The sequence below is a fragment of the Calothrix sp. CCY 0018 genome (assembly GCF_963920925.1).
GTDB lineage: Bacteria > Cyanobacteriota > Cyanobacteriia > Cyanobacteriales > Nostocaceae > Rivularia.
In genome coordinates, this window is record NZ_CAWUDI010000031.1 from 1 (window position 1) to 57671 (window position 57671).

At 37.7% G+C, this 57671-nt stretch carries 53 protein-coding genes, 2 tRNA genes and 1 pseudogene (1 of these 56 running past the window's edge); 40 read left to right on the forward strand and 16 right to left on the reverse strand.

Going from position 1 to position 57671, the window contains the following annotated elements:
* The coding region (locus tag ACM03V_RS21470) for a hypothetical protein (RefSeq protein ID WP_414622834.1) at positions 1–229 on the forward strand (229 nt) is incomplete at its 5' end.
* A 14-nt stretch (positions 230–243) separates the two neighbouring features.
* Here the strand turns inward: ACM03V_RS21470 and ACM03V_RS21475 are convergent.
* Positions 244–2586, reverse strand: coding sequence for a CHASE2 domain-containing protein (locus ACM03V_RS21475; RefSeq protein WP_414622835.1), 2343 nt, complete (start codon positions 2584–2586; stop codon positions 244–246).
* A gap of 1059 nt (positions 2587–3645) precedes the next feature.
* On the opposite strand from ACM03V_RS21475, the gene ACM03V_RS21480 reads away from it, so the two are divergent.
* Together ACM03V_RS21480 and ACM03V_RS21485 are read left to right on the forward strand one after the other, a co-directional pair.
* A complete protein-coding gene (locus ACM03V_RS21480) occupies positions 3646–4167 on the forward strand; it encodes an NYN domain-containing protein (RefSeq protein WP_414622836.1) in 522 nt (173 codons plus the stop codon).
* Positions 4168–4262: 95 nt separating this feature from the next.
* Positions 4263–5855 (forward strand): 2-isopropylmalate synthase, encoded by a 1593-nt coding sequence (locus tag ACM03V_RS21485; protein WP_414622837.1) that lies wholly within the window; start codon positions 4263–4265, stop codon positions 5853–5855.
* A gap of 199 nt (positions 5856–6054) precedes the next feature.
* Here ACM03V_RS21485 and ACM03V_RS21490 read toward each other — a convergent pair whose 3' ends face one another.
* Complete coding sequence (locus ACM03V_RS21490; RefSeq protein ID WP_414622838.1) at positions 6055–7524, reverse strand: PLP-dependent aminotransferase family protein; 1470 nt, start codon at positions 7522–7524, stop codon at positions 6055–6057.
* Between the two features lie 640 nt (positions 7525–8164).
* On the opposite strand from ACM03V_RS21490, the gene ACM03V_RS21495 reads away from it, so the two are divergent.
* Together ACM03V_RS21495 and ACM03V_RS21500 are read left to right on the forward strand one after the other, a co-directional pair.
* The gene (locus ACM03V_RS21495) at positions 8165–9133 is read left to right on the forward strand and encodes a DnaJ C-terminal domain-containing protein (protein ID WP_414622839.1); all 969 of its coding nucleotides are present in this window, start codon (positions 8165–8167) and stop codon (positions 9131–9133) included.
* A 108-nt stretch (positions 9134–9241) separates the two neighbouring features.
* Positions 9242–9538: a chaperone modulator CbpM gene (locus ACM03V_RS21500; RefSeq protein WP_414622840.1), complete on the forward strand. Its 297-nt coding sequence runs from the start codon at positions 9242–9244 to the stop codon at positions 9536–9538.
* Between the two features lie 138 nt (positions 9539–9676).
* On the opposite strand, the gene ACM03V_RS21505 is transcribed toward ACM03V_RS21500, so the two are convergent.
* Entirely contained in the window at positions 9677–11260 is a 1584-nt protein-coding gene (locus ACM03V_RS21505; protein ID WP_414622841.1) for a B12-binding domain-containing radical SAM protein, read from the reverse strand.
* A gap of 453 nt (positions 11261–11713) precedes the next feature.
* Here ACM03V_RS21505 and ACM03V_RS21510 point away from each other — a divergent pair, with 453 nt between their 5' ends.
* Entirely contained in the window at positions 11714–11866 is a 153-nt protein-coding gene (locus tag ACM03V_RS21510; protein WP_414622842.1) for a hypothetical protein, read from the forward strand.
* A 54-nt stretch (positions 11867–11920) separates the two neighbouring features.
* Here the strand turns inward: ACM03V_RS21510 and ACM03V_RS21515 are convergent.
* Positions 11921–12052, reverse strand: a pseudogene (locus ACM03V_RS21515) (ATP-binding protein); the annotation flags it as partial.
* 232 nt (positions 12053–12284) lie between these two features.
* Between ACM03V_RS21515 and ACM03V_RS21520 the strand changes: the two are divergent.
* The 3 genes from ACM03V_RS21520 to ACM03V_RS21530 all read left to right on the forward strand — a co-directional run bounded on the left by ACM03V_RS21520 (position 12285) and on the right by ACM03V_RS21530 (position 14433).
* Positions 12285–13064, forward strand: coding sequence for an MOSC domain-containing protein (locus tag ACM03V_RS21520; protein WP_414622843.1), 780 nt, complete (start codon positions 12285–12287; stop codon positions 13062–13064).
* A gap of 97 nt (positions 13065–13161) precedes the next feature.
* A complete protein-coding gene (locus ACM03V_RS21525) occupies positions 13162–13641 on the forward strand; it encodes a GNAT family N-acetyltransferase (protein ID WP_414622844.1) in 480 nt (159 codons plus the stop codon).
* Positions 13642–13734: 93 nt separating this feature from the next.
* Entirely contained in the window at positions 13735–14433 is a 699-nt protein-coding gene (locus ACM03V_RS21530) for a pyridoxamine 5'-phosphate oxidase family protein (RefSeq protein ID WP_414622845.1), read from the forward strand.
* Here the strand turns inward: ACM03V_RS21530 and ACM03V_RS21535 are convergent.
* Positions 14409–14978 carry a Uma2 family endonuclease gene (locus ACM03V_RS21535; RefSeq protein WP_414622846.1) on the reverse strand — a complete coding sequence of 190 codons (570 nt, stop codon included), beginning with the start codon at positions 14976–14978 and terminating at the stop codon, positions 14409–14411. The two genes, ACM03V_RS21530 and ACM03V_RS21535, sit on opposite strands and share 25 nt — an antisense overlap.
* A 54-nt stretch (positions 14979–15032) precedes the next feature.
* Here ACM03V_RS21535 and ACM03V_RS21540 point away from each other — a divergent pair, with 54 nt between their 5' ends.
* The 3 genes from ACM03V_RS21540 to ACM03V_RS21550 all read left to right on the forward strand — a co-directional run bounded on the left by ACM03V_RS21540 (position 15033) and on the right by ACM03V_RS21550 (position 18101).
* On the forward strand, positions 15033–15260 hold the full coding sequence (locus tag ACM03V_RS21540; RefSeq protein ID WP_414622847.1) for a hypothetical protein: 228 nt from the start codon (positions 15033–15035) through the stop codon (positions 15258–15260).
* A gap of 108 nt (positions 15261–15368) precedes the next feature.
* Entirely contained in the window at positions 15369–16202 is an 834-nt protein-coding gene (locus ACM03V_RS21545) for a methyltransferase domain-containing protein (protein ID WP_414622848.1), read from the forward strand.
* Between the two features lie 453 nt (positions 16203–16655).
* Positions 16656–18101, forward strand: coding sequence for a RecQ family ATP-dependent DNA helicase (locus ACM03V_RS21550; protein WP_414622849.1), 1446 nt, complete (start codon positions 16656–16658; stop codon positions 18099–18101).
* Positions 18102–18153: 52 nt separating this feature from the next.
* On the opposite strand, the gene pheS is transcribed toward ACM03V_RS21550, so the two are convergent.
* Entirely contained in the window at positions 18154–19149 is a 996-nt protein-coding gene (gene pheS / locus ACM03V_RS21555; RefSeq protein WP_414622850.1) for a phenylalanine--tRNA ligase subunit alpha, read from the reverse strand.
* 301 nt (positions 19150–19450) lie between these two features.
* Here pheS and surE point away from each other — a divergent pair, with 301 nt between their 5' ends.
* From surE to ACM03V_RS21585, 6 genes are all read left to right on the forward strand, one after another.
* Positions 19451–20248 (forward strand): 5'/3'-nucleotidase SurE, encoded by a 798-nt coding sequence (gene surE / locus ACM03V_RS21560; protein ID WP_414622851.1) that lies wholly within the window; start codon positions 19451–19453, stop codon positions 20246–20248.
* Positions 20249–20538: 290 nt separating this feature from the next.
* Positions 20539–21426: an MBL fold metallo-hydrolase gene (locus ACM03V_RS21565; protein WP_414622852.1), complete on the forward strand. Its 888-nt coding sequence runs from the start codon at positions 20539–20541 to the stop codon at positions 21424–21426.
* A gap of 294 nt (positions 21427–21720) precedes the next feature.
* A complete protein-coding gene (locus tag ACM03V_RS21570; RefSeq protein WP_414622853.1) occupies positions 21721–22728 on the forward strand; it encodes a bifunctional riboflavin kinase/FAD synthetase in 1008 nt (335 codons plus the stop codon).
* A gap of 178 nt (positions 22729–22906) precedes the next feature.
* A complete protein-coding gene (locus ACM03V_RS21575) occupies positions 22907–23815 on the forward strand; it encodes an AAA family ATPase (protein WP_414622854.1) in 909 nt (302 codons plus the stop codon).
* Positions 23816–24048: 233 nt separating this feature from the next.
* Positions 24049–24195, forward strand: coding sequence for a hypothetical protein (locus ACM03V_RS21580; protein ID WP_414622855.1), 147 nt, complete (start codon positions 24049–24051; stop codon positions 24193–24195).
* 237 nt (positions 24196–24432) lie between these two features.
* Positions 24433–25479 (forward strand): hypothetical protein, encoded by a 1047-nt coding sequence (locus ACM03V_RS21585; RefSeq protein WP_414622856.1) that lies wholly within the window; start codon positions 24433–24435, stop codon positions 25477–25479.
* Between the two features lie 113 nt (positions 25480–25592).
* Here the strand turns inward: ACM03V_RS21585 and ACM03V_RS21590 are convergent, their stop codons facing one another.
* From ACM03V_RS21590 to ACM03V_RS21610, 5 genes are all read right to left on the reverse strand, one after another.
* Positions 25593–28046 (reverse strand): PAS domain S-box protein, encoded by a 2454-nt coding sequence (locus ACM03V_RS21590; RefSeq protein WP_414622857.1) that lies wholly within the window; start codon positions 28044–28046, stop codon positions 25593–25595.
* A gap of 185 nt (positions 28047–28231) precedes the next feature.
* Complete coding sequence (locus ACM03V_RS21595) at positions 28232–28660, reverse strand: sensor histidine kinase (protein WP_414622922.1); 429 nt, start codon at positions 28658–28660, stop codon at positions 28232–28234.
* Positions 28661–28681: 21 nt separating this feature from the next.
* Positions 28682–29485: a sensor histidine kinase gene (locus ACM03V_RS21600; protein WP_414622858.1), complete on the reverse strand. Its 804-nt coding sequence runs from the start codon at positions 29483–29485 to the stop codon at positions 28682–28684.
* A gap of 68 nt (positions 29486–29553) precedes the next feature.
* The gene (locus ACM03V_RS21605; RefSeq protein WP_414622859.1) at positions 29554–30453 is read right to left on the reverse strand and encodes an alpha/beta fold hydrolase; all 900 of its coding nucleotides are present in this window, start codon (positions 30451–30453) and stop codon (positions 29554–29556) included.
* Between the two features lie 126 nt (positions 30454–30579).
* Positions 30580–31071, reverse strand: a complete 492-nt coding sequence (locus ACM03V_RS21610) for a HugZ family protein (protein ID WP_414622860.1) — start codon at positions 31069–31071, stop codon at positions 30580–30582.
* 193 nt (positions 31072–31264) lie between these two features.
* Between ACM03V_RS21610 and ACM03V_RS21615 the strand changes: the two genes are divergently transcribed.
* The 4 genes from ACM03V_RS21615 to ACM03V_RS21630 all read left to right on the forward strand — a co-directional run bounded on the left by ACM03V_RS21615 (position 31265) and on the right by ACM03V_RS21630 (position 35406).
* Positions 31265–31912 carry a hypothetical protein gene (locus ACM03V_RS21615; RefSeq protein WP_414622861.1) on the forward strand — a complete coding sequence of 216 codons (648 nt, stop codon included), beginning with the start codon at positions 31265–31267 and terminating at the stop codon, positions 31910–31912.
* A 767-nt stretch (positions 31913–32679) separates the two neighbouring features.
* Positions 32680–34137: a CIA30 family protein gene (locus tag ACM03V_RS21620; RefSeq protein WP_414622862.1), complete on the forward strand. Its 1458-nt coding sequence runs from the start codon at positions 32680–32682 to the stop codon at positions 34135–34137.
* A gap of 104 nt (positions 34138–34241) precedes the next feature.
* Positions 34242–34589 (forward strand): hypothetical protein, encoded by a 348-nt coding sequence (locus tag ACM03V_RS21625; protein ID WP_414622863.1) that lies wholly within the window; start codon positions 34242–34244, stop codon positions 34587–34589.
* A 43-nt stretch (positions 34590–34632) separates the two neighbouring features.
* On the forward strand, positions 34633–35406 hold the full coding sequence (locus ACM03V_RS21630) for a ferritin-like domain-containing protein (protein WP_414622864.1): 774 nt from the start codon (positions 34633–34635) through the stop codon (positions 35404–35406).
* Between the two features lie 78 nt (positions 35407–35484).
* Here the strand turns inward: ACM03V_RS21630 and ACM03V_RS21635 are convergent, their stop codons facing one another.
* Both ACM03V_RS21635 and ACM03V_RS21640 read right to left on the reverse strand, forming a co-directional pair.
* Positions 35485–35622, reverse strand: coding sequence for a hypothetical protein (locus ACM03V_RS21635; RefSeq protein ID WP_414622865.1), 138 nt, complete (start codon positions 35620–35622; stop codon positions 35485–35487).
* Positions 35623–37046: 1424 nt separating this feature from the next.
* On the reverse strand, positions 37047–37565 hold the full coding sequence (locus ACM03V_RS21640; RefSeq protein WP_414622866.1) for a peptidoglycan-binding protein: 519 nt from the start codon (positions 37563–37565) through the stop codon (positions 37047–37049).
* 453 nt (positions 37566–38018) lie between these two features.
* Between ACM03V_RS21640 and ACM03V_RS21645 the strand changes: the two genes are divergently transcribed.
* The gene (locus tag ACM03V_RS21645) at positions 38019–38180 is read left to right on the forward strand and encodes a hypothetical protein (protein WP_414622867.1); all 162 of its coding nucleotides are present in this window, start codon (positions 38019–38021) and stop codon (positions 38178–38180) included.
* 166 nt (positions 38181–38346) lie between these two features.
* Complete coding sequence (locus tag ACM03V_RS21650; RefSeq protein WP_414622868.1) at positions 38347–38592, forward strand: hypothetical protein; 246 nt, start codon at positions 38347–38349, stop codon at positions 38590–38592.
* A gap of 51 nt (positions 38593–38643) precedes the next feature.
* On the opposite strand, the gene tnpA is transcribed toward ACM03V_RS21650, so the two are convergent.
* Complete coding sequence (tnpA, locus tag ACM03V_RS21655) at positions 38644–39045, reverse strand: IS200/IS605 family transposase (RefSeq protein ID WP_414622869.1); 402 nt, start codon at positions 39043–39045, stop codon at positions 38644–38646.
* Positions 39046–39096: 51 nt separating this feature from the next.
* Here tnpA and ACM03V_RS21660 point away from each other — a divergent pair, with 51 nt between their 5' ends.
* The 3 genes from ACM03V_RS21660 (at position 39097) to ACM03V_RS21670 (ending at position 41233) form a co-directional block, all read left to right on the forward strand.
* Positions 39097–40302: an RNA-guided endonuclease InsQ/TnpB family protein gene (locus ACM03V_RS21660; protein ID WP_414622870.1), complete on the forward strand. Its 1206-nt coding sequence runs from the start codon at positions 39097–39099 to the stop codon at positions 40300–40302.
* Positions 40303–40756: 454 nt separating this feature from the next.
* Positions 40757–40909: a hypothetical protein gene (locus tag ACM03V_RS21665; protein ID WP_414622871.1), complete on the forward strand. Its 153-nt coding sequence runs from the start codon at positions 40757–40759 to the stop codon at positions 40907–40909.
* 189 nt (positions 40910–41098) lie between these two features.
* The gene (locus tag ACM03V_RS21670) at positions 41099–41233 is read left to right on the forward strand and encodes a reverse transcriptase N-terminal domain-containing protein (RefSeq protein ID WP_414622872.1); all 135 of its coding nucleotides are present in this window, start codon (positions 41099–41101) and stop codon (positions 41231–41233) included.
* Positions 41234–41476: 243 nt separating this feature from the next.
* Here the strand turns inward: ACM03V_RS21670 and ACM03V_RS21675 are convergent, their stop codons facing one another.
* On the reverse strand, positions 41477–42256 hold the full coding sequence (locus ACM03V_RS21675) for a TrmH family RNA methyltransferase (RefSeq protein ID WP_414622923.1): 780 nt from the start codon (positions 42254–42256) through the stop codon (positions 41477–41479).
* Positions 42257–42368: 112 nt separating this feature from the next.
* A tRNA-Leu gene (locus ACM03V_RS21680) sits at positions 42369–42452 on the reverse strand.
* 260 nt (positions 42453–42712) lie between these two features.
* On the opposite strand from ACM03V_RS21680, the gene murA reads away from it, so the two are divergent.
* The 13 genes from murA to ACM03V_RS21745 all read left to right on the forward strand — a co-directional run.
* A complete protein-coding gene (gene murA, locus ACM03V_RS21685; RefSeq protein ID WP_414622873.1) occupies positions 42713–44116 on the forward strand; it encodes a UDP-N-acetylglucosamine 1-carboxyvinyltransferase in 1404 nt (467 codons plus the stop codon).
* 306 nt (positions 44117–44422) lie between these two features.
* Positions 44423–45301, forward strand: a complete 879-nt coding sequence (locus tag ACM03V_RS21690) for a M48 family metallopeptidase (protein ID WP_414622874.1) — start codon at positions 44423–44425, stop codon at positions 45299–45301.
* Positions 45280–45361 (forward strand) — tRNA-Leu (locus ACM03V_RS21695). The genes ACM03V_RS21690 and ACM03V_RS21695 overlap by 22 nt, the downstream gene beginning before the upstream one ends.
* Positions 45362–47012: 1651 nt before the next feature.
* The gene (locus tag ACM03V_RS21700) at positions 47013–47255 is read left to right on the forward strand and encodes a hypothetical protein (RefSeq protein ID WP_414622875.1); all 243 of its coding nucleotides are present in this window, start codon (positions 47013–47015) and stop codon (positions 47253–47255) included.
* A 474-nt stretch (positions 47256–47729) separates the two neighbouring features.
* The gene (locus ACM03V_RS21705; RefSeq protein ID WP_414622876.1) at positions 47730–48521 is read left to right on the forward strand and encodes a WecB/TagA/CpsF family glycosyltransferase; all 792 of its coding nucleotides are present in this window, start codon (positions 47730–47732) and stop codon (positions 48519–48521) included.
* A 351-nt stretch (positions 48522–48872) separates the two neighbouring features.
* Positions 48873–49763: an ABC transporter permease gene (locus tag ACM03V_RS21710; protein ID WP_414622877.1), complete on the forward strand. Its 891-nt coding sequence runs from the start codon at positions 48873–48875 to the stop codon at positions 49761–49763.
* Between the two features lie 2 nt (positions 49764–49765).
* Positions 49766–51055: a polysaccharide ABC transporter ATP-binding protein gene (locus ACM03V_RS21715; protein ID WP_414622878.1), complete on the forward strand. Its 1290-nt coding sequence runs from the start codon at positions 49766–49768 to the stop codon at positions 51053–51055.
* An 85-nt stretch (positions 51056–51140) separates the two neighbouring features.
* The gene (locus ACM03V_RS21720) at positions 51141–52421 is read left to right on the forward strand and encodes a glycosyltransferase (RefSeq protein WP_414622879.1); all 1281 of its coding nucleotides are present in this window, start codon (positions 51141–51143) and stop codon (positions 52419–52421) included.
* Positions 52422–52446: 25 nt separating this feature from the next.
* On the forward strand, positions 52447–53436 hold the full coding sequence (locus ACM03V_RS21725) for an NAD-dependent epimerase (RefSeq protein WP_414622880.1): 990 nt from the start codon (positions 52447–52449) through the stop codon (positions 53434–53436).
* A 4-nt stretch (positions 53437–53440) separates the two neighbouring features.
* Entirely contained in the window at positions 53441–54550 is a 1110-nt protein-coding gene (locus ACM03V_RS21730) for a glycosyltransferase family 2 protein (RefSeq protein ID WP_414622881.1), read from the forward strand.
* A 22-nt stretch (positions 54551–54572) separates the two neighbouring features.
* Positions 54573–55835 carry a glycosyltransferase gene (locus ACM03V_RS21735; protein ID WP_414622882.1) on the forward strand — a complete coding sequence of 421 codons (1263 nt, stop codon included), beginning with the start codon at positions 54573–54575 and terminating at the stop codon, positions 55833–55835.
* A 66-nt stretch (positions 55836–55901) separates the two neighbouring features.
* Positions 55902–56894, forward strand: a complete 993-nt coding sequence (locus ACM03V_RS21740) for a ribose-phosphate pyrophosphokinase (protein WP_414622883.1) — start codon at positions 55902–55904, stop codon at positions 56892–56894.
* A 59-nt stretch (positions 56895–56953) separates the two neighbouring features.
* A protein-coding gene (locus ACM03V_RS21745; RefSeq protein WP_414622884.1) for an HAD family hydrolase crosses the window boundary here: on the forward strand, positions 56954–57671 show its 5' end (the start). Its footprint extends 1301 nt past the window's final position; the window shows 718 of its 2019 coding nt (coding positions 1–718); it begins with the start codon at positions 56954–56956; its stop codon lies off the right edge, out of view.

Consider the following 57671-nt stretch of genomic DNA (forward strand, 5'->3'; position numbering starts at 1 on the left):
ACCAAAACCAGAACCACCAACACCAACAACACCAGCACCAAAACCAGAACCACCAACACCAACAACACCAGCACCAAAACCAGAACCACCAGCGCCAAAACCAGAACCACCAGTACCAACAACACCAGCGCCAGAACCACCAGTACCAACAACACCAGCGCCAGAACCACCAGCGCCAGAACCACCAGCACCAACAAATCCACCGGAGAATCATCCGATATCTACTTAGATAGTCAATTGCGCTTAATTATTATTCCAAGGTTCTGTAGGAGCATCTGAATCCTTCAGAGATACAGTATCTATTAATGAGTTGTCTGTAAATAAATTAGAAGAAGTAGAATCTGTCAAATCATAAAGCGCTTGAAGTACTTCTATAGCTGACTGATACCTGGAATGATGGTCATCAAGTATCATTTTGCTGAGGATTTGGGTAAAGGCAATACTGATAGTTGCTTTGTCAACCCATTTGACTTCTTGGTTTTCATCTATTGGCAACTCATGGGGGGGTATACCAGTTAAAGCAAAGATAGCGATCATTCCTACTGCATAAATATCGCTACTGTATTGCGGATACCCCAAGCATTGTTCTCGTGGTGCATAACCCTTGGTACCAATACCAATTGTAAAGGCTGTTTGTTCTTGAGAATTGAGTACTTGAGTCGATACTTGTTTTACAGCACCAAAGTCAATCAGCACTAACTTTTGATCCGAGGAGCGTCGCATAATGTTACTGGGTTTGATATCGCGGTGAATTACACCTTTGTTATGCACAAACATTAATGTTTGCAGTATATCCTTGAGCATTTCAATTACTATTGGTTCTGGAAGACGTTTACCTAAAAGTAGTTCTTTACTTAAAGGAGCGCCGATAATATGTTCTTGAACTAAATAAAATTCTTGTTCTTCTTCAAAATAAGCTAGAAGCTGGGGTATTTGATTGTAGTTTCCTAATACTTGTAGGGTTTGCGCTTCTGATTTAAACAAGCGTCTGGCAACAATTAATTGTTCCGATCTGTTATTGACTGGCTTTAGCTGTTTGACAACGCATCGAGGATTGCCTGGAAGTCTGGTATCTTCAGCTATATAAGTTTCGCTAAATCCGCCCGAACCTAAAACTTCGACTATTTTATATCTACCGTCGAGTACTTTACCGGATATTTCTTTTAAGCGCTGTCCTAATAAATCTTTTAAATCATCTTGCTGAGATATTATCTCCTGTACGACGCGATTAGAAGCGTGCCTTTGTAAAATATCGACTAGCTGAGTTTTTCTTAACTTTTCCCGAGCCACTTCGGTTCCAAAATAGCAAAGTCCAACCGTACAGATTGTAAATATTGGTAGGCTCGTGGGAAGAATTAACTGAGCGTAGACAAATAAACTGTAACTAATTCCAAACCAAATCGCCGCCAGCACAAGACTTGCTGCCAATCTATTTGTACCTTGTCTGACTCTGGTAATTATAAGTGTTGACCCACCAACTAAAAATAGTACAAATAAACTGCGGTGTAGTGAAGTAGAAAGTGGAGAAACAATCGTTTTCCCTTGCATCAAAGTTGCGATCGCGTGGGCGTGAATTTCGACTCCGTACATTTTTTCTGGATATAGCCACTCGGAAGATATGGCAACAGAGCGGTAATTTTCGCCTTTGTGCGTTCTAGCCGTAGAGCCGATGATGACGATTTTATCTTTAAAAAATTTTCCAGATCCTAAATTTGTATCCCAGAATTCTGGATCGAATAAATTCCAAAAAGAACGAGTCTCGAATGTTCCTGCCCCTCCATAAAAATTAATGCGATCGCCTTTTGGCTGGGGATATTTGATACCGGCTGCCAAAAGTACGGATTGGTCAAATGAAGGTATAGAAGTGGGGACTATATCATCCTGCTCGGCTAATAACTCGGGAAATACGCTTGCTAATCGATGAACTTTACCATCTATCTCAAGCGGAAAATTTGCGGAACCTGTAGATACTGAACCCGTGCGAAATTGCCGATCTGGTAAGACTAATTGCCAGGAAATTCCTTGGTATGACTCAGATTTTTCATAAAGTGCGGCTAAGGTAACTTTGTTTCCATAACGCTCTAACACCTCAGTAAACTGTTTATCGTCGTCTTTCCCATAACTGCTTGGGTAATCGAAAAGTATATCTATGGCAACATGACGCGCTCCAGCTTGAATTAATTTCTTAATAGCTTCGCCGTATACTTTGCGTTGAAACGGATAAGACTTGAGCGGTTCCAAATAAGCGTACTTAACGGGATTTATTTCATAAGATTCCTTGGGGAGCGATATCGATTCATTATCTATTGCCAAAATGACGATATCTTTTGGAGGAGTCACCCTTCCTCGCAGTACATAAAAAACGCTTTCTGCTTGGTTTTCTATCCAAGCCGTTAAATTAGAACTAGATCCTGCCAGTAATACAGCCCCTACAACCGAAGCACCACTAAGAATATGACCCAAACGAGCCATCATCTTAAATGACTGTGCCGACACCGTGGAAGTACCTTGTTTGCGAAGGTTCAGCAGTTTCTTGGCAGCAGACACATATTTTTTAGTTATGTTATATGTAGAATCTTCTGCCATATTGTATTTAGAATTGATTTACGTACAATATATCGTCTGACTTAACACATTATTCTGTGCAAGCCACCCAATTGATAACACTTAAACGAAATAACGAAATTATATACTTATGAAAATATTATACATCTATAAACTAATAAGCGTAAATTTTTCAGTTGCAGAATCAATACCGCTTAAGTTATGGTCACTCATGCGTTTCCTCAAATTCGATTTGTGTAAAATATGCGGGTGAATTAGCGTTGGGGCTTTATGAGTTTTAGGTAACAATATGCATACTTTATATTTTTTTATATTTATATTACTATGTAGCTTTTTTACTTTATCTGTAGCGAAACTAAATCTGCGGATTTATGCTTTAATGTTGAATTATTTTAACAACCATTATTAAATACGGCAAAAATATTTGATAAAAGTCCTTTTGAAATGCTGTAATGGCTTAACAATACAATACCCTCGTTGAGCAGATCGAATTGGGGTAAGTTATTTCCGCCGCGCTGAATATGCGGCGATATTTTCTTGTCTGAGAGTGGGTACCCTATTATCTATAAGTTATCGTTAAAAATATTTACCATTAATTGCTTTTTAGAACCTCCGAAGTCGTCCCTTGCGCCTTCTCGGAGTTAGACGCAATAATTTACCAATTATTTCTAATTTTTGACTATAGCAGCACCACAGTGGTATTTATTCGGCGCATCATTAAAACCATCATCGTTCCCTCAAGAGCGTAGGAAACTGAGCGCGTCAAACTAGGCGTTTGAGAGTTACTTACCACCTTTAGGAGTAAACTTAACTAATATACAGTTAAAAATTCTGTTACTTAGTCAACTTTATTGGTAGATTTTGATTACAGGGTGCTTATAGCATATTAAAGGTGAAAAACACTCACTATGTGTTTTAACCACAATTTTATGTTTTAGTCAATCTCTTAAATTGGAAAATGATAGATAAAAGCTATACATGACAATATAATTTATATAAAAAGCGCGAATTTGTCATTTTATTATTGCTATAATCTATTGTTCAATCTGGATTCATTTATATTTAATGGTGTAATTTCCTATGGAATCTCGTATGACTCGTCTGTCTATTTTTGTAGACGGAAATAATATGTTCTATGCTCAACAAAAGAACGGTTGGTTTTTCGACCCGCGACGAGTATTAGAATACTTCAAATACGAACATGTACATACAGATTTAATCAATGCATTTTGGTATACGGGCTTAAAAGACCCACAGGATCAACGAGGTTTTCGGGATGCTCTAATTAGTTTAGGATATACGGTACGAACTAAAATACTCAAAGAATATTATGATGATTCCTCCGGACGTTACTCTCAAAAAGCTAATTTAGATATTGAAATTGTTGTAGATATGTTTAATACAGTAGACCAATATGACAAAGTAATTCTATTTAGTGGAGATGGAGATTTTGAAAGAGCAATTGAATTATTACGCTCGAAAAACACTCATATAACTGTCGTGTCTACAGAGGGAATGATAGCACGAGAATTACGTAATGTCACCGATAGATATATTGATTTAAATGAAATTAGAACCAGTATAGAAAAAACTGAAGCTTAATAATCTTTACAATTATTTAGAAAATTAATAGTAAAAAAAATTAAACTAGAAAGTATTGCTCCGGCATCTTCGATATGAACGACAAAAACAGGGTTATGAAAACAAATCCAGAACGAATTATTATTTTTGATACCACTCTCCGCGATGGAGAACAATCTCCCGGAGCAGCTTTAAATATCGATGAAAAGTTGGCGATCGCCAAGCAGCTAGCTCGTTTGGGTGTGGATGTAATTGAAGCGGGTTTTGCTGTTACAAGCCCCGGAGATTTTGAAGCTGTTAATAAAATTGCTCAAACTGTAGGGACGGAAGATGGCCCGGTAATCTGTAGTTTGGCAAGAGCAATTAAAAACGATATTAAAGCAGCAGCAGAAGCCTTAAAACCTGCTGTAAAAGGAAGAATTCATACTTTTATTTCAACTTCTGATATCCACTTAAAATATCAGCTAAAGAAAACTAGAGAAGAAGTACTATCAATTGCTGAAGAAATGGTTGCTTACTCAAAATCTTTTATAGAAGATGTAGAGTTTTCTCCAATGGATGCAGTTCGTTCCGATCCAGAATATCTTTATCAAGTATTGGAAAGAGCAATTGCAGCCGGAGCAACAACAGTTAACATTCCCGATACGGTTGGTTATACAACTCCGAGTGAATTTGGTGCTTTAATAAAAGGAATTAAAGATAATGTTCCTAATATTGATAAAGCAATTATTTCGGTTCACGGACACAATGATTTAGGTTTGGCTGTTGCTAACTTTTTAGAAGCAGTAAAAAATGGTGCCAGACAATTAGAATGTACCGTTAATGGTATTGGAGAACGTGCCGGAAATGCAGCTTTAGAAGAGTTAGTAATGGCTTTGCACGTGCGAAGACAATACTTTAATCCTTTCTTGGGACGAGATGTTGATTCGGAAGTACCATTAACTAATATTGACACCAAACAAATATATAAAACCTCTCGTTTGGTTTCCAATTTAACGGGAATGTTGGTGCAGCCAAATAAAGCAATTGTCGGTACAAATGCTTTTGCTCATGAATCCGGAATTCATCAGGATGGAGTGTTAAAAAACAAGCTCACCTATGAAATCATGGATGCCCAATCAATTGGTTTGACAGAAAATAAACTAGTTTTGGGCAAGCTATCTGGAAGAAATGCCGTTCGTACTCGTTTGAAAGAATTGGGCTTTGAACTATCAGAAAATGAATTAAACAAAGCATTTGTTCGATTCAAAGAAGTCGCTGACAAAAAGAAAGAAATTACCGATTGGGATTTAGAAGCGCTTGTTAATGATGAAATCGGGCAAGCACCCGAATTATTCAAATTAGAAATGGTACAGGTTTCCTGTGGTAGCAATGCCAGCCCTACCGCAACCGTTACTCTACGCAATCCAGAAGGAGAAGAATTAATCGACGCAGCAATTGGTACTGGCCCTGTTGACGCTGTATATAAAGCAATCAACCGCGTAGTAAATGTACCGAATAATTTGATTGAATTTTCCGTACAATCGGTAACGGCTGGCATTGATGCGATCGGGGAAGTAACGATTCGCTTGAAGTACGAAGATAAGATATATTCAGGACGTTCGGCGAATACAGATATTATCGTTGCATCGGCTCAGGCTTATGTAAATGCATTGAATCGCTTGTATGGAGCGTTACAGAAGAATAAGAAGCAGCAAGTGATTGCGTAGTATAGATTGTTGGAAGAATTGATTAAGTTTGATCGTGAAGAAACCCGGTATCTATGAGATGCCGGGTTTCTATTAGTAGGTTGGGTTAGACAGGAAAGTCAAATTGAAATCAAAACCAAAGTTTTATTAATCGTGTCGTAACCCAACATCAATAATAAATCCATTTTTATCAAGTTTGTAGTAAGAGCTAAAGCCCTTATTACGAACAAAGAATTATTTGAGCTAATCTATGAATCCCTTCAGTAAGCTGTGTTTCTGTCAATTCTCCGTAACCGAAGATGAATTCACCTTTGGAATGAGTTGCTAGATAATGGGGATTAGCAGACATCATTCCTATACCTAATGAAGCAGCGCGTTGAATAATCTCTTCGTCATTCAATTTACTTTTGAAGCACACCATCAGGTGAATTCCGCCTTTTTCACCTAAGATTTTTGCCTGTTTTCCAAAGTGTTTTTTTAAAGCTTTGACTAAAACTTGCCGACGTTTATCGTATATCGAACGCATTTTTATAATGTGACGATCTAAATGTCCCGATTCGATAAACTCTGCAAGCACCTGCTGTTCTAAAATTGGTAAATGTCTGTCATTCAACCATTTTGCACGGGTGAATATTTTTACTAAACTTTTGGGAAGTACTAAATAACCGATTCGTAGCGATGGAAATAAAACTTTTGAAAAGGTACCGATGTAAAGTACAGAATCGCTTTTATCCAATCCTTGTAGTGCGGGAATTGGTTTTTCACCATATCTAAATTCGCTATCATAATCATCTTCTATAATTAATCCTCCGGTTTGTTGCGCCCAGTTGAGTAATTCTAAGCGTCGCGGTAATGATAAAATTGCGCCGGTGGGGAATTGATGAGAAGGTGTTACGTAAACTAAACGGATGTTTTGTTCTGTATAATTAGCTAATTCTTCTACTACTAAACCCGAATTATCTACTCTTACGGGTAATATTTGAGCGTTTTGAGTTTCAAATATGATTCTGGCGCTTAAATAACCGGGATTTTCTATAGCTATCGTTTCTCCCGGAGAAATTAATAAACGTAAAATTAAATCGAGTGCTTGTTGCGTGCCGTTAGTAATTAATATCTGTTCCGGTTTGCAGTTAACCGCACGGGAGCGAGTCAGATAATGTGCTATCGCTTCTCGTAAAGGTTGATATCCCAAAGGCTCTGTTGAATAATCCAGCCAATTCAAGTTAGCGTTACAGTAGCGCGATAGCAATCTCCGCCATAGTTTGATCGGAAATTCACTTAGTGCTGGTGTTCCATAACGAAAGTTGATTTCTAATTTCGCTTCCGCAATTCTAGGAACATTTTTTATATTAACTAAAGTTTCTCCATATTTAGATAATTTAATTGACGAAGAATTAGTTTTTTCTATATTTTCAATTGGATTTGACTGGGTTAAATCATCGGGAATTTGCTGACAAACAAAGGTACCACTACCCATAACTGTTTCTAAATAACCTTCGCTCAAAAGCTGTTCGTAACTAGTGGTAACTGTAAAACGAGAAATTGACAGGGATTTAGCTAAAAAACGAGTTGAAGGAATCCGCTCCCCTGGAGTTAATCTTCCGGTGAGAATTGCTTGACGAAGTTGTTCGTAAAGTTGTTGGTGTAAGGGTTTTGATGAATTGTTGTCGAGAGTTATTGCTAAATCCATAGAATGGATAAAGTAAAGCTATAAATTATACTTTATCAACTAGATTTGAGATATATTTAGGACTTACGCAACCGCAACGTTAGCGCCTAGCGGAGCGTACCGTAGGTATTGCGTGTCCCGCAAGAAACATAAAATTAGGTATTCCCAACGTTGAGATCCCCCCAACCCCCCGATGAATTGGGGGGCTTTGCGTAAGCCCTCATATTTTAGAACCTATTTGTAAACTTATATTAAAAAAACAATATTAAAAACAGTATTGATAGTAATAAAATAATGGTTTAGAAGTTCTGTAAAAATAGATAATTTGCCAAGCTAACAATAAAATTAGCTTAAATTATCTACCTATAGTTTTATTATTAATATTTTTTTGAATCTTTCTTCGGGAAGAAGTCTGATGCTATAACAATTCGCAAATATTTAACTAACACAAAGCGATAGGCTCGCGAAAAAAATAAACATACTAAATCCGGAGGTAAATATAATGGCACTAATTCGTTGGCAACCGTATCAGGAAATGACAGCTAGTTATCAGTTACCAGTTATTAGCTGTTACAAACAAAACTAATAACTGGTAATTTTATTAGAGAATACAATGCCTCATGCCTCATGCCCAATGCCCCATTCTCAATCATAAATAAAAATGGCAGCAAGTGATTTCAAAGATTATTATCAGGTTCTGGGTGTAAGTAAAAGTGCGTCTCAAGATGATATTAAAAAAGCTTACCGGAAACTGGCGAGAAAATATCACCCAGATTTGAATCCCGGTGACAAAGAAGCAGAAAACCGTTTTAAAGAGATTAACGAAGCTCAAGAAGTGCTTTCCGACCCCGAAAAACGGCATAAATACGATGAATACGGGCAATATTGGCAGCAGGCAGCAACTCAACGTCAACAACAAACTCGAAGTACTACTCCGAGAGGGGGAGTTGGTGTAGATGTCGGGGGATATGATTTTAGTCAGTATGGTAGCTTTGATGATTTTATTGAAGAACTTTTAGGTGGCTTAGGTGGTAAAGGTGGAGCCGGGAGAAGAAGTTACAATTATCGTACTTCCGGTAGCGAGGGATTTAGCCAACCTGGGCAAGATGTAGAAGCGGCGATCGCACTTTCTTTTTCTGAAGCTTTCAACGGCGTACAGCAACAGTTTAAGCTTGGCGACGAGACGATCAAAGTACGCATTCCACCAGGAGCAAAACCCGGTAGTCGTCTGCGGGTTAAAGGTAAAGGACAAACCAGCCCTTTCTCCGATCGGCGCGGAGATTTATATTTAAATATAGAGTTAAAATCCCATCCCTTCTTCAGTTTTGAAGATGATAATATCGTTTGTGAACTCCCGATTACTCCTCCCGAAGCTGCTTTAGGAGCGCAAATAGACGTACCTACACCAGACGGTAACGTTACCATGAAAATAGCTCCAGGAGTCGATTCCGGTCAATCTCTGCGGTTGCGCGGTAAAGGCTGGCGCAATCCTAAAGGAGATCGAACAGACCAAATTGTCAAGTTAAAAATTGTTACGCCCAAAGAATTAACCGACAACGAAAAAGAATATTACGAAAAAATTCAGCAACAAAGTAACTTTAATCCACGCAATTCGATGCAGGGATTTTAGATTGGGCATTGGTAATTGGTAATTGATAATTGGTAATTTCTCCCCATCTCCTTGTCCCCTTGTCTCCCCTCTCCCCCCTCTCCCCATCCCCTCTATAGGTACTAATTTATGAGTCAAATATCCCCCGTAGTGGTTTCAGTTGAAGGAGAAAGCTTAATCAGCTTCGAGCAAGCAGCTACAGTCACGCAAACATCAGTTACCATTATCGAACGCTTTAGCAGCCTGGGTTTAATTGAGCCAGAAGGAGAAATGTTACGTTCCCAAGATGTCACTCGTATCGTGCAAATTATTCGTTTGCGTCAAGATTTGGGGTTGAACTTAATTGGTGCTGCGATGGTGTTAGATATGGCACAAGAAATAGCTCAATTAAAATCGCAAGTGGAAGCTTTGAGAAAAGAAAAGTAATTGGGCATTGGCAATTGGGAATTGGTAATTGGTAATTGTCCCCACTCTCCCCCCTCTACCCATAAAAAAAATTGTAGAAACGGCTTTAATATACCTTCTCTACAATCTATCTTTTTTTACCCATTATTTAATTCACTATTACGCTTTAACAACTTCAGCTTGCTTCTCGATTACATAAGGCTTTTCTACACCTTGTGCTAAATATTCTTCAAGTTGAGATTCGATTTGTTCGCGGACAATTTGACGGTATTCCAGAAAGTGTTCGTTATGAGCGCAAGAGGATAAATAATGTTCAAAAACTGCGGGGTTATGCTTGAGAATACCAAATAAATGATGCCAGAATTTCCACCTGGTTTCGCGTTTGACTCCTTGCCGCCAAATAACAGTTGCCAATGCTTTCACAACTTGCCATTCGGGCGCTTTACTAGGTGCTTTCCAACTCGGTTTACCCATCATTAAGAAACAGCGATAGGTACGATCTAAATAAGATATGGGGTCATATAAAGCACAAAAGGCTTCAATATATTCCCTGCCAATATCTTCCAAAGGACGAGTGGGAATAAAATTCATTAACGTGGTTTGGTTAATGTTTCCGTCTGTAGCTTCGCGCATTCTGCCTTCTTTTTCTAAGCGATGCCATAATGCAGTGTTGGGTAAAGCTTGTAACATCGCGAAAGTTGTAGAAGGAATCGCTGCTTGCTCTGCAAACCGAACAATGCGATCGCCAGCACCCGATTTTTCGCCATCGAAGCCAATAATAAAACCAGCCATCGGACGCAAACCGGCTTTAATAATAGACTGTACGGATTCAACCAGGGAGTTACGGGTATTTTGAAATTTCTTTGTTAGCTGCAAACTGTCTTCATCTGGTGTCTCAATACCCAAAAATACCGCAGCAAAACCACATTCAACCATCAATTCCATCAATTCTGGATCTTGCGCTAAATCTACTGAGGCTTCGGTATCAAAACGGAATGGATACTCATGTTCTTTCATCCATACTTTTAACTCTGCGAGCAACAGTTTAACGTTGCGCTTGTTGCCGATAAAGTTATCATCGACCATAAACACGCCACCGCGCCAACCCAATTCATACAAACAATCGAGTTCGGCTAAAAGCTGCGCTGGAGATTTGGTACGAGGTTTGCGCCCGTAAAGTACAATGATGTCGCAGAATTCGCATTGAAACGGACAACCGCGAGAAAACTGCACCGACATCATGTCGTAAGCTTCTCTTTCCAACAAGTCAAAACGAGGAATGGGTGTTGAAGTGACATCTGGTTTTTCTGTAGCGCGGAATACACCGCTTGTTTTACCAGCTTGTACCGCTTCCACAAACATTGGTAAGGTAATTTCCCCTTCATCAAGGATGAGAAAATCTGCTCCCGCTTTTTGAGCTACAGCGGGTACAGAAGTTGGATAGGGGCCACCCACTGCAACTAATTTACCGTGTTGTTTTGCAGCATTTATTTGATCGCATAAATCCTCTTTTTGCACAATCATCGCAGATAAAATTACCATATCTGCCCATTCCCATTCTGCCTCTGTCACCGAGCGAATATTGCGATCGACTAATTGAAATTCCCATTCTTGAGGCAAAATCGCGGCTACTGTCGCCAAACCTAAAGGTGGTAATAAAACTTTCTTATTTACCAACTCCAAAATTTTTTCATATGACCAAAAAGTTTTTGGAAATAAAGGATAAATTAATAAAACTCGCATTGCTCTACACTTCCCTTCAGCTTTTTACAACTGACTAAGTTTTCTTCTTAAACTGACTAGTTCGGGATTTACTTACAAAATTATGTATTTATCTCTACTTTTATCTACAATGCACAATAGCGCTATTACGATAAGCAGCCTCCTCGTGACGGCTCGTGAGGCAGTCTTTTTTGATTTTTCAACCAAAGAACTATAAAAGCATACCTATACTGAGATAATAATTCCGTAATGGCAGTATAAAAATCTTGTTTTAATCAATAGGTTTACTCATTTACATCTGATGCAACTCTATGTTAACACCCGTATTTTTAATTACGTCGAATGATAATCTATTTATTAGATTGATAAACTTTAGAGGAATCTGGTTTGATTGCCTTCACAGCGAAAGCATAATTGCTCCTATGGGTAAAATGTAAAATATATAATGAAAATCCCAAAAATCTCTTCTCTTTTATGACTTCGGAATCCCAGACAGAAAAAGATAAATCGCAAGTAAGTAGCAATACAAATAAAGAGGACGAAAAGATTCTATGTCCCCACTGCAAGCGCACCGCGACAAATGGCATTAAATGTAAAGGGATTTGTGTGGCAGATAATGATTATTAAATAATTGGTAATTGGTAATGGGTAATAGGTAAAAGTTTAATCTAAAATCTAAAATTATTTAGTAGGTAACTCAATTACAAATTCAGTTCCTTCTCCAACTGTTGAATTATAAGTTAATTTACCAGCATGAGTTTCTTCTATGATTTGCTTTGCTATAGCTAAACCCAATCCTATACCTTTACCAAGTCTTTATTTAGTATTCCCAAATCATAAAAAAAACAATCGCGGTAAACACTTTTATATTCTAATTGACAAATAACAGGATATGTGAGGTAAGCATCAACAAAAGTTGATAAAAACGCCGTATCTATTATCAAAGTGGACTGGTATTAAATCCTAAAATTGGCTATTGAAACCGACCACTAGATAAATTACGCTGTTCTTAAGTTAGAGTTTAGCGATTATCTGGAGGCTAAATATGTCTTATGTAGCCAGGATTTGTATCTATCCGATTAAGTCACTTGATGGGGTGGAAGTCAGACAAGCGAGGGTTTTGCAGAGTGGTGCATTGGAGTGCGATCGCCAATTTGCCATTTTTGACGAACAAGGTAAGTATGTCAATGCGAAACGCTATGCCAAAATACATTTATTGCGCTCAAAATTTGATTTAGAAAATAATATTGTTACGTTAAAAATTCAAGGTAGCGATACAGAAGAAAGTTTCAATTTAGAGTCAGAAAGACCACGTTTAGAAGCTTGGTTAAGTGAGTTTTTTGGTTTTACCCTCAAATTACGAAAAAACTTAATTACCGGCTTTCCCGATGATACCGTATCACCGGGACCAACTATAGTTAGTACTGCTACTTTAAAAGAAGTTGCTTCCTGGTATTCAGATTTAACTGAAGATGATATTCGCCGTCGAATGCGTACAACTATAGAAATTGATGGAGTACCCGCATTTTGGGAAGATAAATTGTTTTCTAAAAGCGATAGTGTAATTAATTTAAAAATAGGAAATTTACATTTTGTAGGTGTAAATCCCTGTCAGCGCTGTATTGTTCCAACTAGGGATGCAGTTACAGCACAAGTTAATTCAGATTTCCAGAGAATATTTATTAATAAACGTAGAGAAACCTTACCGGAATGGGTAAATAAATCTCGTTTCAATCATTATTATAAACTGACGGTAAATACTAGATTAGCCAGTAAAGAATTTGGCAATAAAGTTATTAAAATTGGTGATGAATTGATTTTGTAAGGTGGAGCAAAACAAATAGACTAAATCCGCCGTAACGCACCATAAATTTAGGGTGAAAACCGAAAATACAAAATCATCAATTTTTAATTAAGGTGAAATGTATAACGAAATAAATCTAAAAATTAGAGAAACAACTCCAAAAGAAGATTCAATAATAGCAGAGCATTTTTATAAAATGTGGTTAGATATTGGCGCTCCTGAAAACTCTATCAAACTTAATCACCGCAATCTGACTTTAGAATTTATCAAACAAGCTCGTAAAAATTTATTTTATAAAGGTTTTGTTGCAGAAATTGGTAATATAATTGTCGGCTCTGCAAGCTGTCAGCTTTTCACAGGTTTATATTCACTAATTTTAGAAGAAGAATATCGCAAATACGGATACATTTGGGGTGTTTATGTCGAATCTCCTCACCGCAGAAAAGGAATAGCCAAACAATTAACAAACGCAACAATTGAACATCTAAAATCAATTAATTGTACAAAGGCTATTTTAAATGCTTCGCCAGCAGCTAAACCCGTTTATGAAAACTTAGGTTTTTCACCAAGTAACGCAATGCAATTAGATTTAACTTAAATCTCTTTGTTCGTAGTAAGGGCTTTAGCCCTTTTAAACTAATTAAAAAACCAATTATTGAAGCACTAAAGTGCTTACTACAAACCAAAAACAATGACTACTTCAAACAACGAAACCAACCAACAACTCGCTCCCACCCAACGCACCAAAGTTAAAAGAGTACCCAAACGAGCTAATTACGAAACCCAAACTATCTACAACATCTTAGATGAAGCATTAATTTGCCACGTTGGATTTACCGCAAACAATCAACCCTTTGTGATTCCCACCGCTTACGGCAGAATAGACGATAAACTTTATATTCACGGTTCACCAGCGAGTAGAATGTTGCGTAATTTAAGCCAAGGTATAGAAGTATGCGTTACCGTGACTTTATTAGATGGATTAGTATTAGCACGTTCCGCTTTTCACCACTCGATGAATTATCGTTCGGTAGTGATATTCGGTACGGCGACATTAGTTAATAATACTGAAGAAAAATCTGAAGCGCTGCGAGCCTTTACCGAACACGTTGTACCTCAACGGTGGCAAGAAATACGTCAACCAAATAAACAAGAATTACAGGGAACGATGGTACTTTCTCTATCTTTAACAGAAGCATCAGCGAAGGTGCGTACAGGTAATCCTGTAGATGATGAAGCTGATTACGATTTACCAGTGTGGGCTGGTGTTTTACCGTTGCAGATGATTCCAGGTAAAGCGATCGCTGATGAGCGTTTAATTGAAGGTGTTGAAATTCCCGATTATATAGATAATTATGCTCGCAATCAACCAAAAACCACATCTTCATAAAGTGCGCTCATTTCCCCTTCAAAATTAATACTTTGCAGTTGAAAAGATTTATCTTCAGCAGTATAAGACTGTAAAACCCAAAACCCTTCACTATTGCGTCGAAAACACTCAACTCGCTGACGTTTGACATTAATTAAAACGTATTCTTGAAGGGTTTCTAATAGTTGATAATCGGCAAACTTATCACCTCTATCAAATGCTTCTGTAGAATCAGATAAAACTTCCACAATTAAACAAGGGAATTTTTTTTCTTGTGTATTTTCCTTATCCCTTTCATCACAAGTTACCATCACATCAGGGTAATAATATCGATTTAGTTTTTCGATCCGGGCTTTCATGTCCGAGATAAAAACGCGACATCCAGAACCCCTTACATGACTGCGGAGAAGCACAAATAAGTTTCCGGAAACAGTAACGTGAGCATCGTTAGCACCAGCCATTGCATAAGCGTAACCGTCGATGTATTCGTGTTTAACATCACTTTCTTGCTCCAGTTTGAGATATTCTTCTGGGGTGATGTAATCTTGTTGTGGGGATGCGACCATTATTTTAAGTTTTAAAGTTTATAACGACTATTTTTATTGTAAGTATTTTGTGCAATGAAAACCAGACAAAAAATATATCAAATTATTTATTCTATTTTATTAGCCATTTTAATTAGTTTAAATAATATAGCCCCAGCAACAGCAGCAACATATCCTTACTATTTCTACGGGGATTTTATTAACGTAGATATTGATGTTCAAACTAACGGGGATATGTTGATTACAGAAAATCAAAAGTATGTATTTACTAAACTAGTACCGCTTCGCGGAAGTAAGAAGTAAGAAGTAAGAAGTAAGAAGTTTGATTTTCTAAGCTTTTCAGCCATTTTTTATGGTTGCCTTATTTACGCCGACTTGTACTAGGAAAAATTTCATATTAGAATAAAAATCATGTCTGAAAAAAAACCAGTTAACTTACCTTATTTCGACGCACTATTTAAAGACTTTCAACAAGGTAAAACAGAAATAATTCAAAGCTTTGGAAATCACGTCCACTGGGGTTACTGGGAAAACTCAGCTACAGCAGATGGTTCGATAGAAGACTTTACTCAAGCAGCAGAAAAATTATCTCAAAAAGTATGCGATTCAGCCAAAGTTACGGATAATATACGCGTTTTAGACTGCGGTTGTGGCTTTGGTGGAACAATTGCCAGCTTAAATAATCGCTTAAATAATATGCAGTTAACTGGATTAAATATTGACTCGCGACAATTAGCAAGAGCTAAAGAACAAATTAAACCCCGCGCCCAAAATCACATTGAATTTGTAGAAGCAAATGCCTGCGAATTACCATTTGCAAATAATTCCTTTGATGCAGTACTTGCTGTAGAGTGTATATTTCATTTTCCCAGCCGAAAGCAGTTTTTTCAAGAAGCATCGCGAGTACTTAAACCGGGGGGAACACTTGCTATCAGTGACTTTGTACCCAGACAAATAATTCTTCCTATCATAAAGACAGGTTCCAAGTTAGCAAAAGACACTTTATTAAAAACTCTCGGAGAAGTGGATCTTAACTTTAGCCTTAGTGACTATCGCAAATTATCGAAAAATACAGGCTTTAAACCCTTAATAGAAGAAGATATTACTCGCAATACTTTACCAACCTATTCCCTGGTACGAAAATTGCAAAATAAAGAAGATAAAATAATCAATTTTGCCGAATCGGTAAGTCATTGGGGGATAATTCGTTATTTTATTTTGTCTTTTATCAATGGAAGACAATAGTGAATAAAAAAGAATAATACCGATTTGAATAAACCTTACTAGACGCAGAGAGCGCTGAGGAAAGAAATAAAAAAAGGTAAGAGTAATAAAATATTTAAAAGGAGCGTCACAAATTTATAATCTTGTAGTGCGAGCAAGATGCTCGCTCTTCTTCCCTAACGAGCAAGATGCTCACACTACCTTTGAGTAAAAGCTTTAGAAATCAATATCTTTACTCCTTCCCCCCCTCCGCGTACCTTTGCGTTTAAAAATTATATTTCTTTAAATTTATCAACCTTTTCCCCACAACCTACTTCTACAACCATCGAACCCTTTTCAGGCTTACCAAAACTCACTTGAAAAATTAAAAATATAATAAGTAAAAATACTGTACCTATATGTAAATAATTAAAGCTATATTCAAAGCTCGTCATAAAAAGTGTGCAAGGCGAGGGGTGTATCTACTTATTTACTATGAATCAAGCTCAAATCCCTTCCTGGCAACAGGTTCGCGCTACATTTAAACACATTTGGGGTTATGAAGATTTCCGTCCACCCCAAGGCGAGATTGTCCAAAGTTTACTCGCCAAAAAAGATAGTTTAATTATTATGCCCACTGGCGGGGGTAAATCAATTTGCTTCCAGCTTCCCGCACTTTTACAAACAGGCTTAACTTTGGTAGTTTCCCCCTTAGTAGCACTAATGGAAAACCAAGTACAGGAATTAAAAGAACGTAAACTCAAAGCAGATTTATTACACAGTCAATTGTCTTCTTTCCAACGTCGCCAAACTCTACGGGCTTTGGAAAGACAACAGCTAAGATTACTTTACCTATCTCCAGAAACTTTACTTAGCCCTCCAGTTTGGGAAAGATTATCTCACCCAGAACTTGAAATTAACGGTTTAATATTAGATGAAGCCCATTGTTTAGTACAGTGGGGTGATAGTTTTAGACCAGCATATCGAAGATTAGGGGCAGTAAGACCAGCACTACTTAAATCAAAAAGAAGAGGAACAAAAATAGCGCTAGCCGCTTTTACCGCCACTGCCGACCCTTTAGCCCAAACTGTAATATCAGAAACTTTGCAATTACAGCAACCTACTGTATTTAAACTGAATCCTTATAGAAGCAATCTTAACCCGAACGTCCGGATTATTTGGACTCCACAAGGAAGAACGCAACAATTATTAAAGTTTATTCACAAAAATCAACAAAGCTCTGGATTAGTTTATGCTCGCACCCGGAAAGATAGCGAAAATTTAGCCGCATGGTTGGCACAAAAAGGTTACAAGACGGCTAGTTATCACGGTGGATTGGGTGCAGAAGAAAGACGCGAGATTGAAGCAAGCTGGTTAGGTGGAAAAATACCCTTTGTGGTTTGTACGTCAGCTTTCGGTATGGGAATTAATAAACCCGATGTGCGATGGGTGATTCACTATCAAGCGCCGTTATTGCTATCGGAATACGTACAGGAAATTGGACGCGCAGGAAGAGACGGGAAAGCCGCAGAAACACTAACATTAATTAGCGAACCCACCGGATTATTAAATCCAGAAGACAAACAAAGACAGAAATTTTTTGAAGAAAAGATAAGAGAACAACAGCTTACAGCAAAACAATTAATTAAAAAATTACCACCTACAGGAGAATTAGAAGCAGTAACGCAAAAATGGAACGATGCACCAATAGCACTCTCTTTACTGCACAGCATGGGTAGATTAAAGTGGATCGATCCTTTCAACTACAGTATTCAGAAAGACTCAAAAAATAAAATAGAACGGCGATCGCACCCCAAAAATCAGATGCAGCAGTATTTGACTACCAAAAAATGTCGCTGGCAATTTTTATTAACAGCTTTCGGATTTGAAAAAGAAGCAGCGAATTTACGTTGCGGACATTGTGATAATTGCCGAAAGTAGTTAGTTGATAGTTGTTAGTATCACCACTAACAACTAACAACTAACTACTAATTCAAAATTGCTGTAAAAACCGCAAATCGCTAGAATACACGCGGCGGATATCATCGAGCTGATGTAATACCATTGCAAAACGCTCCACGCCGAAACCAGCGGCGAATCCGGTGTATACTTCTGGGTCGTAACCTACAGCTTTCAAAACATTTGGATCTACCATACCGCAACCCATAACTTCTAACCAGCGTCCGTTCCAACGTAAATCAACTTCTGCTGAAGGTTCGGTAAATGGGAAGTAGCTGGCGCGGAAGCGAATATCTTCTATTTCACCGAACATTGCTTCTAAGAACTCTTTGATAGTGCCTTTGAGATCGGTAAAAGTTAATCCTTCGTCAACTGCCAAAAGTTCGATTTGATGGAAAACTGCCGCGTGAGTTGCGTCTACATTGTCTCTTCGGTAAACTCTTCCCGGTGCAATAATCCGAATCGGGGGTTCGCTTTCTTCCATGAATCGAATTTGCACCGAAGAAGTTTGAGTCCGCAACAGATTACCGTCGGGAAGATAAAACGTATCCTGCATATCGCGAGCCGGATGATCTGGGGGAGTATTTAAAGCCTCAAAATTATAATAATCGCTTTCCATTTCCGGCCCGGCAGCTACCGTATAACCCATACCCACAAAAATATCCAGAGTTCTGTCAATAACGCCATTTAACGGGTGAATGCGACCTTGAGGGCGGAAAACCCCCGGCATAGTCACATCAATGGTTTCCCCTTCAATCTGCGCTTGGATTTTCGCAGTTTCCAAAGCCACACGCTGCTTATCTAAATTATTTTGTAAAGCTTCCTTAACAACATTGGCGATCGCACCAATTTTTGGTCGTTCTTCCGCGCTTAATTTTCCCATACCGCGCAGCAGAACACCCAACTGACCTTTTTTACCTAAATAATCAACCCTAAGTTTATCCAAGCTTTCCAAAGAATCAGCGTTAGTAATTGCTTTTTCGGCTTCAATACGTAATTCTTCTAATTGAGATTGTAAATCGTTAGTCATCAGTCAAACAATTTTGGATTTTAGATTTTAGATTTCGGATTTTAGATCGACCCCACGGATGGATCGGGCAATATCTCACACGCTTTTATAATGCCATTTAAAGGGAAATTGGGCATGGGGCATGGGGAATTGGTAATTGCTAATTGTTAATTGTTAATTGATAATTGGTAATAATTATTTATTCCTCCCCCTTGTCTCCCCATCCCCCCATCCCCCCCTCTTCCCCCTCTTCCCCCTCTTCCCCCTCTCCCTCCAGTTATCGCAATTAGTGCAAGATGTGAATAGCAACTATCAACTAACAATGAAATTATTAATTTCCAACGATGACGGTGTTTACGCGGCTGGTATACGTGCTTTAGCTAACACGATGGCAGAAGCAGGTCATGATGTCAGTGTAGTTTGCCCGGATAGAGAACGTTCTGCAACGGGACACGGCTTGACTTTGCACCAACCGATTCGCGCTGAAATTGTCGAATCATTGTTTCACCCTGCTATCAAGGCTTGGGCTTGTGATGGTACTCCTTCGGACTGTGTAAAATTAGCGCTGTGGGCTTTGTTGGATTCACCCCCCGAATTAGTTCTTTCTGGGATTAATCAAGGTGCTAATTTGGGAACGGAAATTCTTTATTCTGGAACTGTTTCGGCTGCAATGGAAGGTTTGATTGAAGGAATTCCTAGCGTTGCATTTAGCCTTACTAGCTACACTTCCAAGAATTTTAAAACTGCGGCTAACTTTGCCAAAATACTTGTAGAAAAATTACGATTAAAATCTTTACCGGATTCGATGTTACTTAACGTTAACATTCCCGCAGTTGAATCATCGCAAATCAAAGGCGTTAAATTCACTCGTCAAGGAGTGCGCCGCTATGTTGACGTATTTGATAAACGAATAGATCCACGAGGGAAAACTTATTATTGGTTAACAGGAGAAGTACTTGAAGATGTAGAACCGCCAGTAAGTTTTAATTTATCCGAAAATATACCGATTGATGTACGTGTTATCCGTGATAACTACATCAGTATTACTCCTTTACATTACAATCTCACTTATGCTGATGGACTCAAAGACTTGTCTGGGTGGGAATTCCAGTTTAAATAAAAAATTTTCAGCTTAAAAATTCAAGCTTTTTAGGAGGTTAAATGCATTACTGGAAAATATAGGTTATAAAGTAAAAACGTCTATAAAGAAAATATGCAGACGTATAGTTGAATTAATCGCAGCATAAGTTTAAAAGTGGCTCGCACGATTGGCGCGAAAAACTCTTGAAAAATATGTTGCGATCGCTTAATTTCCTTTTTTACAACAATAGGTTAGATAGCATTAATTAAACTATAGGTCGTAAATTTTTTTGTATTGTTCGCCCGCTCAATCGATGACTTGTAACACTCATGTCTAGGACAGAGAATCAATTTACCGTAAAATTTTGGGGTGTTCGTGGCAGTATTCCCTGTCCCGGACTCCAAACCGTTCGTTATGGAGGTAATACCCCTTGCGTCGAGATGCAACTGGGCGACAAACGCTTTATTTTCGATGGAGGTACGGGAATCCACGTTTTAGGGCAGTCTTTATTACCTAAAATGCCTTTAGAAGCTTATATCTTTTTTACCCACTCTCATTGGGATCACGTCCAGGGATTTCCGTTTTTTGTTCCTGGATTTGTTGCGGGTAATAAATTTCATATTTATGGTGCAGTAGCTCCTGATGGCTCTACTGTAGAACAACGTCTAAACGACCAGATGCTGCACCCGAATTTCCCCGTACCTTTGCAGATCATGCAGTCCAATTTGGATTTTAGCGAAGTAAAGCCTGGAAAAACGATTCATATAGAAGATATTGCCATAGAAACCGCACCGTTAAACCATCCGGGAGAATCGGTAGGATACCGAGTTAATTGGCAAGGTGGTTCTGCTGTATATGTTACGGATACCGAACATTATCCTGATAAATTGGACGAAAATGTTTTAAAGCTTGCTAATAACGCCGATATTTTAATTTACGATTCAACTTATACCGATGAAGAATATTATTCATCGAAATCGCCCAAAATTGGCTGGGGACATTCCACATGGCAAGAAGCCGTCAAAATAGCCGAAGCTGCGAATGTTAAAACTCTAGTTATTTTCCATCACGATCCGTCCCATGACGACGAGTTTTTAGACCGCATTGGGCAAGAAGCCAAACAGAGATTTCCCGGTGCAGTCATGGCTAAAGAAAGAATGGTACTAAACGTTCCGATGAATGTTCCTTTATCAAAAAGTTTTCCTATTAGTCGATAGTTGAATTAAAGCTTCGATCTCAAAGTAATTATAGAATTTGGATTAAATTGGTATTCGAGAGCCTTAGTTCAAACTATGGCAAATTGGGAATAGGTAATTGGTAATGGGTAATGGGTAATAGGTAAGAGGTAATGGGTAATAAGTAAGAGGTAATAGGTGATAGGTGATGGATAATTTTCAACTCCTAGCTCCTAACTCCTAACTCCTAACTCCTAACTATTAACTCCTAACTATTAACTCCTAACTCTTAATTCCTAACTCCCTAATTGTTAAACCTCTCGTCCCAAAATTGACGTGCCAAATTTGTCTCAAAATGGGTGTTCTGTGTGGGTAACATCTTCAACCGAATTGATTAAAACTCCTACTGCTGTTGCCCTTGGTAAGTTTGATGGCGTTCATCGCGGTCATCAAAGGGTAATCCAACCAATTTTGCATAAACCAGCAGACGCAGAACACATTTACCCAACAGTTATTACATTTGAACCGCATCCTCAAGAGTTTTTTACGGGTAAATCTAGAAGATTATTGACTCCTGTGGATGAAAAAGTCCGACATTTAGAACTGCTAGGGGTAAAACAACTTGTACTAATCCCCTTCAACAAAGAATTAGCCGCTTTGACTCCCGAACAGTTCGTAGAACAAATTATCGTAGAGAAATTGCAAGCTTCTAGAATCAGCGTTGGACAAGATTTTTGTTTTGGTTCCAACCGTAGCGGCACTGCAATGGATTTACAGGTACTCGTCGCTAAATATGGTATTCCCGTTACCATCGTTCCCTTGGAAACCCATGAAGACGATTTACCGCTAATAGAAGAGGGAACTCGTATTAGCACTTCATTTATTCGCCAAATGCTCGAAACTGGCGACGTTGAAAAAGCCAACCGAATGCTGGGAAGACCTTATACTCTCATCGGTACCGTAGTCAAAGGACAGCAACTCGGTAGAACGATTGGTTTCCCGACTGCCAACTTGAAATTACCAGAAGATAAATTTTTGCCCCGACAAGGAGTTTACGCTGTTAGAGTTAGCGATATCAGCCAGCCAGATATTAATCCAGATATCAACTTAAACAATCATTGCGGAGTAATGAACATTGGCGATCGCCCCACGGTAAACGGTACACATCTCACAGTAGAAGTACATCTTTTAGATTTCGCTGAAGATTTATACGGTAAAAAACTGCAAATCCAATTAGAAAAATTTCTCAGACAGCAACAAAAATTTCCATCATTAGAAGCCCTCAAAGCTCAAATTCAACTCGACTGCACCACAGCCAGAAAATTCTTCAGCACTGCGCGTTAGTTTACTCCAACTATGGGAACAATAGATGAGGATGGGGGGATGGGGAGATGGGGAGACAAGGGGAAACAAAAAGAAATTTAAACTCCTAACTCCTAATTCTTAACTCCTAATTTCTAACTCCCAATCCAAAATCTAAAATCTAAAATCTAAAATCTAAAATCCAAAATCCTATTGGTGCATGAGAGATAAAATTGACGCTCTAACACAAAACCTAGCTCGTACTATTGTTGGTAAAACCGAAGCTATCCGCTTGGTATTAGTTGCCTTATTAGGTGGTGGACACGCTTTGCTTGAAGACGTTCCCGGAGTGGGTAAAACTCTGCTCGCGAAATCCCTGGCTCGTTCCGTTGATGGTAAGTTTCAACGGCTGCAATGTACGCCAGACTTACTGCCTACCGATATTACAGGTACAAATATTTGGAATCCTAAAACTGGTGAATTTACTTTTTTAGAAGGACCCATTTTCGCCAACGTCATGCTAGCAGATGAAATCAACCGCGCTACACCCCGTACTCAATCTGCCTTGCTAGAAGTGATGGAAGAAGCGCAGGTAACAGTTGATGGTGTCTCTCGTGCCGTTCCCCAACCCTTTTTCGTCATCGCCACTCAAAACCCAGTTGAGTATCAAGGTACTTTTCCCCTACCCGAAGCGCAAATGGATAGATTTATGCTGTCTTTAAGCTTGGGTTATCCTACGGAGCAAGAAGAGTTACAAATGCTATCTCGACTTCAGGATGGCAGCAAATTTACTGACTTAAAACCCTGCATAACCTTAGCCGAAGTAGAAGAATTACAGCGAATTTGTGCTGCTATCAAAGTAGAAGCTTCATTACAGCAATATATGCTCGACTTGGTGCGAGCCACAAGGTGCGACGAAGAAATTACTTTAGGTATAAGCCCCAGGGGTACCGTAGCATTACACAAAGCCACACAAGCCTTTGCGTATCTTTCCGGACGCGATTATGCAATACCCGATGACGTGAAATTTATTGCTCCCCACGTTCTGAGTCATCGTTTGATTCCCGTAGGAGGAAGGAGAGCGCAAAGTGTAATGGAACGTTTGTTACGGGTGGTAGCGATTCCTTAAGTCAGTTAACAGTGAGCAGATTGTAGGTTGGGTTAGGCGCATTTATAAGAATGCTTATTAACAAATAATTGATATTGCAACCTAACCCAACATCACCATTGTTAGTATTGTAGAGTTGTTCTCTCTGATAACATTGTTTATTCGCAATCGTGATGTTGGGTTACGACACAAGGGAAGAAAACTTTTCGTTACAAATCAAATTTGGTTTTCGTGTCTAACCTAACTGACTTACTATGACAGCAATCAAAAACAATTTAAACCGAATCTGGGATTGCATAGAACAAAAAGCACCAGAAGTTAAAGACTTGTTTAAACCGGGATTAAAGTCTGAAGAAATTGATGAGATAACCAAAAATTTACCGTTTAAATTACCTCAATAAGTTTACGAACTGTATCAATGGCGAAATGGTTTATTAGATAATGTTACTTTTGATTTTTATGGTTCTTATCCTAGTCTATCAGGTCATTTTAACCCACTTGAAGAGACTATTCGTCATATAAAAAAAGTAAACGATGATGGCGAGGTTTTCTATTTTCTGATAGTTTTATATTTTTCAGGGGAATTTGGAGGAAATTTTTTTGCAGTTCCTCTTGGAATCAATGAATGTTCTGTAATCTTGCTATACGATGATAACGGCTTTTATGAAGATTTTGATTTTAATCAAGAATTTAAACACGCTCGAAACAATTTTAAAACAATCAAAAATCAAAACTGGCTTTTTGATAAGCGTAAAATATATAATAGCTTAGGAGATTTAATTGCAGAAATTGCAGTCTGTGCCGAACAAGCAGTTGATAGCTTAGAACGCGATCAAGATTTTGTTTCTATTAATTTAGAACGACAAAAATTTGATTTTATTCATTACAGATATAGATTCGCAGAGAAAAGCAAAAGTATATATTGTTTAACACTAGAACAAGAAACAGAACTTTTTGAAACTAAACAACGCTGGTTAAATTTAATTAATACACCTTTAAATAAACAAGAAGCGACTAAAATTATTCAAAAATTATACCGATACGCAGAAGAGGAAATACCCGAAATCCTAGATTTACCTAGTTTTTATACGGCACATCTAGGATTTTTCGGACAATCGGATTTTTTGAATCAAGCTGAAAATCAATATCTGGCAGATAAGTTAAACTCGCTGTATTGGGATTTTTTATTACTTCCCTTTGACTATGCTCTGACAAAACCAGTAATTACATCTGTTCTAAAATCATTAAAATCTGAGCTAAATGATGTTTTAGATGATTTTATCGAATACGATTTAAAGAATAGCATAGAAATAATATTGAAAGATGATATAAATTCAAATTTAGAAACCATAACGAAGATTCTATATTCAGCGCTAAAGTACGATTTAAGAGATGCTTCAGATAAAGATTTAATTTTACTATATTTCAACTACGAACATATTTTAAGCAACAATGAATTTGTCGCTTCAGCAGCATTATTTGAATTTGCTCATCTTCTCGGAGTTAAATTCGACGAACGAAAGCTTAATTTATATGTTTCGTATTGCCGAGAAACTTGGTGCGTCATCCCTTTCGATAAAACCGTGATTGTTTGCGAGAAGCCGCAAGTCTCATGGAATGAAAATCCTTTATCATATGTTAACGAGCTACCAAATCTTAGTTTTTCAGATGGTTATAGTATTTAGATTTATATGATGTTGGGTTACGACACAAGGGAAGAAAAATTTTCGTTGCAAATCAAATTTGGTTTTCGTGTCTAACCCAACCTACTAACTGCGTCTCTTTAGAGCGCAGAGTGTCAAGTACATTGTTTCAAGGGAATAGTAATTACAAACTCAGTTCCTTCTCCGGGTGTGGAAATACACTCTAAAGAACCACAATGTTTTTCTACAATAATTTGATAGCTAATTGATAATCCCATCCCCGTACCTTTTCCTACTGGTTTGGTTGTAAAAAATGGATCGAAAAGTCTTGTTTTAATTTTTTCGGGAATTCCCTTTCCGTTGTCGGAGATAGAAATTTTAACTTGCTTGCATCTTACTAATTCTGTATTGATACAAATAGTAGGAGAATTATTATCTCCAATTCTTTCTTCTAATGCATCAAGCGCGTTAGCCAAAATGTTCATAAATACCTGGTTTAATTGACCGGGATAGCATTCTATTTGCGGTAATTTATGATAATTTTTGATAATTTCAATTCTGGGACGATCGGGTTTGGCTTTGATACGATGTTCTAAAATCATCAAAGTGCTGTCAATTCCTTCGTGGATATTAACTTCTTTCATTTGTGCTTCATCCATGCGGGAAAAGTTACGTAAGGAAGCGACTATTTCCCGAATGCGTTGCGCTCCCACTTTCATAGAACCCAAAAGCTTGGGTAAATCTTCTACTAAAAATTCTAAGTCTAATTCTTCTGTTAATTCCTGTATTTCTAATGTGGGTTGAGGATAATTTTTACGATAAGTTTCGATTATTTCTAATAAGTCTTGAATGTAGTTATTTGCGTGATTTAGATTTCCGTAAATAAAGTTGACGGGGTTATTAATTTCATGGGCTACACCTGCGACTAATTGACCTAAACCGGACATTTTTTCGCTTTGCACTAACTGTGTTTGAGCCTTTTGCAGTTTGCTAATAGTATTTTCTAAGTCTTGTGCTTTTTGATGTACTTCGGTTTCGGCTTGTTTGCGAGCGGTAATATCGTTACGAATGGCAATATAGTGTTGCGGTTTACCGATGTCATTTATCATTGGCACAATGGTTGTGTCTACCCAGTAAAGAGTTTTATCTTTAGCACAATTTTGAATTTCTCCTCGCCAAACTTTACCACTGCTAATTATTTCCCACATTTGGGTAAAAAAGGATTTAGGATGATTACCGGAGTTAACAATCCGATAGTTTTTACCGATTAATTCTTCGCGAGTATATTTAGAGATTTTGCAAAAATTATCGTTAACGTATTCAATATTTCCTTCATCGTCGGTAATTGCAACAATGGCAGCTTGGTTTAAAGCAAACTTAATATCGGCTGATTCTTTTAAAGAGTTTTGTAATGCTATTTCTGCTTGTCTGCGTTCGGTAATATCTAATGCTGTGCCTACAAGTCTGTATACTCTACCAGAATTATCTTTTAAAGGATTAATAGTATTTAAATACCAAGTTGGCCGATTTTTAAAAGTAACGGATTCTTCAAAGGAACAAGATTGACCAGTTTCTACACATTTGCGATAACTTTGAGATAATTTAGCACCTTCAACTTCTCCGAATAATTCTTCCGGAGTTTTACCAACAATTTGTGTTTTATCTAAACCACTACTACTTTCTGCGGCTGCGTTAACTCCTGCATAGTGAAAATTTCCGTCTTCGGTAACATCAACAACAACTAAAGCATTATCGGCACCATCGTAAACTGTGCGAAGAAATTGCTCTTGCTTTTGTAATTGTTCTTCAGCACGTTTGCGTTCGGTAATATCAAATGCCATTGAAGCAATACCGACTATTTCATCATTAGCAGCTATTAAAGGATAGTTATACCATTCACAAACAATTTTTCTACCATCTTTAGTTATATTTTCATTGGTGCTAAACATCCGTTGTTTCTCAATAACAAACTTTTGCAGCATTTCTGACAAACTACTTTTGAAATCATCTGTGACTAAAAAGCTAAAATCACGACCTAAAACTTCACTTTTGCTGTATCCAAAAATTCTTTCTGCGGCTTGATTCCACTCTTTAATTTCAAAATTACGATTCCATTCAATCACCGCTAACGGCGTTTGTTGTACCATTAATGCTAAACGTCGCTGCCCAGACTCTATCAGTAATCTTTCTTCTAACTTACGCTGAGTGATATCTTCAATACGACAAAGCATACCAACGATTTCGCCATCGGCGTTAATCAAAGGGTTTTTACGGATATCTAACCAGACTTGCTCGTCTGAAGTTGAACTAGAAATTATGATTTGTTCAACAGTAGTATTGTTTTCGATGACTTGGCGATCGCCCTTTTCATTCACGCTTTGAGCTAAATTTTTTAAAGGTAGTTCATTGTCAGTTTTATCGACAATCTGTTGGGGGGAAGTTAACCCTACGGCTCTAGCAAATGGTAAATTACAACCTTGAAAGACTAAATTATTATTCTTCCAATATATCAATTCAGGTAAATTGTCCATCGCCAATTGACACATGGGTAAGGAATTAACTGTATTTTCGTTAAGGGTTTGTAAAGACTTAAATTCTGCCGGTAGCATAAGTTGATTTGAGGAAACACATTACTAATGAACTTAGTGTTCCCAAATTTGCTTTATGAATGAACAATTCAGGATAGGAAATAGGGTTGGGGGGAATAGGGAACAGGAAACGGGGAACAGAAAAGAAAAAAACATAAATTTTCGCTGCAAATCATGAATGACTTTTTACCACTATTCCCTACTTGCTATGTAAATACCTTATTCTTACAACTAACAGGTATTTGAATTTGAAATTCCGTACCTTCTCCTACATTTGAAATACAGTTTAATTGTCCCTCATGCTGCTCGACTATAATCTGGTAGCTCATAGATAATCCCAAACCAGTACCTTTACCTACAGGCTTGGTAGTAAAGAATGGGTTGAATAGCTTGTTGATATTATCTTCGGGAATACCGGAACCATTGTCAATTATGCTAATCTGCACAATATGAGGCTGTATTAATTTAGTTGAAATACGAATTTGAGGATATTCATTTTCAAATATTTGTTGATTTTTGATTGCTTCTTCTAAGGCATCAATTGCATTATTCAAGATATTCAGAAAAACTTGATTGAGTTTTCCTGCAAAACATTCAACTGAGGGTAAATCTTCAAATTCTTTGGTAACTACAATTGCAACTCTTTCAGGTTTGTATTAAAGACTATTTTGCAAAATCATTAAAGTGCTATCAATACTTTCATGAATATCAATCTTTTTAAACTCTGCTTCATCTAAACGCGAAAATTTTCTTAAAGAAAGTACAATTTGACCAATTCTTTCGGCTCCTGTTTTCATCGAATTAACAATATTCCGCAAATCTTCTTGAAGATAATCAAATTCAATTTTTTCAATGAACTCTTTTGCTTCGGAATTATCGGGATAATGATTTTGATAAATTTTGATCAGTTTTAATAAATCTTCAAAATATTCTTGAGCGTATATAAGATTAGCGTCAATAAAGTTAACGGGATTATTAATTTCATGAGCAATCTCCGCGACTAATTGTCCCAAACTGGACATTTTTTCGCTTTGAATTAATTGAACCTGAGTAGGTTGTAATTGTAAAAGAGCTTTTTCTAATTCCTCGGTTTGCTCGCGTAACTTTGCTTCAGCTTCTTTACGTTTGGTTATATCTCTGAAATAAAATATTTTACCGTAATTATCTCCAGTCAAAGAAAGTACTGAAGCAATGTAGCGCTCTAAAGTTTTTCCGTCTTTTAAATAAATTTCATTACGGCAACTTTTTTCTGGATGCTCGAAAAGATATTCTAAAGTAGATACAAATTCTTCGGGATTGTCTTGTTTATCTAGCATTGAAGCAAAGATTGGTTCGTCCTTACCCGTTTCAATGGCAGACTGCGAAATTTGCCATAAATCGATAAAACGCTGATTATATGATATTGATTCGCTATATTCATCAACAGCCTTATCTTCTATTATTCCCAATCTTGGCAACATTTCAACAGTTATCAGTTATCAGTTATCAGTTACCAGAAGTTGAATCTACAATTCCTAACTCCTAACTCCTAACTATTCATACTTTTTAGATGATTATCTAACAATGCAATTACAATCTCAGGTGTTTCTAGATGCGGTAAAACACCTGTATCGGGGATGACATGAAAATTACGAATTGCTTTTGGATTTAACTCTGCTAAACGTTTTCCTAACTTAACGTTAATGAATTGTGCTTTTTCACCCCACAGTATCGCTGTAGGTACTGCAAGTTGTTGAATATATAGACTGAGATCGAAATACAAATCGCCGCGTAAAAATGATAAAGCCGCAAATATAGCATTAGGTTGTTGAGCGGAAGCTAAATAAGCTTGGACAATTTCTTCCGATATTCGTGCGGGTTTTGCAAACAGAAAACTTTGTAAAAAATTTCTGACTGCAATTTCATTTTCCGCACCTAATTTATAAATTAAATTATCCAATAACGGTGTATTTATAACCTCCAAAGGAAGTCTACGTCCGCTACCTTGTCCAAAATCATCAAATCCAGATGGACAAGAAAGAAATAATGATTGAAATAAGTCAGGTTGTTGAATAGCTAAACGAATAGTCAAAGCAGCAGTAAGAGAAGACGCTACAACCGTTACAGGTTCCCGACAAGTTTGTTTAATAAATTCTGCAATAGTGCTGATGTAATCGTTAACTTGATAATCCCGTACCGGATGAAAAGATTCACCCCAGCCGATTAAATCTGGAGCCAAAATGCAGTGAGTTGCAGCAAAAGCAGAATATACCTTCGAGAATTCATAAGCAGAAGCACCACCACCAAAATTATGTAGAAAAACTACTTGCGGCAAGTTTTTAGTTTCGGCAATATCCCAAGGTGCAGCAGTTTGGGTGTAGTAAACCATTGCTCCAAGGGATGTTTGAATAATTTTATGCCCAAAGCCGGGAGGTTGAAATTGAAGCATGATACGGGGATGGGGGATGGGAGATGGGGGGACAAGGGGACAAGGGGACAAGGAGGAGTTAGGAGTTATTGAATTTGAGCTTTAACCTAGATAATTGATCATTGATCATTGATAATTGATAACTGTTCACTGTTTACCGATTTGCACGAGTTTGTCTAGATTGTCGCCACTAATATGATATGCTTGTCCGAATCCAATTACGAAACGACCGCTGTGGGGAGTCAGTTTAAAAATACGAAAATCTGCTAAACCGCGCAGCATTTCAATTATTTCGCCGAAACGAACTGCAAATTTATCTACAATGTTTTTCCATTCATCGGTTTCGCGCTTGATCAAAGTTGCCGTACAATCATAATTTAGTCGGCGACGGGCAAAGATTTGTGGGGTTTGAGCTTCATCTTCAATTAATAAAACACTTGCGCGGGGGTTGACGTTTAAATTTTGCGTGTGTGTTGAAAGCCCGCTGACATAGATATAAATATTTTTCAATTCGTCCATTATGAAGGGAGTGTAACTACCATTGGGCATTCCCTCTTCATTTACGGTACTAATAATGATACTTTGGAATTCTTGGGTGAATTTCTGATATTGGCACGTAACTTTTTCTAATTGATTCATAATCCAAACTTACTATGCTCTAAGACTATTTTTGATTTGAGGTATCCGGGTAATGGCAGAGTTGTCTAAAAATTAACAAGAACTTCTAAACTTTCGATGGCAAAAAGTTTATTGTATGCCTGTTTTATAAATCTATGTATAATTATACTTTTGAATATATAGGTTCATTCTATAACCAATACTGCAAATTATTATGACTGAGTTTCACGAAATGTTGAATTTGCTCGAAGCTGAAAGGGAACGCTATATATTAGAAGCTGCACGTTTAGAACGCCGTTTAGAATCTATTCGCACTCAAGTTAATGCTATAGATAACTTAATATCTGGTTACATTGAAGAAAAACAACACGATCATTTTTATCAACAGTTTCCTCAATCTCCACCCCTGGCATATTTAGAAGCAGATAGACGAGATATTAATATTTTATCTGTTGATGAAAAGATCGATTTGCATCAAGAAAAGTTAGAACAAGTAGATAATTACAACGAAGCCCAACCGCAGGCAGAAGAAGTTGATATTTCCGATATCCCAAAAATGAACGGAGGAAGGCAATCAGAAAGCTTGCCAATGTCACTTCAATACCAAGGATATTCAATCAAAAATGCCATTCTGATCTTAATGCGTCGCCGACCCAATTTTCATTTTCAGATTCATGATATTGTTAGCGATTTATATGGCGACAATTTAACAAAAAAGCAACGCGATACAGCCAGGGTAAGCATTACCAAAGCTTTATCTCTTGGTTTTAAATCCGGTTTATGGTTTAAGGTACTGCGATCGCCCGGAGTATACACGTTCAAATATAAAAAAGGAATTACAGCTAAAACTCCGTCATCTTAATAAATTTGGAATTCGGCGAAGCAAATTTGACATCAGAGGGAATAGGGAATAGGGAATAGGGAAAAAAGACATTTTATTAATTATTATATAGTAGACTTTGTGAAAGTTGTTGCTGACTATGCAGTATAAAAGATACTGAAAAGCTATAAATTAAACGGCGTTAGATGTAATTTAATTTAAATATACAATTTTTGGGAGACGTTTATAAAACTCTATCTGTAGTTAGATACATAGCTTTTATTAGTGCGGGAGGATTGTTCTTATTTTAAACTGTAACTTAGATTATTCTACTGGGTGTAAGTCTCATCGCTTTTGATGTTGGTTCATTTTTTATTCGTTCCCTCTATCCCCAATTGGCGCGAGATTATATGCTGTATTGTGCATTCTACTTTGCTTACGTGGCGTATTATTGCTATTTCAAGACTTTAAATCTTATCGCTCTCAAGGAGTACCGATTGCTCAATTTATGTTAGCTGAAACAATTCGTCTACGAGCAAAAAATAAATAATCATCCTTAAAAGTAGAAAATACCTAATTTTGAGGAATTGAATTGGGAGATCGCACAGCCAAAGAAGGTGCGCGGGAACAAGCGCGTTGAGAGAAGTCGCGCAACCCGTAGGAGGAGATAAGGAAGGGGACAAGGGGAAATTAAAATTCATAACTACTAACTTTTAATTTTTAACTCATAGTTTATAATCTTAAATTTTAAATCTAAAATCTAAAATCTAAAATTTGATAACTGACAACTGTTCACTGATAACTGAAAAATGTGGGATTTAAATAGATTCGTAAAAACTCTAACTTTCTTTGAAGTAATCCCATTACTTAATTGGGTACAGGATTTCTTCAAAGGTGATTTAAAGGATAGTCCAGATAAATTAATTGGAGCAAAAACAGTGGGTGTAGTATTAGTAGCAGGTGCAACGGGTGGTGTTGGTAAACGAGTAGTACAACGACTTATTGATAAAGGTTACAAAGTTAGATGTTTGGTGCGCGATATCGATAAAGCTAGGTCAATTCTTGACGATAAAGTAGATTTAGTGGTTGCAGATATTACTAAACCAGAAACTTTAAATTCTCTATTAATGGCGAACATTCAAGCTGTTATTTGTTGTACTGCGGTGCGAGTACAGCCAGTTGAAGGAGATACTCCCGATAGGGCGAAATACAATCAAGGGGTTAAATTTTATATGCCCGAAGTTGTTGGCGACACTCCCGAAAATGTAGAATATAAAGGCGTAAAAAATTTAGTAGAAGCAGCTAAAAAACACTTACCTCAATCAAACGAAAAAATACTATTTGATTTTAATAATCCATCCGTAGATGTTAAAAACGTATGGGGTGCGGTAGATGATGTAGTTATGGGTGGAGTCAGTCAAAGCAATATCAAATTATCTTCAGGTACATCTGTATTTTTCGGTAACGTTTCTACTGAAAATTCCGGTGGATTTGCTTCAGTTAGAACTAAAAACTTCGATCCTTCCTTTAACTTATCTGGTTACGAAGGCGTTGAAATTCGCGTTAAAGGTGATGGAAAACGCTATAAAATCATCTTGCGTACAGAAACAAATTGGGATGGTGTTGGCTACTGTTATTCCTTTGATACCGAAGCAGATACTTGGATAAACGTCAAGGTTCCTTTTGCAGAATTAACACCAGTTTTTCGTGCCAAAACTGTAAATGATGCTCCGAGAATTGAGGCTAACAAAATTTGTTCTTTTCAATTGATGTTGAGCAAATTTGAATACGACGGAGGATTAAATCCTAACTTTTCAGCAGGTGCTTTTAGCTTAGAAGTAGAAACAATTAAAGCTTATGGAGGAAGAAACTTACCTCAATTTGTTTTAGTCAGTTCCGCAGGAGTAACTCGTCCGGGAAGACCTGGTATAAACTTAGAAGAAGAACCACCAGCAGTCAAACTAAACGATCAACTTGGAGGCATTCTCACATGGAAACTAAAAGGAGAAGATAGTTTAAGACAAAGTGGAATTCCTTACACTATAATTAGACCATGTGCTTTAACAGAAGAACCAGGTGGAAAAGAATTAATCTTTGAGCAAGGTGATAACATTAAAGGCAAAATTAGCCGCGAAGACATTGCAAAACTTTGCGTACAATCCCTACAGCAACCATTAGCTTGTAATGTCACCTTTGAAGTAAAAGAAGGAGAAAACAACGCTAGTTATATAGATTGGGAAAAACTTTTTCAAACAGTTAACAGTTAACAGTTAACAGTTAACAGTTATCAATTATCAAGGTCAAAGGTTAAAGGTTAAAAACCAATAACTCCTAACTCCTAACTCATAACTCCTAGCTCCTCCCCATTCCCATGTTTAAAAAGTTATTACTCACAACACTTTTACTCATTCTTATCTGGGGTGGTTTGCTTTCTGATACGGCTTATTCTGGGTTATTAGAGTCACGCTTTAATAATTTAGAATCTAATTTTTACCGTTTAGAATCCCAAGTAAACCGTATAGAAACGCAGTTGAATCGAGGAGGTGCTTCCCAACCGAAGATACCGAATAATCCTCTACCATCCCAGCGTAGTCAAAGAATATTATCGCAGGGAGAACGTGACAAAATGTTTGATAGACTTGCTACTTTGGTAATTGAATTAAAGCAGGATATTAAAGATTTGCAAAAGCGAGTTTCTCAATTAGAAAAATCAAGATAATTGATGAACCTAACAACTAACAACTAATAACTAACAACAAATTATGAATCTTCTTACCTACATGATGCATTTAGCGGGTTCTGGTGCAAGTGCTTATTTTAGCGCTCTGCAAATCCGCGATATTAAAACTCGTCCAAATATTTTAGCAGGATTTCAATTAGCTGAATCTGGCTCGGTTCCTTTTTTAACTAATCTTAGTCAACGTGCTGCTCAAGAAGGTGATACGTGGCTTGCAGAGAAATTACGATTACACGCAGAAGACGAAAAGAGACACGGACAAATTTTTGCTCACGCACTCAAGCAGCTTGATAAAAAAGTTCGAGACTTCAAAAGCCAGTCATCAAATAAAAGTGAAGATAAAAGCGAAAGCAATACTGGTGAAAAGAAATCAAAACAACGCGGCAATTCCTTTTTTGGCACGTATTATGAAGGCTACGAAGGTGAACAGTTAAAAGCTGAGTGCATTGACTGGAATGTGTTTATGGCTAGCACTTATATATTAGAATTAGATGCTAGTAAAGACTTTGCTCGGATGGCGAAAGCTTTACCAGAAGATGATTCCAAAGCCCGTAACCTGAAATTAGGAATGCTCAACATTGCTGAAGACGAAACAACTCATGCAGCATATCTGTATGAAGCAATGCACCGACGAATGAGTGCAATTCAAGTGCAGCAACTTGTTGATGAATGGCGATCGCGCAAAGTAAATGCCATCACAACATATGTTACCAACAAGTTGAAGGGTACAGATAATGCACCTTCCTTAACGGAAGATGATAAATCATCGGAAAAAGAAGCCGAATTAGTAATTGCTTGATGAAAATTTTGTAGCAATACCCTATGGTATCGCTACATTTATTAAAGCCTGCGGGCGTTTTTAAAGCTCGTACAGGTATTAAGCGCCAGAGTACATAGTCATCATTGTTAGTAATACCGCCAAACCGCATACCCAAAGCGCTAACATTCCCCAACTAACAGAATCATTCTGCAATTTTCGCCATAAACCGTTTTTGACATCGTTGCGAATTGCCATTTTTATATCCTCCGATTCTTAGTTATGTCTAGTTCTTTAAAATCCTCATAGTTGACCTATTTAAAAGATTCCAAATATTTAAAATTCCTCTACCCGAATGCTTTAGAAACAGCTTTCGGAAAATATCTTAACTACGATAATTTATCCAAACTAGACTCCAGATTGCTTTATACCCTTAAAAAGCGAATCAATGTACAGCACCTGCGATTGCAAGCACTTAACAATAATGTTCCTAGAAAAAGTTTTTTAATCTCTTTAATCTCTATTTTTATTTTCCCACAGCTAATCATTCTTACTACTTAATTACTCTGTTTTGCAAGAAATCTTAATGCTTATATTGATAAAAGTATTTCTTGAATAAAGAATACTAACGAATTAACAAAAACTAAGTGTTTATAATTAGGCGTATATGAGTTAAAATTAAGCATAATTATAGGAAAAATTCTTCTATTTCAAACATCTTATCCGTTGAGACTATATCTGTATTCATTTAAGTAACTCAATTATTTAATACAACTCTTAATCTTCCTTACTTATTTTAAAAGAAAAATATCTCCACCAACTTGGAGCAAATCTAAAACAAACCCATCCGTTGTTAAAATCCCTGCATCGAATGACTTAACCGTTATGAATAAGGGTATTTGTCTGAGCGGTGAAGACGAAAAATTTGATTTACAATCCGAAGGTTAGCGTAGTTGAAAGACAGGATTCGGAAGAATACAGCACTTCCCGCTGTTATGAGGTACACTAAATATAAAAATATTATTTTTGATGAAAGCATATTCAATCGATCTTCGAGAAAAAATATAGCGGTTTTCACTTGGATAGAATACAGATGAACCTCACCCCCTTCCCCTCTCCTTATTAAGGCTACGGTGTACACACAAGTACTCTCCACATAGATTTCAGAGATTTCAACCCCCTTAAATCGTCATTGCGAGCGGAGCGAAGCAATCGCAATAATGGTCAAATTAATGCGATTGCTATGTCCTGACGGACACGCTTAGTCTGACGACTCACTGCGTGAACGCTAACGTCGTTCCTCCATTCCCGGTGTAGGGAACACTAAGCCCTATGTCCTGTCGGACACGCTCCGCTAACGGGCATACTATGTCAAGCGCGGACACGCTTAGTCTGACGACTCACTGCGTGAACGCTAACGTGAACGTGAACGCAATGACAGGGCTTTGAGAGATTTAGCTAATAATTCAAAACAACGTTCCAGGTAGGATTTTAAGACTTCTGTGTACACGGTAGTCTTATTAAGGAGAGGGGTGGACGGGGTGAGGTTTCGAGTGTATTGGACTCAACTGAAAAGAGCTATATTTAATTGATTTTAAAAAAAGATGACAAACCCATTTAAAAAAAAATATATCAGGCTGCAATCTCAAACACTTGTACGTAAAATTAGAAAAGCTTTATTTTTAATTTGTTCTTTGAATATATGCAGAGTGTACCCAATCATTTCCAGTAGAAACCCTGTACCAATCGCCTCTCTGCTCGTAGAGGTTAACTCCTTCTCCGGAAGATAGCGTACTCTTAACTCCGTAACCAGTACTAGGGCCAGAACGTACATTTAGATAACTACCAACTCTAACAATCCCACTAGCGCTAGTCGGAGTAGAATCGTAAGAACCACCTGTACCCGATAATCCCATTGCACTAAGAGTTTGAGCCCCAACTACGCCATCTACTCGTAAACCGCGAGCGCGTTGAAAATTCATCACAGCACTTCGAGTAATAGTACCGTAGTATCCAGTCGAATTAACGTTGCTGGACATAAAACCTTGTGATTTCAAAGTATTTTGCACAACCGTTACATTAGTACCCCTAGAACCTCTTTTTAACATCAAAGCTTGAGCAGAACTTGCTACACCCACAATCGAACAAACTATAGCAGCAGACAAAATCCAGCGAGAAGATTTCAAAGCAAAACGATTCATTATTAGTCTCCCTTCACAAAAAAATAGAATCAAAGCAGTATTACTGAATCAATTACGATTTAGGTAACAGCGCCATATTCAAGTTATAGGCGTTAATAAATACAATCAGCTTCAGTGGTGACACGGCTTGTAAAACATCGAAAGAAATGCCTAAAAAGCATCTTTTACATACATCTAATTATCCTTAGAGTAAATATTTTTACTTAATTCTCTCTGAAAAGTATATTTTTACAAGCTCCAGCCTAGAAAAATCATCAGTAAATATTCAGATAAATTATGTAATTCACGCTCTTATATCAAGGAAGCTTTATTATTTAGTAGGTAATAAGTGATAGGGAACAATCAAAAAATTTCCTTGAATAATTATTGAAGATTAGAAAATGGAATTAATAGATAGATATAAATGAACTAGAGCATTTGGATCTATTTGCAATTCCCTATGCCCAATGCCCAATGAACAGCATTTTTGTTCGCGAACAATTGCACCACACATCTGCATTAATGACAAAGCTGCGAGAGATTGCCGCTACCCTTGATGATATCTGCAATTATCCTTCTTCATCTGCAACCGCGCTCGTTGTTGCGATTAACTTTGTTGTTTCACGATCGCTTTAGCCGCAAACTGCAACGCCAGCCTTTGGATTTTTGAATTATCCGGAAAGCATAAATACTCATTGAAATAGGAGTGTATAATAAGGTATCAACCTACTGTAATTTTACTATTTGGGTATAAATGCACCTTATAAATATAAGATAAGGAATTAAAACAAAACTAGATATTATGGAGCATAACGAAGAAGGACAACGTAACAGTGCAGCAGAAGAATTTCAAAAATCCTTAGATGAGTTGCAACTTCTGTTAGAAGAAAGTCAAACTGAAGAACAACCAGAAAAAGAATTAGAAAAAGAATTAGAAGTTGATAATACAAAAGCAAAACCAGCAGAAGAATCACCGAAATTTAATTTAGCTGAGTGGGAAGATGCGGTAGCTGATATTGAGCAATATTTTGAAAGTAAAGAAAAATAAAATTCAGAACTGCAATATTTTGACCAAAAATAATGGGATACAAGCCCCGTTCTAAAGGAGCGGCTTTTCTTGATTCTTAATATACTCTTTTAAAATTTCTAGCGGCGCACCTCCTACAGAAATAGCGAAATAACTCGGACTCCATAAAGATTCCTTATGGGGTTTTTTATATCCCGCTTGCCCATATTTGCGACTAGATACACCTTTTAAGGCATTAACTATTTGAGATATAGATAATTTAGGTGGATATTCAATTAGCGAGTGAACGTGATTACCTTCACCATTAAATTCAATCACTTGAAAATCCATCTTTTCAGCGACTTCTCGAAACGACTTTTCAACTACTCCAAGACTTTCTGCCGTAAATACAGACCTTCTATATTTTGTCACACAGACCAAGTGTATTTTTAAGTCTGTAACACTATGCCTTTCTCTTCTAAATATAGTTGTCATTATATGCAGACCAATGTATAATTGAGATACAGACCAATTATAACACTAACCATGAAAGCTAGGTATCAGTATCGTTTCTATCCAACAGACCAACAGCAACAGAGTTTAGCTCAGTTGTTCGGTTGCGTCCGTGTGGTTTTTAATGATGCTCTGGCTTTGTGTAAACAGTCGGACAAACTGCCAAGTAATAACGACTTACAAAAGCTAGTTATTACTCAAGCAAAGAAAACTGCTGAACGTGCTTGGTTGAGTACAGTTTCTAATATTCCTTTACAGCAGTCTGTTGCTGATTTGGGAGTTGCCTACAAAAACTTTTTTGATTCTCTAAAAGGGAAAAGTAAAAGTAAAAAGGTTGGTACACCAAAGTTTAAAAATAAAACTAATCAACAATCAGCACGTTTTAGAATTGGTGGCTTCTCAATAAAAGGTGATGAAATTTATCTAGCCAAGATTGGCAATATTAAACCAATTTGGTCTAGGGAATTACCTACTCCACCTACGTCTGTTACTGTAATAAAGGATTGCGCTAATCGTTATTTTCTCAGCTTTGTTGTAGAGGTTGAGCCAATTCGCGTTGATGCTAAAAACCAAAGCATCGGTATTGATTTGGGTATTAAAGTTTTTGCTTTTATGAGTAATGGTGAAAAGGCTAAAAGTCGCGAAAGTGGGCGGGCAGAGTACTCTGTCCGCCACATTTCGCCTAACTATTCAAAACTAGATAAGCGTTTGAGACGAAAGCAAAAACAACTTGCTCGCCAACGGAGTAAAGACTCTAATCGTAGAGATAAGATTAGGATTCAAGTCGCAAAGTTGCACAATAAGATTAAAGATATTCGCAAAGATTTCTTGCACAAATTATCAACTAAAATCGTTAGTGAAAATCAAACTATCGTTTTAGAAAATTTGAATGTTTCGGGAATGGTTAAAAATCGCAAACTTTCTAGGGCTATTAGTCTTCAAGGTTGGAGAGAATTTAGAACTTTATGCGAGGCAAAGTGTCAGAAATATAGCCGTGAATTTGTAGTCATTAGCCGATGGGAGCCAACGAGTCAAGTTTGTTCTGAGTGCGGTTACAAATGGGGCAAGCTCGATTTAAAAGTTCGGACGGTTCAATGCATTAATTGCGGAACCGAACACGACCGAGACGAAAATGCAGCTAAAAATATAAACAAAGTCGGGATGGGGCATTGCCACGACTATAAATGCACGTCGAGACAGAGTAAGACGACAACGGTCGCGTCAGTCATTGAAGCGTGAAGAATCCCCGCACCTTCAGGTCGGGTGCGATTCGTTCTCTCGAAACTCGCTCTGCGAGGGGATGAGAGACTTTTCTTCAAAGTAACCTAAATCGGGTTGAGTTCGCACTTATAATCCTTTGAAGAAATGATAACTTACATTTTCATTAAGGTGAGGCGAGTATCCTAGAAATCCAACTCCTTACGACCCGGTGCGGGTTTGAAAGCACAGAGCGCCCCTCTTCGTGAGAAGAGAGAGGAGTTTCCCCTACGTCTGGATTGACTCCCAGATATTTGTATGCGGGACTGAAAGCGGACAGCGCGATAATTGCTGAAAACGCCTAACCGCGAGCAAGTGTTCCATAACCGACCCTGGACTAAGATTACATCAAGGAAAAGGACATCGTGGGGTAGAAAAACGAAACATCTACCGAACCGTCTAAGAAAGACGAGTAAGGGATATAAGCTAGTGGGTTATGCCACACCTTACGTCTGGAATATCAGATAGAACAATGGAATACATGACTCCGGCTTTCATGTATCGCACTTCCAGTTCAACAGGCGGACAGATGTACCCTAAAGAACACAAATCAACTAAATACGCCGTCGTATTTAGCAATGAAATGTAGGAACGAAGTAACCCAATTTCATCTCCGTATTCGGTAGGTCGTCAAACCATATGGTGTGATTGGTGAAGATGGGTCAAGAAGCAAATGTCCAAATTGAACCGACAATTAACGCCTGAAAAGGGATGGAGTAATTTCCGGGATAAGCAGACGTGACCCGCAATGTATCAAAAGCTAAAGGTACAAGTAGTAATGAATAAGCCTAATACAAATTCGGAAACGAATATTGTGGGATGGAAGAGTATTAACTGGCGAAAAGTCGAAAGATATGTCTTCAAGTTACAAAAGCGCATTTATGCTGCCTCTCGTCGTGGAGATATAAATTAGGAATCAAGAGATATCCAAATCCCTTAAAGATTTAGATAACTTTTACAAAAAAGTCAATTACCTGTGGGTAGATGACATCCTAATAATAATCCCTAAAGCGCAAGAGGTCTACTGATAATAGATAATACATTGAGTAGCCGTGTGATGGGAAACTATCAAGCACGGTTTCGGATGGGAGGGGTAGAGCAGAAATGCTCACCTCGACCCTACTGGAGTATGTCAACTGCCAACAGTCGCAAATTGCTAAGTAGAAATTTTCTGACGTTGCGCTTCATATAGTAACAAAGCTGCCGTAATAGCCACATTCAAAGATTCTACCCCTGGTTGAAGCGGAATTTTCGCGTTGAAATCTGCCATTTGTGCTAACTCAGTCGATAAACCAGCACCTTCATTACCTAATAAAATTAAACTTGGTTTTTGCCAGTCTATCTGCCAATAAGTTAGATTTGCACTTGGTAAAGTTGCAATTACTTGCATACCCGCTTGTTTCGCACTGATTACTGTCGCTTGTAAATTTTCACCGATCTGCATCGGTAAACGAAACCATTGTCCGGCACTAGCACGCAAAACCTTGGGATTGTCTAAATCCACACTATCTTTACTCAACCACAAACCCGATGCGCCAGCCGCTGCTGCTGTACGGATTATAGTTCCTAGATTACCGGGGTCTTGCACGGTTTCTAAAGCTACCTGTAAGCCGCTAAACGGTAATTCGGTAGTATGCCCGCGTTTAGCCGTCGCTACTACACCATCTGGTTGCACCGTGGTAGCCAGCGCTTTCATTACATCCTCGCTGACAACAAGAGCGCGATCGCATTTTTCCACAGCTAGCTGCCAAAGTTGTTCGTGCCCTGCTTGCCACTGTAAAGTACAACATAAACTATCCAAGGGATAATTCGTAGCACAAGCTTCTTCTAATAAATGCGTCCCTTCCAACAAAAACAATTCCTGTTTGTGCCTCTCTTTGCTAGAGTGGAGCTTGCGAATTTGTTTTACCAAAGGATTTTGAAAACTAGTCAGCACCATTTTAGATTTTCCCGGCAGCGTTCTGTTATGATTTCCGATGTTGTAGAAACTGTCCGAGACTCATTTATACGGAGAATACTTGATTTTCAACAAGTCAAACTTAAAGCAATGCGGAACCCGGGACTTGAACCCGGAAGCCTTGTGGGGCACTAGAACCTGAATCTAGCGCGTCTACCAATTCCGCCAGTTCCGCAATTTTATTGACAATTCTTGATTTTTACTTAATTATTTACTTTTGTCAAGATAATAATTTCTTTTTAAAAAACATGGAAAATTTGTAACTGACGATCTATTACTATACGCGAATACCGTTGGGGGTAAATACTGGTCACTGCTCACTGTTCAGTGTTGGCTGATAACTGAGTATATGTATCGCGGATATGTAGACAAATGGATTCTTTACTGTAGAATCAAAACCAACTTCCTTCCTTTATAAAATCCATTATTTACTATATGGAGGATAGAATTATTAATACTTCTAACGGTTTACCAGACACGAATTTATCTCCTCAAACAGACTCCTCAGTCTTAAAAGTTTGGGGTGGGCGCACAATCGATGGTCATGTAATTATCAGCGGAGCGAAAAATTCTGCTTTAGTGTTAATGGCTGGAGCTTTGTTGTGTTCGGGAGATTGTCGCATCCGCAACGTTCCTTTATTGGCAGACGTATCGCGGATGGGTGAAGTTTTGTCAGCTTTAGGTATGCGCTTGTCACGCAATGGAAACATTATAGACATTGACGCAAGTGAAATTACTACCTCGAAAGCTCCTTACGAACTAGTCACTCAGTTAAGAGCAAGTTTCTTTGCTATAGGCCCTCTTCTAGCAAGATTAGGAGAAGCACAAATGCCTTTACCCGGCGGTTGTGCAATTGGCGCAAGACCAGTGGATCTTCACGTCCGGGGTTTGCAAGCAATGGGAGCCGAAGTTCAAATAGAACATGGTATTTGTAACGCGAGCGTTACCGATGGCAGCGGCCGACTCAAAGGTGCCAAAATATACCTGGATCTTCCTAGTGTTGGAGCCACTGAAACATTAATGATGGCTGCAACTTTAGCAGACGGCGAAACAATTATTGAAAATTCCGCACGAGAACCAGAAGTCGTTGATTTGGCGAACTTCTGTATTTCGATGGGCGCAAAAATTCAAGGAGCCGGAACCAGTAAAATTATAATTAAGGGCGTTCCGGAATTACATTCTACCGATTACAACGTAATTCCCGATCGCATTGAAGCTGGTACATTTTTACTTGCAGGAGCAATTACTCGTTCGGAATTACTATTATCACCTGTAATGCCAGAGCATTTAATGCCGGTGATTGCGAAATTAAAGGAAATCGGAGTTCCTGTAATTGAAGAAACGGCTAACTCTTTGCGTATTAAGCCAGCAAAAATTTTAAAGGCAACAGACATTGAGACTTTGCCTCATCCGGGTTTTCCTACCGATATGCAAGCGCCATTTATGTCTTTGCTGGCAGTAGCTTCCGGCGATAGCATCATCAATGAAACCGTATTTGAAAATCGTCTGCGTCACGCTTCGGAGTTGAATCGTTTGGGAGCAGATATTCGTGTCAAAGGCAACTCTGCTTTTGTTAGAGGAGTATCGAAACTATCTGGCGCACCCGTTGAAGGTACTGATTTACGCGCTGCTGCTGCTATGGTAGTAGCCGCCTTAGCAGCAAGCGGTGAAACTACAATCAAGGGATTGAATTACCTCGACCGTGGTTACGATAGACTCGATTTAAAATTGCAGAAACTAGGAGCAAAAATCGAACGTGTAGAAGCCGAAGCACAAGGTGCGGCAATCAAACCAAAAAGTTCTGAAACTACTAATGGTACTGCTTCTGTTTCAAGTTAATTAGTTAAGTTAGTGTTGTTCGGGAATGGCCGCAACCGCAGCCAAAACGTAGGTATTCCCAACTCTCAGATCCCCCCAACCCCCCTTTTTAAGGGGGGCTTTACGTAAGTTCTATTGATAATGACGCGGAAGTTGGAAGTTTTGAATTTATAACTCATAACTTATAACTCATAACTCATAACTCATAACTATAAGTATCGGTAGGCGGGGCAGCTCGTCTGCCTTTGTTGTAGTTATACTATTTTTGAGGGGTTGTTTGACTAGCCCCGAAACGTAGTTTCCTTTCTGTAGAGCTCGCAACACCCCATGTCTTTAATTGCAAAATCCCCACTAATCGGTCTTAAAGCGGATAATTTCCGCCATCCCCTCGATAAAGAGGCAACGACCACGCTTAAGCAGATTCCAGGTTTGGATATGATGGTACGGAATCTATTAGGACCATTGGCAGAACAAGTTTTTTATGTAGAAAATATTGCTTCTAGCGTTTTGGTAAGCGACAAACAATTACCGGCGTTAAACGAACTTTTGCTAGAAGCCTGCAAAATACTTGATATTGAACCTCCGCAACTCTACATTAAACAACATCCTGCTCCTAATGCTTACACCTTTGCGATGCGAGGTAAGCAACCCTTTGTGGTACTGCATACTTCTTTGATTGATATGCTCACACCCGAAGAAACTCAAGCAGTTATTGCTCATGAGCTAGGACATCTTAAATGCGACCATAGCGTTTATTTAACTCCAGTCAATATATTAATATTAGCTGCCACAGCCTTACCTAACGTTGGCGCAGTTTTAGCACAAGCAATTCAAGCACAGCTTTTAGAATGGGTTCGTTGCGCGGAATTTACTTGCGATCGCGCTGCTTTGTTAGCAACCCAAGATCCCAAAGTAGTTATGTCGGTGTTGATGAAATTGGCGGGTGGTTCACCTACTATCGCTCCGCAACTCAACCTTGATGCATTTATCGAACAAGCTCGCGCTTATGACGATATAAGTAAGAACGAACTGGGAGAAATGGTTAAAACAGCAAGAACCGCACAATTAACCCATCCCGTACCAGTACTCCGTGCCAGAGAAATTGACAGGTGGGCAAGCAGTAGAGATTATGAAAAGTTGTTGCAAAATCAAAAAATAGGGTATAATAGTGAAGTTGACCCCAAGGGCTGGTGGCGGAATTGGTAGACGCAGCAGACTCAAAATCTGCCGCCGCAAGGTGTGAGAGTTCGAGTCTCTCCCGGCCCATCTAAAATATAGAACAGTTAAAGATAGAATATTGTACTCAAAGCTTTCCCGATCGTATTAGACATCTCCGGAAATGAAAAATACCCCTCTCCATGAACGCGGAGCGTTTTCTCGTAGAGTACCTCTCCCCCACTGGGAGCTACGGTGTACACACAAGTCTTATAAGTTGGTTTTATAGCGTTTTGATCCCCCCTAACCCCCCTTGGAAAGGGGGGAATGGGAGTTAAAGTCCCCCTTAAAAAGGGGGATTTAGGGGGATAGAGGCGAGATGTGTGTACACCGTAGCCACTGGGAGAGAGGCTTAAAAAACCGCCATTCCCTCATAGGGAAGGGGGGTAGGGGGGTTAGGTTGGCGCGTAATTTGAAACCATAGAAATTTTTTTCGGAGATGTCTATTTAGGAAAGCTTTTTTGATAAATATTATTTGCTACAAATACAGGGGATGCAAGATCGATGATACAGTAACGCCCTTGTATTACTACCCATGTAAAACTAATTTAATATTTCCTTCAGGCAGGGAATAGAAAGCAGGGAGTAAGTAAATTGGCGCAAATAAACCCACCTATGTTACAGAATGTAAATTGGCTCTAAAGCCTTGCCCCTACTACCTACTCCCTTGTCTTAATTACGATTTTTAACGCCAACCTACTTACATCTTACACCAGTATCAACAACCACCTTGGAATAAATTCCCAGGCTCAAACGCAAAGTCTGATTCATCAGACTAGGTATGGCTTTTTGTACGTTTTAACCTACGCCGGTATATTAGCCGCATCAATTGATTTCTCTGCGAGAAAGCCCCCGGCTTACAAGGCGAGTATTTGGACTTCACGACAATGGTGCAAGATGTGAACCTACTTACAGCATGAGTTTGAAGAGATTGTAACTACTTACAATACCTTGTTTCTCGTTGCGATTGCCTATGTACCAGATTAGATAAGTTTATAATGCTAGTTAAAAAATTATACATTTATTTCCTGAAAACGGAAGTGAAGCAATGTATCTATGATTAATACTAACTTCTTGCAACATTCTCAACAACCGCCTTGGAATAAATTCCCAGGCTCACATACAAAGTCGTCTAAAGACGACTGAATGAGGCTTTTAGTGCGTTTGAACCTACGCCGGTATATTAGCCGCATCAATTGATTTCTCTGCGAGAAAGCCTCCGGCTTACAAGGCGGGAATTCGGGCTTAACGACAATGGTGCAAGATATCAGTTAATACTAACTTTATTCTTTATCACTCAAAGTAATGATAAGAAACTTTTTGAGATTTATTCCAATCATCTTTTAAATCATGTGAATAAGCATCGGCAGGTAGTAATTATCTATTGCCTTATAACAGCTTTTTAGCTTAAATATGATGTTAAACTACCATCCCATCCGTCTGGGGCTAAAACTGTGGATATTATGGTTAAAATTCATTGATACCAAATAAAAATATAGTTAAAAGAATGGTAATATTCAGAACCGAGTATAGCTATTATAGATTATTTTTACTTATCAATCAACAAGCTTATAACTTGTGAATCACGATCAAATAATCTAACTAAAGAATCAGCTATAATTTGAATCTTTCTGTTATGCTATACTTTGCATAATGGCGAAAAAAAATTTACTGTCAATAAAATAAAAAGGACAATTAAATTATGCGACTGAAAAGCTGGGAGTCTCCTCGCCGACAAGGAAGAAACGATAAAGGTAAAGGCGGTGCTGCGAGAAAACGACAACTCAAGAAACAGCAGCAAATGCTACGAAAAAGGTTGAAAGAAGACAATAAACAAGATAAGGGCAACAATAATAGACAGGGGGAAGAACAATCAATCTTCCCCCATTTTTTTGCAAATTTTTATTTCATGAGAAATAAATTATATTTGATACAACTGTTTTAAAACTAAGTCTGTTACCTAGTTAATAAATGTATGTATATAAATAGATTAAATGTTTGTAATATTATTTTGATAAATATTAAATATTACAAGTAAGAATACGATTATCTAATCAATCTATTTAAAAATTATGTGCTTTATGTGAAATTTTCGACTAATATTTATAAGTATAATTTGCTGCAATTGTAATGCTCCTATGAACTTAACTTACCAGGTTTGTAAAGTTAATATAAAGTTTACTTAAAACAACTGAAAGTGCTGTTTTTTACGAGTAAATTAATATACTGTAATATAGAGTGATTCAAAAATTACCAGGGAAGCTAAAGTTAACACTAAGAGCCACTGCATCAACCTGTGTCAAGTGCCGACCATTCATCAAGTTTTAAGCTAGTAAGGCTGGGCTAAAACATAACTTTTTCTATATTAAGTTTGGTCGAATATTCTTAGCTATTTTAGTTGTTACACAAGGAGTGACTTATGGTGAAGGCAGTTGTGCCGACTCGGAAAGTGCTAGATTTTCCGATTACTGCTTTGCGTTTAAACGAACAAATACAAACAATTCTTCAGTGGGCAAGCGAACATAAAAGTAAAACAGTATGTGTAGCAAATGTACATATGTTGATGGAAGCTCACTGGAACCCTGAGTTCGCCGGTGTATTAAAGGATGCTGATATTGTGACTCCAGACGGTATGCCCTTAGTTTGGATGATGAAAAAGTTAGGGGCTACTTCTCAAGATAGAGTAGCAGGGCTGGATATTTTAGCTTCTGTATGTGAATCTGCGCCAAAACAGAATGTAAGTCTCTTTTTTCTAGGTTCTCAAAAACAAATTCTTTCCGGAATGAGAAGCAAATTAAAGGAAGAATATCCTGAATTGAATATTGCCGCGATGGAACCATTACCGTTTCGTCCGCTTACAGAAAGTGAAGACGAAGAATTGATTAAAAAAATTAATCAAAGTGGTGCAGGTATCGTGTTTGTATCTTTAGGCTGTCCAAAACAAGAAAAGTGGATGTCCGAACATAAAGATAAAATTCATGCAGTAATGATTGGCTTAGGTGGAGCTTTCCCTGTTTATGCAGGACTTCAGAAAAGGGCACCTCGCATAGTCAGAGAATCTGGCTTTGAATGGCTATATCGATGGTTGCAAGAACCTCGTCGTCTTTGGGGTAGATATACAAAAACTATTCCACCATTTATGTGGTTGGCGATGAAGCAGTTGATGACTACTAATTATTCGGTGTCGAATTCTGCTAGTAATTTGAAATAAGAGATACTTAATTGTATTGCCAAGTACTTGTTTGTTTTGATTTAATTGAGTTGAATAGCAGCGGAGGTGATGAAACTTGAATAATAAAGTTTGAGCATCACCTCTATAACTAAACATATTATTTAACTCGAAACAAATTTAGACTTTTGTCTGAAACAAAAAGGAATATTAAAGATATTATTAATGTCAGTTTATATAATTAAACAACTTTAATAATAGGAACAATTACAGTAAATTTAGCATCTATTATTTTGATAGTTATGACATTATCTGAGCCAAAACATTAAATGATTAAATTTATTTTATTGACAAAATCAATTAGTTAAATGATTAGATAATTAGTTATATTTTATGTATAAACGCTCCTCTAATTCTAAACAAAATAAAATAGCGCGTTCCTTTCCTAGAGTAGTGCATCGACCTGAGAGCCAAATGAGGCATCCGCTGCAATTATTTAAAAATATGTGGCGGGATCTGCTGGCATCAAGAGAACTCGCTTGGCGGCTCATGGTGCGGGATATTAGCGCTCAATACCGTCAGTCATTTTTAGGCTTTCTCTGGGCAGTCATCCCTGCGGTAGTTCTGGCTGCTACCTTTACCTTTGCTAAAGACGGTGGTGTTGTAAATATCGGTGATACTGATATTCCTTATCCTGCCTACGTCATGTTCAGCATGACATTATGGCAAACTTTTGTTGAATCACTCCAAGGTCCGATTCAAGCTGTAGCAGCGGCTAAGGCAATGGTGGCAAAGATTAGCTTTCCTCGTGAAGCCTTGATTCTAGCCAAAGTAGGAGAAGTCTTTTTTAACTTTGGCATCAAACTGATATTAATTATCGCCTTGTTCATCTGGTTTCAAATTCCAGTAACTTGGAGCGTGATTTTAGCCCCAGTCGCCTTAATTCACTTGATATTATTAGGAACTTCTATTGGAGTTTTATTAGCTCCCATGAGCGCACTTTATCAAGATTTTTCTAAAGGTATTACCTTAGCAACTAGTTTCTGGCTATTTCTCACACCAGTTGTTTACCCCGTTCCGACTGATGGAGTATTTGGCAGCATTGTTAAACTTAATCCCGTTACACCTTTACTTGTGACAACGCGGGAATTAGCAACAACAGGTGTCATCTCTGAACCTCAAGGATTTTGGATTGCAAGTCTAATTGCAATTGTAGGACTGCTAGTAGCTTGGGTTGTCTACCGTTTGTCAATGCCCTATGTAGTTGAGAGGATTAGTTCGTAATTATGGTAAGCATTAATAAAGAAGAAATTTCACAACAGCCACAGAATAACGATAGTGAAGTTGTTCTCTCAGTAAATGGGGTTTCTAAAAGGTTTTGTCGCGATTTAAAGAAGTCTTTATTCTACGGCGTTCAAGATATTGCTGCTGAAATATTAGGACTGCGGGAAAAAGGTGATAAATTACGACCCAAGGAATTTTGGGCATTAGATAATGTCAGCTTTGAATTGCGTCGAGGGGAAGCACTAGGGTTAGTTGGGAAAAATGGTAGTGGTAAATCAACTTTGTTGCGAGTTATTGCGGGGTTGATTAAGCCGGATACTGGTTTTGTTGAAATCAATGGTCGATTAGCACCATTGATCGCGTTGGGGGCTGGATTTAATCCGATTTTGACAGGAAGAGAAAATATTTATGCAAATATGTCAATTTTGGGTTTGTCGAAGAAAGAAATTGATGAGCGATTTGATGAAGTTGTAGAATTTGCAGAAATTGAGGATGCGATTGATTCGCCTGTGCAGAGTTATAGTTCTGGAATGGCTGCAAGGCTGGGTTTTGCCTGTGCGATTCATACTGAACCGGAGATTTTGTTGGTCGATGAAGTACTTGCAGTCGGTGACGCTAAATTTAAAGCTAAATGTTATCGTAAGTTACAAAAGTTGCGCGAGAATAACACATCTTTTATTTTGGTTAATCATAACCCTCAAGCAATATTAAGTGCATGTGATTCCGCTGTTTACTTATCAAGGGGAAAGTTAATTATCAATGATAAGACCGCAGCAGTTATACAAAAATATGATGAAGACCTATTTCAAAATAATAGTGCAAAAAAAACTTTGAGTTCGATGTTTATACCACCTAAACCAGAAAGTGAAAGTTTAGGAATAGACATTGTTTCACTCTTCTTCAGAAATAAACAAGAAAATATTATTGAATCACTAGTAACTGGTGAATATATTGATTTCTGCATTAAATGTAAAGCTTACAAAAGATTTGACAAAATTAATCTTCACTTAACAATTACAGAATTGGGAGGAGAAGGTGGTAAGGTCTTGTTTTTGAGTGGTGCTAACGATAAATTTTTTTTTGAACTGCTTCCAGGAGAACATGAAATGCAAGTCCGAATGCCTTATCTCTGTTTAAAATCAGGCACTTACAGTATGACTATTAAAGTTAAAAGAGAACTTTATACATTCGAGACAATTGAAAATTTTGTATTTTCAGTAAAGTCGGATGGAAATATGACTAACTGTATGTTTTACCAACCTCGAAATTGGTTTATTGTTAGCAGCAAGTAAAAAGTAGTGCTGATGCTCGTTAACTTATTTTCAACGATAATTTCATCGTTAAGTTACTTAATAATTTTCAATTTTGAGGTTATGTATGAAACTGGAACTTCCTATAAAATCACTAATCTACTTATCTCCTGGAAACTTACCTTCACAAATGGCTCATACTGTACAAATTGCAAAGATGGCGCAGGTTCTTTCTCAAAAAATTAAAGAATTTGAGTTAGTAACTAGTGGAGATTTTTTTTCAGCCTGGAAAGGGATAGATGCAGAATTTAAGAGTTGGTATGGACTAGACCGTGATTTTAAGTTAGTACGCTTACCAATACACCTGAAGGTAAACACCCCTTTTCCGAAAAACTATTACAATCAATATTACTTTAAATTAGCTGTCTTATATGCTTGTCTGAAATCTCCTTCCTTAGTGTACACTCGCTCACTTGTTATTGTTGATCTCTTACTCAAGATAGGACTACCTGTCTTCTGGGAGTGGCATGAACCAATTGATAAAGATTCTCCACACTGTAAATTTTTAAATAATAAAAATCTAATTGGAGTCGTTACTCTATCACCCCGATTAGCTGAGAACTATATCCAATTAGGTTTAGACCATAATAAAGTATTAGTTACTCATAGTGCTGTAGAACTTAAAAATTTTCTACCTTATCAGGAAAAAGATATAGCTCGCCAGAAGTTATCTTTACCTCAAGATGCTAAAATCGTTCTCTATTCAGGTCATTTATATGAATATAAAGGAATTTCAACAATTATAGAAACAGCTTGCCTTATGCCAGAATGTCAATTTGTTTTAGTAGGAGGATGGATTGATGATGTCAATAGAGTAAAAGCAGCTTGTCAAGAAAAAGAATTACATAATGTGCATATTGTCGGTCATGTAGCGCAATCTGAATTAACATCATATTTATATGCAGCAGATATTCTACTTGTACCTACGAGTAAGTCATGGAACTTAGCTGAAGTTACTAGTCCTTTAAAACTTTTTGAATATATGGCTGTTAGAAGACCAATTGTTGCTTCAGCCTTGTCAAATATAACGACGGTTTTACGCGATCAAGAAAATGCCTTACTTGCAGAACCTGATAAACCTCTATCTTTCAAAGAGGCAATAATAAAACTATTAGACAATCCCTCAATGGCAAATTCTTTGGCTGAATGTGCTTTTCAAGAAGTGCAGAAATTTACTTGGGATAGTCGCACAGATTCCATTTTGGATTTTGCAGTCGAAAGACTAGAGAAAATTGAATATAGTCAAACTAATCCTAGAAAAAAATTACTTAGATATATTAATGGTATCAACAGTGTACTAAAGATGTACTGGAAGAATATTTTTAAAACCGACAAGGGAATTGGTTAATCGTTAACATTTATTAATCCTCGATATGAGCAAAATCTTAATCACAGGAGCAGCCGGTTTCATTGGCTTTCACCTAAGCCAAAAGTTACTAGCCAATGGTGAAAATGTCATCGGTATTGATAACTTAAACGATTATTATGATGTCAGCTTGAAACAAGCACGCCTAGAACAATTATTCAATCGTAAAAATTTTCAATTCTTTCAAATAGACCTCGCAAATCGGTCTAAATTAGATGAATTATTTGCTAACTGCAAACCAGACGTAGTAGTTCATTTAGCAGCCCAAGCAGGTGTTCGTTACTCAATAACGCATCCCCATGCTTACGTTGACAGCAATTTAGTAGGCTTCACCAATATCTTAGAAAGGTGCCGTCACGCAGAAGTACAACATTTCGTTTATGCCTCTTCAAGCTCAGTTTACGGCGCAAACACCAAGATTCCGTTTGCTGTAGGCGATCGGGTTGATCATCCAGTTAGCCTTTATGCAGCAACGAAAAAAGCTAATGAATTAATGGCATACACCTACAGCCATTTATACCAAATTCCAACAACAGGTCTGCGATTTTTCACGGTTTACGGACCTTGGGGCAGACCAGATATGGCTTATTTTTCATTTACTCAAGCAATTTTGAGTGGAAAACCTATTAAGGTATTTAATTACGGTAAAATGCGCCGGGATTTTACTTATATTGATGACATTGTAGAAGGAATAGTTAAAGTTACAAACAAAATTCCTCAATCTAATTTAACAGCAGAAAAAAAATCAGCACCTTACAAAATTTATAATATTGGCAACAATCAGCCCGTTAATCTTGTTGAATTTATCGAGACTTTAGAAAAACACCTTGGCGTAAAAGCTCAAAAAGAACTGCTCCCAATGCAACCGGGAGATGTTCCAGAAACATACGCTGATATTGAAGATTTGATGAAAGATACAGGCTTTAAACCTAAGACATCACTTGATGTTGGTTTAAAACATTTTGTCGATTGGTACCGTTCCTATTACCGCGTATAAAAATATGAACAAAGAAAATCCAAAAATTAGCGTTGTCATGTCGGTTTATAATGGCTCTTATTATTTGCGAGAGTCTATAGAAAGTATTCTCAATCAAACGTTTACTGATTTTGAATTTATTATTATAAATGACTGCTCTACTGATAATAGTTGGGAAATTATTAACGAATATGCAGAAAAAGATTCGCGTATTGTTTTAGTTAATAATCTAGAAAATATTGGATTAACAAAGTCACTGAATAAAGGACTAAAAATAGCAAAGGGAGAATACATTGCTCGACAGGATGCAGATGATGTATCTTTACCACAACGTTTTGAGAAACAAGTATTAGTATTAAATGAGAAGCCAGAGGTTGCTTTAGCGTCTTGTGAAATAGAATATATTAACCCTGAAGGTGGTTTTATCGGAAAGGATTTGAGTGCTTGCGCTCCTGATTTAGTAGCTTGGTATTTATTGTTCTTTAACCGCTTATCAGGTCACAGCCAAGTAGTTTTTAGAAAACAACTAGTACTAGATATAGGTGGCTATTGTGAGAGCTACCGTTATAGCCAAGACTACGAGCTTTGGTGTCGTATAGTTAAAATTAGAAAAATCTTTATATTACCGGAAGTTTTATTACAACAGCGTCGTCATAATCAAAGTATAAGTTTGGTAAAAAGTTCTGAGCAAGAAGCTTATGTCATAAATCAAGTTAAACAGAACATTCATCAGTTAATCGGCAAAGAAATCAGTTTTGAAGAAGCGTTATTTTTAAAAGAATTTTGGATGGAGTATGGTAGAACGAAAACTATTCCAGTTAATAAAAAGCTTATAGTAATACATAATCTCATGAAAGAGATAACTAGGGCATTTGTTAATCGAAAAACGTCAAATAGCATTTCTAAAAGCGAGCTATCTAAAGAATTACAGACCTTAACAGGCAACCAATTTATTGCCTGGATGAAAACTTTAAGTAATAAAGATGAATTTATAGCAAAAATTTATATCTCTCTATACACATTAATGTGGTACCCATTAGGATTAGTTAAATATTATATTAAAGGTATAAAAAATTTGCTATTACGTATAGTAGGCAAATTAAAATTTAAAGCAATAATCAAAGCAAATACATAGAATATATTTAATATTTATCAAAATGAAAGTAGCTGTCGTTAGTAAATCTGATAGAAGTGGAGGTGGAGCAAGTAGAGTCGCTGAGGACTTGGCTGCTTGGTTAAATGAGGCTGGACATTTAGCAGACCATTTTGTTGCTTTTCACTGTAACGAACCTCTTTCATTTCAGCAAAATCTTTATGGAGGTGGTCGTAGAATTAAACTTTGTAAAAAAATTCATCAAAAGACAAATGAATTAGGTTTCTACGAACTCTTTCCTGCTGAATATTGGATAAATCTGAATTGGGTTATTAATAATTACGATATTGTTCATTTTCACGATTTATATAGTGCTATATCTCCGCTTACCTTAGCTTTAACGGCTCGACGGAAACCTACTTTTTTTACGGTACATGACTGTTCAGCTTTTACAGGTTATTGTCTTTACCCAATGGGCTGCGATAAGTTTACTACCAATTGTCATCAGTGTCCTCAATTACCAACGGGAAAAAATCAAAAACCAATTCCCGACCGCACAAGACAAGTTCAGTCAATCAAACGATGGGTTGCAGATAAGTTTCCTATTCACTACATATTTCCCAGTAATTGGATGCTTTCAGAAGCTCATAAGTCACTTAAATTTAATACGTCACCTTTAGTCATTCCTTATGGTATTGATTTAAAACCTTTCCCTACGGAAAAAAAAGAGGATGTAAAAATTAGTTTAGGCATTCCAGAAAATCGTCCAGTAGTTGCCATTTCAGCACACGTTCTCGACGATCCTCGTAAGGGAGTGAAGTTTGCGATCGCCGCTCTTCAAAGCGTGCGCGATTTGTCTCCAATTGTTATCTCGGTAGGAATTTGTAACACGGAATTGAAGCAAGCATTAGAAGGGCTTGAGGTTAAAGAAATGGGTTATATAAAAGACCCTCAACTTTTGGCTCAAGTTTATTCAGCAGCAGATATTATGCTTTTCTGTACCCTTGCCGATAATCTGCCACTTACAGTCCTTGAAGCAATGGCTGCGTCTACTCCAGTAGTTAGTTTTGCCACCGGAGGAGTTCCAGAAATGATCCAATCTGGAAGCAACGGTGTTTTAGTTGAACCAGCCAACCAACAAGCATTAAACCAAGCATTGCGTCAAGCATTATTATCTCCTAACTTGAGAGAAATGGGTCAGCAGGCAAGAAAGGATGTTGAAAATAACTTTTCTAAGACTGCGTTTCTCGAAAGGCATTTGAAAATCTACCAAAATCTTCCGCTTTCGGACGATATAAAGCAATCAAAACAACTATTCAACGTGTAACACGATCTACCAAAAATTTGACCGCGAACTTCATTAAAAGCTGAAAGTTATTGAGGAATTTATTTTATGATTAGCTCTGCAACCGCACCTCTTCCATCAACTCTCTCAAAAATTCCCGACAGTGACCGCTTTTATCTTGTCTCAGGTTCGGCTAACATTGCACTGGCTCAAGATACCGCTCGTTATCTAGGCATTGATTTAATTCCCACGGTTCGCAAACAGTTTGCCGATGGCGAAATTTATGTGCAAATTCAAGAGTCAATTCGGGGTGGCGATGTTTTTCTAATTCAGCCAACTTGCCATTCTGTTAACGATCGCCTTATGGAATTGATGATTTTGATTGATGCCTGCCGTCGGGCTTCAGCACGGCAGATTACGGCAGTCTTACCTTACTATGGTTACGCTAGAGCAGACCGCAAAGTTACTGGACGTGAAGCAATCACAGCTAAACTAGTCGCAAACTTGATTACTCAAGCAGGGGCAGATCGAGTAGTCGCAGTAGATTTACATTCTGCCCAAGTTCAAGGATTTTTTGATATTCCTGTAGATCATATCTACGGTTCCCCTGTTCTCTTAGACTACATTCGCAATAAAAATCTCTCCAATGTTGTAGTAGTTTCTCCCGATATCGGAGGTGTCGCTAGGGCAAGAGGATTTGCTAAAAAGCTTAATGATGCTCCACTCGCTATTGTCGATAAACGCCGTCAAGCTCATAACTGTGCTGAAGTAATGAATGTCATTGGTGATGTGCGTGGTAAGACTGCCATTCTTGTAGATGACATGATTGATACTGCTGGAACTATTACAGAAGCAGCAAAGATTCTTCGTCAAGAAGGAGCAAAACAAGTTTATGCTTGTGCAACTCATGCAGTGTTGTCTTCTCCTGCTGTTCAACGACTATCAAGTGGCTGTCTTGAAGAAGTAATTGTCACAAATACGATTCCCATTCCAGAAGAAAAGCGTTTTTCACAATTAAAAGTAATATCTATCGCCAACTATATTGGTGAAGCTATTTTTCGGATTCATAAAGAAGCTTCCATGAGTAGCTTGTTTACTTAAAGTAAACGACCATTATAAATCACAAAATCAAGTAATTTGGAAATTAACATTGAGTAATTATGGTTACAAAAGTCTACTCCTTCGATGTATTTGAAACGTGTTTAGTTCGAGTCTGGGCAAAACCCACAGATTTATTTTGGGAATTAGGAGAACAGTTCAGGCAACAAAAATTAATCGAGGTATCAGCAGATTCTTGGCAGCAGATGCGGATAAAAGCAGAAAGCGCGGCCAGAGATGCATCGAAAACTGGAGAAGTCAGCGTACAACAAATCTATCAACAATTAGCTCCTTTGTTGGGTTGGTCAACAACTCAAGCTCAACAAGCTATGCACAAAGAAATTGAACTAGAGTTGGCTTCTTTGCGTCCGGTACCCGCAATACAGCAAAAAATACAAGAATTACAACAAGTAAATAATCGGCTGATCTATATGTCAGATATGTATTTATCTGAGAAAATAATTCGGACTTTTCTCAAAGAAAACAATGTCTGGACACCGGGTAGTACTTTGTATGTCTCATCCGAAATAGAAAAAAGTAAGTCAAATGGTAAATTATTTCAACATTGCTTGAAAAATGAGTCAGTCAAAGCGTCTGAGTTAACTCATATTGGAGACAACTTACACTCTGACGTGAAAATGGCTAAAAAACAAGGAGTTAAAGTTGAACCCATTACTCAAACCCACTTAAATCGATACGAAAAACTGATTGCAGAAGACTCCAAATTACCATTACGTTTTCGCTCCCTGCTTGCTGGAATGAGCCGATTGACCCGCTTAC

Coding starts and splice junctions, on each gene's coding strand:
- ACM03V_RS21610 (WP_414622860.1), bottom strand. CDS start 31,071: ATGAATCAATTAGAAAAAGTTACGTGCCAATATCAGAAATTCACCCAA.
- ACM03V_RS21480 (WP_414622836.1), top strand. CDS start 3,646: ATGGAATCTCGTATGACTCGTCTGTCTATTTTTGTAGACGGAAATAAT.
- murA (WP_414622873.1), top strand. CDS start 42,713: ATGGAGGATAGAATTATTAATACTTCTAACGGTTTACCAGACACGAAT.
- ACM03V_RS21535 (WP_414622846.1), bottom strand. CDS start 14,978: ATGGTCGCATCCCCACAACAAGATTACATCACCCCAGAAGAATATCTC.
- ACM03V_RS21475 (WP_414622835.1), bottom strand. CDS start 2,586: ATGGCAGAAGATTCTACATATAACATAACTAAAAAATATGTGTCTGCT.
- ACM03V_RS21485 (WP_414622837.1), top strand. CDS start 4,263: ATGAAAACAAATCCAGAACGAATTATTATTTTTGATACCACTCTCCGC.
- ACM03V_RS21740 (WP_414622883.1), top strand. CDS start 55,902: ATGATTAGCTCTGCAACCGCACCTCTTCCATCAACTCTCTCAAAAATT.
- ACM03V_RS21635 (WP_414622865.1), bottom strand. CDS start 35,622: ATGGCAATTCGCAACGATGTCAAAAACGGTTTATGGCGAAAATTGCAG.
- ACM03V_RS21710 (WP_414622877.1), top strand. CDS start 48,873: ATGTATAAACGCTCCTCTAATTCTAAACAAAATAAAATAGCGCGTTCC.
- ACM03V_RS21665 (WP_414622871.1), top strand. CDS start 40,757: ATGCCACACCTTACGTCTGGAATATCAGATAGAACAATGGAATACATG.
- tnpA (WP_414622869.1), bottom strand. CDS start 39,045: ATGACAACTATATTTAGAAGAGAAAGGCATAGTGTTACAGACTTAAAA.
- ACM03V_RS21625 (WP_414622863.1), top strand. CDS start 34,242: ATGTTTAAAAAGTTATTACTCACAACACTTTTACTCATTCTTATCTGG.
- ACM03V_RS21690 (WP_414622874.1), top strand. CDS start 44,423: ATGTCTTTAATTGCAAAATCCCCACTAATCGGTCTTAAAGCGGATAAT.
- ACM03V_RS21590 (WP_414622857.1), bottom strand. CDS start 28,046: ATGCTACCGGCAGAATTTAAGTCTTTACAAACCCTTAACGAAAATACA.
- ACM03V_RS21580 (WP_414622855.1), top strand. CDS start 24,049: ATGACAGCAATCAAAAACAATTTAAACCGAATCTGGGATTGCATAGAA.
- ACM03V_RS21575 (WP_414622854.1), top strand. CDS start 22,907: ATGAGAGATAAAATTGACGCTCTAACACAAAACCTAGCTCGTACTATT.
- pheS (WP_414622850.1), bottom strand. CDS start 19,149: ATGACTAACGATTTACAATCTCAATTAGAAGAATTACGTATTGAAGCC.
- ACM03V_RS21705 (WP_414622876.1), top strand. CDS start 47,730: ATGGTGAAGGCAGTTGTGCCGACTCGGAAAGTGCTAGATTTTCCGATT.
- ACM03V_RS21660 (WP_414622870.1), top strand. CDS start 39,097: ATGAAAGCTAGGTATCAGTATCGTTTCTATCCAACAGACCAACAGCAA.
- ACM03V_RS21630 (WP_414622864.1), top strand. CDS start 34,633: ATGAATCTTCTTACCTACATGATGCATTTAGCGGGTTCTGGTGCAAGT.
- ACM03V_RS21725 (WP_414622880.1), top strand. CDS start 52,447: ATGAGCAAAATCTTAATCACAGGAGCAGCCGGTTTCATTGGCTTTCAC.
- ACM03V_RS21490 (WP_414622838.1), bottom strand. CDS start 7,524: ATGGATTTAGCAATAACTCTCGACAACAATTCATCAAAACCCTTACAC.
- ACM03V_RS21615 (WP_414622861.1), top strand. CDS start 31,265: ATGACTGAGTTTCACGAAATGTTGAATTTGCTCGAAGCTGAAAGGGAA.
- ACM03V_RS21565 (WP_414622852.1), top strand. CDS start 20,539: ATGTCTAGGACAGAGAATCAATTTACCGTAAAATTTTGGGGTGTTCGT.
- ACM03V_RS21510 (WP_414622842.1), top strand. CDS start 11,714: ATGACTTCGGAATCCCAGACAGAAAAAGATAAATCGCAAGTAAGTAGC.
- ACM03V_RS21735 (WP_414622882.1), top strand. CDS start 54,573: ATGAAAGTAGCTGTCGTTAGTAAATCTGATAGAAGTGGAGGTGGAGCA.
- ACM03V_RS21650 (WP_414622868.1), top strand. CDS start 38,347: ATGGAGCATAACGAAGAAGGACAACGTAACAGTGCAGCAGAAGAATTT.
- ACM03V_RS21520 (WP_414622843.1), top strand. CDS start 12,285: ATGTCTTATGTAGCCAGGATTTGTATCTATCCGATTAAGTCACTTGAT.
- ACM03V_RS21600 (WP_414622858.1), bottom strand. CDS start 29,485: ATGTTGCCAAGATTGGGAATAATAGAAGATAAGGCTGTTGATGAATAT.
- ACM03V_RS21700 (WP_414622875.1), top strand. CDS start 47,013: ATGCGACTGAAAAGCTGGGAGTCTCCTCGCCGACAAGGAAGAAACGAT.
- ACM03V_RS21715 (WP_414622878.1), top strand. CDS start 49,766: ATGGTAAGCATTAATAAAGAAGAAATTTCACAACAGCCACAGAATAAC.
- ACM03V_RS21500 (WP_414622840.1), top strand. CDS start 9,242: ATGAGTCAAATATCCCCCGTAGTGGTTTCAGTTGAAGGAGAAAGCTTA.
- ACM03V_RS21545 (WP_414622848.1), top strand. CDS start 15,369: ATGTCTGAAAAAAAACCAGTTAACTTACCTTATTTCGACGCACTATTT.
- ACM03V_RS21540 (WP_414622847.1), top strand. CDS start 15,033: ATGAAAACCAGACAAAAAATATATCAAATTATTTATTCTATTTTATTA.
- surE (WP_414622851.1), top strand. CDS start 19,451: ATGAAATTATTAATTTCCAACGATGACGGTGTTTACGCGGCTGGTATA.
- ACM03V_RS21605 (WP_414622859.1), bottom strand. CDS start 30,453: ATGCTTCAATTTCAACCTCCCGGCTTTGGGCATAAAATTATTCAAACA.
- ACM03V_RS21670 (WP_414622872.1), top strand. CDS start 41,099: ATGAATAAGCCTAATACAAATTCGGAAACGAATATTGTGGGATGGAAG.
- ACM03V_RS21730 (WP_414622881.1), top strand. CDS start 53,441: ATGAACAAAGAAAATCCAAAAATTAGCGTTGTCATGTCGGTTTATAAT.
- ACM03V_RS21495 (WP_414622839.1), top strand. CDS start 8,165: ATGGCAGCAAGTGATTTCAAAGATTATTATCAGGTTCTGGGTGTAAGT.
- ACM03V_RS21645 (WP_414622867.1), top strand. CDS start 38,019: ATGAACAGCATTTTTGTTCGCGAACAATTGCACCACACATCTGCATTA.
- ACM03V_RS21550 (WP_414622849.1), top strand. CDS start 16,656: ATGAATCAAGCTCAAATCCCTTCCTGGCAACAGGTTCGCGCTACATTT.
- ACM03V_RS21720 (WP_414622879.1), top strand. CDS start 51,141: ATGAAACTGGAACTTCCTATAAAATCACTAATCTACTTATCTCCTGGA.
- ACM03V_RS21620 (WP_414622862.1), top strand. CDS start 32,680: ATGTGGGATTTAAATAGATTCGTAAAAACTCTAACTTTCTTTGAAGTA.
- ACM03V_RS21505 (WP_414622841.1), bottom strand. CDS start 11,260: ATGCGAGTTTTATTAATTTATCCTTTATTTCCAAAAACTTTTTGGTCA.
- ACM03V_RS21530 (WP_414622845.1), top strand. CDS start 13,735: ATGACTACTTCAAACAACGAAACCAACCAACAACTCGCTCCCACCCAA.
- ACM03V_RS21640 (WP_414622866.1), bottom strand. CDS start 37,565: ATGAATCGTTTTGCTTTGAAATCTTCTCGCTGGATTTTGTCTGCTGCT.
- ACM03V_RS21525 (WP_414622844.1), top strand. CDS start 13,162: ATGTATAACGAAATAAATCTAAAAATTAGAGAAACAACTCCAAAAGAA.